Consider the following 57671-nt stretch of genomic DNA (forward strand, 5'->3'; position numbering starts at 1 on the left):
TTTGCCTGGCGGCCGTAGCGCGGTGGTCCCACCTGACCCCATGCCGAACTCAGAAGTGAAACGCCGTAGCGCCGATGGTAGTGTGGGGTCTCCCCATGCGAGAGTAGGGAACTGCCAGGCATCAAATAAAACAAAAGGCGCGGTCGAAAGACCGGGCCTTTTGTTTTATCTGTTGTCAGCCGGTGAGCGACTCTCTGAGAGGAGGACAAATCCGCCGGGAGCGGATTTGAACGTTGCGCAGCAACGGCCCGGAGGGTGGCGGGCAGGACGCCCGCCATAAACTGCCAGGCATCAAATAAAGCGAAGGGCCCGGTCGAAAGACCGGGCCTTTTTGCGTTATGTGAATGGTCATTCAAACCGCGCAAAACGAATCTTCTCCGCCTTACTGTTTCTGTAGCCAACGCAGAATGAATGCTGAAATCTGCGGTATATCATTAAGATCCAGGACAGGAACTGCGACAGGAAGCGGTATATCACTGGCAACCGCAATGACATGCTCATCAATGGTTAATTCCTTCACGCTGTGCCCACATCCCTGACGAAAAAGTAAAATCTTCGCAACGGCTTCATGCTTAAACCCCTCAACGAACACCATATCGAGCGTAGACGCATCCATCCTGCTGAGCAGATAGGCTAAATCCAGCTCGGGTTCCTCCGGCGTTTCAGTCATCAGCGCCCAACGTTGCTGACTGGCGACCAGCGTTTGTGCAGCCCCAGCTTTTCGTAATTCATAGCTGTCCTTACCCGGTTTATCCACATCCATATTATGATGTGTGTGCTTGATGAGTCCCGGGCGGATCCCCGCCGCGCAAAGGGCGGGGATCAGTTTCTTGAGCAATGTCGTTTTCCCTGTTCCGCTCCACGCCGCGATAGCCAGTAACGGAATCATCATTTCTTCTGCCATTTAGCAAGCTCCTCAGGCGTATTCACATTCACGAACGCGTCCTTGCAGTCGCTAAAATCAACGGCATGTCCACCGGCCTGACGCATAAAAACCATTACCCGACGCTCACCGGACTGTAGATAGTCCAGTAAAAAGGATTGAACCGAGCGATTAACTAACGCAATGGTGGGATGATCCCGCTCACCATCGTGTACCCAGACTACCGGAGCCTGATTACGCCGGGCAGTTAACCTTTCAGCAAGGATATGTGGAATAAAAGGCGTATCGCAGGGACAAAACAGGAACCAGTCGCCACTTTCCTGTTGGAACACAGAGAGCATACCTGCCAGCGGGCCGGGAAAATCTGCCATCACATCTGAAACGACCTTCAGGCCGCCTGACTGATAAATTTCCTGGTGACGGTTGGCGTTCACAATCACCTTATCCAGTTGCGATGAAAGCGCATCAGCGACATGTTTCCACAATGGTTTTCCTTTTAGCTCAAGCAAACCTTTATCAATACCGCCCATTCGCCTGGCCTTTCCGCCAGCCAGTACAACCCCAGTAACTGCACTACCCTGATTCACTGATATCGCCTCTTTTAATGTGGGATTGACCCTGCTAACGTGTCTGTATCAAGAGTAAGGAGCACGACCATGAAATGTAAACGCCTGAATGAAGTTATTGAACTCCTGCAGCCAGCCTGGCAAAAAGAGCCGGATCTTAATTTGATGCAATTTTTGCAGAAACTGGCAAAAGAGTCAGGTTTTGACGGCGACCTGGCCGATTTAACCGACGATATTCTGATCTATCACCTGAAAATGCGCGACTCGGCAAAAGATGCGGTTATTCCGGGGATCCAGAAAGACTACGAAGAAGATTTCAAAACGGCACTGCTGCGCGCTCGTGGCGTCATTAAAGAGTAAAAGCTTGTAAGCGGAGCCACCGAAATCGCTATGAAATGATATCCTGAATCATTCGACGTATTTTTCCGGATGACGGGATGAACGACAACGCTTTTACTTTCCAGACATTACACCCGGATACCATCATGGATGCGCTGTTTGAGCAGGGGATCCGGGTGGATTCGGGTCTTACCCCGCTTAACAGCTACGAAAACCGCGTCTACCAGTTTCAGGACGAAGATCGGCAACGCTTTGTCGTCAAATTTTATCGTCCCGAGCGTTGGTCTGTGGATCAGATCCTGGAAGAGCATCAATTTGCTATTGAACTGCTTGAAGACGACGTCCCGGTTGCCGCTCCGCTGGCGTTTAATGGCCAGACGCTATTGTCCCATCAGGGTTTCCATTACGCGATTTTTCCAAGCGTAGGAGGACGTCAGTTCGAAGCGGACAATATTGATCAAATGGAAGCGGTTGGTCGTTATCTCGGGCGTCTGCATCAGATAGGTCGTAAGCATTCCTTTGTTTATCGACCTGCTATGGGGCTGGATGAATATCTTGTTGAGCCGCGTAAACTCTTCGAGACAGCCGAGCTTATCCCATCAGGGCAAAAGGCGGCTTTCCTGAAGGCGACGGATGCCCTGATTGCGGCAGTCACCGAGCGGTGGCATTCGAACTTTGACCTGCTACGTCTGCATGGTGACTGTCATGCTGGCAATATTCTCTGGCGTGACGGACCATTATTTGTGGATTTAGATGATTCACGTAATGGCCCGGCCATTCAGGATCTGTGGATGCTTCTTAATGGTGACAAGGCTGAGCAACGCATGCAGCTGGAAACGATTATTGAAGCTTATGAAGAAGTTAGTAAGTTCAATATAATAGAAATCGGATTGATTGAACCTTTACGAGCTATGCGTTTGGTTTATTATCTTGCCTGGCTGATGCGTCGTTGGAACGATCCTGCGTTTCCAAAGAACTTCCCCTGGTTGACCGGAGAAGATTACTGGCAACGACAGACCGCAACATTTATCGAACAGGCGAAAGTTCTGCAAGAACCCCCATTACAATTAACACCTATGTATTAATCGGAGACGTAATCATGAAAAAGATTTGGCTGGCGCTGGCTGGTATGGTTTTAGCTTTTAGCGCATCGGCAGCGCAATTCGAGAATGGCAAACAGTACACCACGCTGGAGAAGCCTGTTGCCGGTGAACCACAGGTGTTGGAGTTCTTCTCTTTCTATTGTCCGCACTGCTATCAGTTTGAAGAAGTGCTTCATGTTTCTGATAACGTGAAGAAAAAACTTCCGGAAGGCGTCAAAATGACCAAATACCACGTTGAATTCCTGGGTCCGTTAGGCAAGGAACTGACGCAGGCGTGGGCCGTGGCGATGGCGTTGGGCGTAGAAGATAAAGTGACCGTGCCAATGTTTGAAGCGGTGCAGAAAACGCAGACAGTACAGAGCGTTGCAGATATCCGTAAAGTCTTCGTTGATGCCGGTATCAAAGGCGAAGATTACGATGCGGCGTGGAATAGCTTTGTGGTGAAATCGCTGGTTGCACAGCAGGAAAAAGCAGCTTCTGACCTGCAATTGCAGGGCGTTCCGGCAATGTTTGTTAACGGCAAATATCAGGTGAACCCGCAGGGCATGGATACCAGTAGCATGGATATCTTTGTTCAGCAGTATGCCGATACGGTGAAATACCTGGTTGGTAAGAAATAAAAGAAACGCCGGTCACTGACCGGCGTTTTTGTTTGTCGCTTTAATCTCTTCTATTTGAAGATCTTTTTCGCTCCAGAGTGTATTCAACCAAAGCTGGAAGCGACGCTTAAATCCTTTGTCGTTAACGTAGTCGCCATGTAGATCTTCGGTAACAGGCTGCATATCCACGCGAACGACAATCCGCGTCAGCTTCCCGCTAAGCATATCGAAAAATGGCGTTCTGTCATTTTCCGGATAACACAGCGTAACGTTAAGCAGTTTGTCGAACTGCGAACCCAGGACGTTCAATGCCATCGCGATGCCTGCGGCTTTCGGTGGTAAAAGATACTTAAACGGTGAGCGAGTCTGCTGGTGTTTTTCTTCAGTAAAGCGAGAGCCTTCGACAAAATTCACGATCGTGGTGGGATGGATACGAAACTTTTCGCAGGAGCGGCGGGTGGTCTCAACGTCTTTACCCCGACGTTCCGGATGGCGCAGGAGATAAGCGCGCGAGTAACGCTTCATAAACGGCATATCCAGCGCCCAGCAGGCGAGACCGATAAAAGGTACCCAGGCTAGCTGCTGCTTCAGGAAGTACTTATTCATGGGAATGTGTTTACGAAAGAGCACGCATAGCACCACGATATCGGCCCAACTGTGATGATTACATACCAGCAAGTACCAGTTTTTCTTGCTCAACCCTTCCATACCTTCCACATCCCATTTCAGCCAGGGGTTGAGGTGTAAAAGAAGCGCGAGCCCTTCGCACCAGCAATACATCATGAAATTGCAAAACAGGGAAACCCTGCGCCAGATGTAAGGAATCGGCAGCAGGAGTTTTACCAGTCCAGCAAGAATGATCGGTACAGAGCAAAGAATTGTGACCAAAATAGTCAATACGATGCTCAGCAACAGGGTGATCGCAGCGAGCAATCTCGTCAGGATTAAATTATTCAAAGGATTAGCCATAAACAGTACGCTAAAGCCGCGCAAGGGGGCTGATTTTATCAGAAAATGGCCCAAATAACGGTTCTTCCTGTCAGCGAAAAATTCGCTATATCTATCCACACTGCGTAATTCAATGAAAACATAAAAGGTTTACGTTATAAAAATCATAACATATTGAAAATAAATGATAAAAATGATGAAAAGAAAAGCATTTATTTGAAATTAAATCGATGTAAATTAATTATACACAAAGTTATCCACAGCTCGCTTTGCGAGCGATCCAGAAGATCTGCAAAAGATTTACGACAAATGCGGTGAAAAACTCATGTTTTCATCCTGTCTGTGGCATCCTTTACCCATAATCTGATAAACAGGCACGGACATTATGGTTCAGATCCCAGAAAACCCACTTATCCTTGTAGATGGTTCCTCGTATCTCTATCGCGCATACCACGCGTTCCCGCCGCTAACCAACAGCGCAGGCGAACCGACAGGTGCGATGTACGGTGTCCTTAACATGCTGCGCAGCCTGATCCTGCAGTATCAACCAACGCATGCCGCCGTGGTCTTTGATGCCAAGGGTAAAACCTTCCGTGACGAACTGTTCGAGCATTACAAATCACATCGCCCGCCGATGCCGGATGATTTGCGTGCGCAGATCGAGCCGCTGCATGCGATGGTAAAAGCGATGGGGTTGCCGCTTCTGGCTGTATCCGGCGTGGAAGCCGACGACGTGATCGGTACACTGGCCCGTGAAGCGGAAAAAGCAGGGCGTCCGGTGCTGATCAGTACGGGTGATAAAGATATGGCCCAGTTGGTGACGCCAAATATTACGCTCATCAACACCATGACCAATACTATTCTTGGCCCGGATGAAGTGGTGACAAAATACGGTGTGCCGCCGGAGCTGATCATCGATTTCCTGGCGCTGATGGGCGATTCCTCCGATAACATTCCGGGTGTACCGGGCGTCGGGGAAAAGACCGCTCAGGCGTTGCTACAGGGGCTGGGGGGACTGGATACCCTTTACGCTGAGTCCGATAAAATTGCCGGGTTGACGTTTCGTGGCGCGAAAACCATGGCAGCAAAACTTGAGCAAAATAAAGACGTTGCTTATCTCTCTTACCAACTGGCGACGATCAAAACGGACGTTGAGCTGGAGTTGACCTGTGAGCAGCTTGAAGTACAGCAGCCGATCGCCGACGAACTGGTCAGTTTATTCAAAAAGTATGAGTTCAAGCGCTGGACTGCGGATGTTGAAAGCGGTAAATGGCTCCAGGCTAAAGGGACAAAACCGGCCGCTAAGCCGCAAGAGACGATGGTTGTCGAAAAAACAGCAGAAGCCCCCGCTGCCGTGCTTTCTTACGAGAATTACGTGACCATTCTTGATGAAGCAATGCTGGAAGCGTGGATTGCGAAGCTGAAAAAAGCGCCGGTGTTTGCTTTCGATACCGAGACTGACAGCCTGGACAACGTTTCGGCCAATCTGGTTGGACTTTCCTTTGCCACCGAGCCGGGCGTCGCGGCATATATTCCGGTAGCGCATGACTATCTGGACGCGCCGGATCAGATCTCGCGCGATCGCGCGCTGGAAATGCTCAAGCCCCTGCTGGAGGATGAAAAGGCACGGAAGGTTGGGCAAAACCTGAAGTACGATCGCGGTATTCTGGCGAACTATGGCATCGAATTGCGCGGCATCGCTTTTGATACCATGCTCGAATCATACATCCTGAACAGTGTTGTCGGGCGTCATGATATGGACAGCCTGTCCGAACGTTGGTTGAAGCATAAAACAATCACGTTCGAAGAGATTGCGGGTAAAGGTAAGAATCAACTGACCTTTAATCAGATCGCGCTGGAGGAGGCCGGGCGATATGCGGCGGAAGATGCAGATGTCACGTTGCAACTGCACCTGAAAATGTGGCCAGAACTGCAGCAACACAAAGGGCCACTGAATGTCTTTGAAAACATCGAGATGCCGTTGGTGCCGGTGTTATCGCGCGTGGAACGTAACGGTGTGAAAATCGACCCAGCGGTGTTGCACAAACATTCTGAAGAGATAACCCTGCGTCTGGCGGAACTGGAACAGAAAGCCCATGACATTGCCGGAGAGGTGTTTAATCTCTCTTCAACCAAACAGTTGCAGACTATCCTGTTCGAAAAACAGGGCATTAAACCGCTGAAGAAAACCCCAGGCGGGGCGCCCTCAACGTCAGAAGAGGTGCTCGAAGAACTGGCGCTGGACTATCCACTACCGAAAGTGATTCTTGAGTATCGTGGCCTGGCGAAGTTGAAATCAACCTACACCGACAAGCTGCCGTTGATGATAAACCCGAAAACCGGGAGAGTGCACACCTCGTATCATCAGGCCGTGACTGCAACAGGTCGCCTGTCATCAACCGACCCAAACCTGCAAAACATTCCGGTGCGTAACGAGGAAGGACGTCGTATCCGTCAGGCATTTATCCCGCCTAAGGATTACGTGATTGTTTCTGCGGACTATTCTCAGATTGAGTTGCGCATTATGGCGCACTTGTCACATGACAAAGGGCTGTTGAAGGCGTTTGCAGAAGGCAAAGACATTCACCGCGCAACCGCTGCGGAAGTGTTTGGCTTGCCGCTGGAGACGGTGACAAACGAACAGCGTCGCAGTGCGAAAGCGATTAACTTTGGTCTTATCTATGGTATGAGCGCATTCGGTCTGGCACGTCAACTGAACATTCCACGTAAGGAAGCGCAGAAATACATGGACCTCTATTTCGAACGCTATCCGGGGGTTCTGGAATATATGGAACGTACCCGCGCTCAGGCGAAAGAGCAGGGCTATGTTGAAACGCTGGAAGGTCGCCGTCTCTATTTGCCGGATATCAAATCCAGCAATGGCGCGCGACGTGCCGGCGCCGAGCGCGCGGCGATCAACGCCCCAATGCAGGGAACCGCTGCTGATATCATCAAACGTGCGATGATTGCTGTCGATGCCTGGTTAGAAACGGAAAAACCGCGTGTCCGAATGATTATGCAGGTACACGATGAACTGGTGTTTGAAGTGCACAAAGAGGACCTGGATGCCGTAGCGAAAAAGATCCACCAGTTGATGGAGAACTGTACTCAAATTGATGTGCCGTTGCTGGTGGAAGTGGGAAGCGGTGAAAACTGGGATCAGGCGCACTAACTGTTCACGGAATAACGCGTTTTTTTCGTAATTGAGCAACATTTGAAAGCGCGTTTTGTGATGGGCATTGGAATTTCTTATGTAAAGAGTGAAAAAAAATTACAAAAAGTGCTTTCTGAGCTGCTCAAAAAAGAGTAAAGTTATTCGCGTAGGGTACAGAGGTAAGATGTTCTATCTTTCAGACCTTTTACTTCACGTAATCGGATTTGGCTGAATATTTTAGCCGCCCCAGTCAGTTTCTGACTGGGGCGTTTTTTATTGTACTCTGCGTACTTCACGCTGCAGGTGCGTCGGCTTCCTCGCACACCTCAGGCACTTACTGATGTAAGTGCCTGAAGATTCACTGCGTCGCAAAAGTTACTTCCCGTTCTGCACCTCTTCTACAGGTGCCAGCTCGCTAAACCAGCTGTCCAGTTTCTGGCGTAATTTGTCCACGCCCTGTTTTTTCAGTGATGAAAACGCCTCAACCTGCACGTCACCGTTAAAGGCCAGTACCGCTTCACGCACCATATTCAACTGCGCTTTGCGCGCGCCGCTCGCCAGTTTGTCTGCTTTGGTCAGCAGTACCAGCACCTGAATGTTGCTTTCCACAGCCCATTGAATCATCTGTTGGTCGAGATCTTTCAGCGGGTGGCGAATGTCCATTAATACAACCAGTCCTTGCAGACTCTGCCGTTTTTCCAGATATTCGCCCAGCGCGCGTTGCCATTTGCGCTTCATCTCTTCCGGCACTTCTGCATAGCCATAGCCCGGCAGGTCAACAAGACGTTTACCGTCAACCACTTCAAACAGGTTAATAAGCTGAGTACGGCCAGGGGTTTTTGAGGTACGGGCGAGGCTCTTCTGGTTAGTCAGGGTATTCAGCGCACTGGATTTGCCTGCGTTGGAACGGCCAGCGAAAGCCACTTCAATTCCGGTATCGGAAGGTAAATGGCGAATATCAGGCGCGCTCATCACAAAGTGCGTCTGTTGATAATTCAGGTTAATCAAAGCGGTCGTCTCCGTCAGTCAAAGCTTTGCCGCGATTATACCTGAACAGCAGCAAAAGACGGATTTTTCGACATGGCCTTCTGTAAGCATTAACCCTGCATTTTGTGAGACATTGCCGATCGTCCTTATGCGAAATTTCAGAGTGATTGCAGGCTAATTAATTAAATAAGCTAAATAAATCAGCATATTAATATTTTGTAATATTCTGAAAATGAGGGATCTGTGCGCCTGGCCGCTTGTTACTTTGCTCTAAAAGAGTACAGTACTCCCCATAGCGAGGAGTGCTGAGAGGAAGACGACTCAGGAAGAGGGTCAGGAGCGCCAGGAGGCGAAGACACAGGATTGTCAGGATGACAAGCGTCCGGAGACGTTAGTATACGGAAATGGAAAAGACACGGAGCGTTCCAGGCTGAAGGAAAAACAGGGTGTGTTGAGAGCCGACAAGGAATGTAGGACCCGTTCAGGGTCGTGAGTAAGGTGAAAAGGCGACAGAGCAATCTGTCGCCTTTTTTCTTTATTTCTGCTAGATTCCGGCGCAATTATATACTGAATAAAACAGCCAAAGACGAATCACTATGAAACCCACTTCTACACCACGCGGCAAAGGTCCTGCAAAGGCGCGCCGTAAAACCCGCGAAGAGCTGAATCAGGAAGCTCGTGACCGTAAGCGTCAGAAAAAACACCGTGGACACGCGGCGGGTAGCCGTGCGACCGGTGGTGACGCGGCGTCTGGCAGCAAAAACCAGAACAAACAGAAAGATCCGCGTATTGGCAGTAAAACCCCCATTCCATTGGGCGTGACCGAAAAGGTCACCAAACAGCACAAACCGAAGAGTGAGAAACCTATGCTTTCACCGCAGGCTGAGTTGGATTTACTGGAAACGGATGAGCGCCTGGATGCGCTGTTAGAACGTCTGGAAGCAGGCGAAACCCTGAGCGCGGAAGACCAGTCCTGGGTTGATGCCAAACTGGATCGCATCGATGAACTGATGCAGAAGCTGGGTCTCTCCTACGACGATGATGAAGACGATGAAGAAGACGAGAAGCAGGAAGATATGATGCGCCTGCTGCGGGGTGGAAACTAACGGTTTACACCGTGGGCCTGCCCGTACTCCTTATAACCCTTCCGGTTATATGTTATCTGGTGTGGTTATTCGTTAAACTACAGCGGTTGTCGCGGCGACAGAAGTGGCTGCGCAGCCGGCTTATCACTCGCAACGGAGTGGGTCCGGCCCGACGTACCCGCCAGAGACGCCATCGGAAGGAGTGAGCATGTCTGACCAACAAATAGACTGGGATCTGGCCCTGATCCAGAAATATAACTATTCCGGGCCGCGCTATACCTCGTACCCGACCGCGCTGGAGTTTTCCGATGCGTTTGGCGAACCCGCGTTTCTGCAGGCGGTTGCACGTTATCCTGAGCGCCCGCTCTCGCTTTACGTCCACATCCCGTTTTGCCATAAACTCTGCTATTTCTGCGGCTGCAATAAGATTGTGACCCGCCAACAGCACAAGGCCGATCAGTATCTGGATGCGCTGGAACAAGAAATTTTTCACCGTGCGCCGCTGTTTGCCGGACGCCATGTCAGTCAGTTGCACTGGGGCGGCGGTACGCCAACTTACCTGAATAAGGCACAAATCAGCCGCCTGATGACGCTGCTGCGTAGTCACTTCCACTTCAATGCGGATGCGGAAATTTCGATCGAAGTCGATCCCCGCGAAATTGAACTGGACGTACTCGATCACTTACGGGCGGAAGGGTTTAACCGCCTGAGCATGGGCGTACAGGACTTCAACAAAGAGGTCCAGCGACTGGTTAACCGAGAGCAGGACGAAGCGTTTATCTTTGCACTGCTGAATCATGCTCGCGACATCGGTTTTACCTCGACCAATATCGATCTGATCTACGGCTTGCCAAAGCAGACGCCAGAAAGTTTCGCGTTTACCCTGAAGCGGGTAGCAGAACTTAGTCCCGATCGTCTGAGCGTCTTTAACTACGCGCATTTGCCGACGCTGTTCGCTGCCCAGCGCAAAATTAAGGATGCCGATCTGCCCAGCGCGCAACAGAAGCTGGATATTTTGCAGGAAACCATCTCAACGTTGACGCAGACCGGCTATCAGTTTATCGGCATGGATCACTTTGCGCGCCCGGATGATGAACTGGCGGTTGCCCAGCGTGAAGGCGTTCTCCACCGTAATTTCCAGGGATACACCACTCAGGGCGATACCGATCTTCTGGGGATGGGGGTTTCCGCCATCAGCATGATTGGCGACTGCTACGCGCAGAACCAGAAAGAGCTGAAACACTACTACCAGCAGGTGGATGAGCAGGGTAATGCCTTATGGCGCGGTATCGCGCTGACCCGTGATGATTGTATCCGTCGCGACGTGATCAAGTCGCTGATCTGCAACTTCCGCCTCGACTATGCCGCGGTTGAACAGCAGTGGGATTTGATGTTCGAAGAGTATTTTGCAGAAGATCTGAAATTGTTAGCACCGCTGGCGAAGGACGGGCTGGTGGATGTGACAGCGAAGGGCATTCAGGTCACGCCGAAAGGCCGTTTGCTGATTCGAAACATCTGCATGTGCTTTGACGCTTATCTGCGCCAGAAAGCACGGATGCAGCAGTTTTCGCGCGTCATATAGCCAGATTGCCCGGTGGCGCTTCGCTTACCGGGCCTACAAAACTCAAAACGTAGGTCGGGTAAGCGAAGCGCCACCCGACAAAACGGCTAGCTGAACAGTCCAACCAGCGCTGCGCACAGCACCGCGGCGACCGCTGTCTGTGGCGTGTGGCTATCAACTGCACCGCTTGATAATAGATTAATGATAGATTCCAGCATGATAACTCCCCCGTTTGCCGGGCACGATCATACTGAACTCATCGGAACAGTAAAGTACAGAATAACGGCAATTTGCGCCCAATAAGTAATCTTTACACAAGCGTGTGAGATTACTCCATTCCCAGCTCTTTTAACTTACGCGTCAGGGTATTACGTCCCCAGCCGAGTAAGCGTGCTGCTTCCTGTTTATGGCCCTGCGTATGGCGCAGGGCCGTCGTAAGCAATGTGCGCTCCATTTCAGGCTGCGCTTCCGACAGCAGATTCTGATGACCGGAACGCAGTGCGCGATCCGCCCACTGCGCCAGCAGCGTCGCCCAGCTATCCGGTTGCATATGCGACGGGCTGTCTGGCACGGTGGCTTCAAACAATTCACCAGGCAGATCCTGAATCAAGACCTCTTGCCCGGCGGCCATCACGGTGAGCCAGCGACAGGTATTTTCCAGTTGGCGAACGTTGCCCGGCCAGGCCAGACGCGTCAAAGCCGCTTCGGTTTCCGGATGCAGCAACTTGGCCTCAACGCCCAGTTCGCGTGCGGCAACTTGCAGGAAGTGGCGTGCCAGGCGTGGAATATCCTCGCGCCGCTCGCGCAACGGCGGCAAGTGTACGCGTATAACATTCAGACGATGGAACAGATCTTCACGAAACTTGCCTTCCTGCACACGCAGTTCCAGGTTCTGGTGAGTCGCAGCGATGATTCGTACGTCCACTTTCACCGGCGCATAGCCGCCCACGCGATAAAACTGGCCGTCGGCTAATACGCGCAGTAAACGGGTCTGCACATCCAGCGGCATATCGCCAATCTCATCGAGAAACAGCGTACCGCCATCCGCCTGTTCGAAACGTCCCTGACGAATGGTGTTCGCGCCGGTGAACGCCCCTTTTTCATGCCCAAACAGCTCGGATTCGATCAAATCCTTAGGGATCGCGGCCATGTTCAGGGCGATAAACGGCGCTTTGGCGCGCGGGCTGTGGCGATGCAGGGCATGGGCAACCAGCTCTTTACCGGTTCCGGATTCCCCGTTAATCAGCACGCTGATAGAGGAACGCGACAAGCGCCCGATAATACGAAACACATCCTGCATGGCTGGCGCTTCGCCAATGATGTCCGTTGTCGGGCCATTGATCTGAATATTGCGCGGTTGCTGCTGTTCCTGATAGTGGCTGATAGCACGTTCAACCAGCGCCACCGCCTCATCGATATCAAAAGGTTTTGGCAGATAATCAAACGCCCCTTGCTGATAAGCGCTGACGGCGGCATCCAGATCGGAATGGGCGGTCATAATGATGACTGGTAGCATCGGATGACGCTGCTTGATCTGTTTTAGCAATGCCAGCCCGTCCATTCCCGGCATACGAATATCAGACAGCAGAACGTCCGGCGTTTTGCTCGCCAGCGCGTTCAGCACCTCATTACCGTTTTCAAAGGTCGTACAATTCAGACCCGCTCCGGCGAGAGCACGTTCAAGCACCCAACGGATGGAACTATCGTCATCGACTACCCAGACTATCCCTCGTTGCATAAGCACCTCTATTTCCGAATCGGCAGGTAAACCGAGAACTCGGTATGACCTGGCCAACTGGTAAATTCAATTTTGCCGGAATGCTGATCGATCAAATTGCGGGCGATGGATAAGCCCAGCCCGGTACCGCCTTCGCGGCCGCTGACCATGGGGTAAAACAGCGTATCCTGTAAGTGTGGGGGAATACCCGGCCCGTTGTCTTCGACGTCAATGCGTGCCGTCAGGCGATAGCGCTCGCCGTGCAAGGTGAGTTGAAATGCAGTGCGGGTACGTAGCACGATTTCTCCCCCCTCTGGCCCCAGCGCCTGCAACGCATTGCGGACAATGTTTAACAGTACCTGTTCTATCTGTTCCGGGTCGTGCGGCAATTCCGGCAGGCTGGGATCGTAATCGCGCACCAGCGTGACGTTTTCCGGAAGCTCCATTGAAACCAGCGCCACCACGCGTTCGGCGACCTTGTGAATGCTTTCGGTGACATGCGTTCCCGGCATTTGTGGACCTAACAGCCTGTCGACCAGATTACGTAATCTGTCCGCCTGCTCGATAATCACCCTGGTATATTCCAGTAGCGCCGGGTCGGGCAGGGCTTTACTCAATAGCTGTGCTGCGCCGCGTAATCCACCCAGCGGGTTTTTTATCTCATGCGCAAGTCCACGTACCAGATCGCGCGCGGCGACCTGCTGAGCGTGCTGGAGCTGCTCCTGGCTCAGGCGGCGCTGATTATCCATCGGCGCCATTTCGAGCAGAATCTGTCCGTCCGGTAAACGTTGCGCGGTAAGCGACAAGATGTGAGAGCGCCCGTCAATGACCAACGTAACCTCATTGTCGGTAAAGCCTTGTCCCGCCTCTAAGCTCTCACGCATCAGCGCAATATTTAAGGAAAAATAGCTCAGGAGTTCAGGAAGCGGAGTACCAAACAGCTTGCGGGAGCTCTGGGCGAGGAGCTGCTGCGCGGCGGGATTCGCGTAATGTATCGCCAGCTCGTCATCGACCAGTAAGATGCTGTTGATCAACGAATTGAGGATCTGCCCAGCATCGGGCAGCGTGCCTGTTGCCATACAGCAGTCTCCTGAATAATTTGCACCAATTTAGTGCATTATAGCTTTTTATGTAGAAAAAGCGCGAAGGATCAGTTTGTTGGCGGAGAAAAAAGCCCATCGTGTGATGGGCTACAGATGAATGACAAACATTGTGCCGGATACCTGCTTCGCCTTATCTAGCCTACAAGGTTTACAACCCGGCAGGAGCGATAAGCTTGCGGCATCGGGCATTTAGGTGTTTGCCATCAATCTCAAGCCTGCCAGAGACAGGCTAAAAGTTTCCACGGCTAAACCTTAAACGCTGTAGTACAGCTCAAACTCTACCGGGTGCGGCGTCATGCGCACGCGGTCGTTTTCTTCAATGCGCAGTGCGATGTAAGCATCGATGGCTTCATCAGTGAACACGCCGCCTGCTTTCAGGAACTCACGGTCCAGATCCAGCTCGTTCAGTGCTTCTTCCAGAGAACCGGCAACCTGTGGGATCTCTTTCGCTTCTTCCGGCGGCAGGTCATACAGGTTTTTGTCCATCGCTTCGCCCGGGTGGATCTTGTTCTTAATACCGTCAAGACCAGCCATCAGCAGGGCTGCAAAGCACAGGTACGGGTTTGCTGCCGGATCCGGGAAGCGGACTTCGATACGACGTGCTTTCGGAGAGGCCACCACAGGAATACGGATAGAGGCAGAACGGTTACGCGCAGAGTAAGCCAGCATCACCGGTGCTTCGTAACCCGGGACCAGACGCTTGTATGAGTTGGTGGTTGGGTTCGCCAGGGCGTTGATGGCTTTCGCGTGTTTGATCACGCCGCCGATGTAGTACAGCGCTTGCTCAGACAGGCCAGCATATTTGTCGCCAGAGAACAGGTTCACACCGTTTTTGGACAGGGACATGTGGCAGTGCATACCGGAACCATTATCGCCGAACATCGGTTTTGGCATGAAGGTCGCAGTTTTACCGAAGCGGTGAGCGACGTTGTGCACCACATATTTGTAGATCTGAATTTCGTCGGCTTTTTTGGTCATGGTGTTGAAGCGGGTTGCCACTTCGTTTTGACCCGCAGTGGCCACTTCATGGTGGTGAGCTTCAACCACCAGACCCATCTGTTCCATCACCAGGCACATTTCAGAACGGATGTCCTGAGCGGAGTCAACTGGCGGAACCGGGAAGTAACCGCCTTTCACTGCCGGGCGGTGACCTTTGTTACCACCTTCGTACTGGGTGGAAGAGTTCCATGCGCCTTCGATATCATCGATAGCCACGTGAGAACCGGAGATTGACGCGCCGAAACGGATGTCGTCAAACAGGAAGAATTCAGGTTCTGGCCCGAACAGAACGGTATCCGCGATACCGGTGGAACGCAGGTATTCTTCAGCGCGCTTAGCGATAGAACGCGGGTCGCGGTCATAGCCCTGCAGGGTGCCCGGTTCCAGGATATCGCAACGGATGATCAGCGTAGAATCCGCGAAGAACGGGTCAATAACTGCGGTAGACGCGTCTGGCATCAGAACCATGTCGGATTCGTTGATGCCTTTCCAGCCACCAATTGAAGAGCCGTCAAACATTTTGCCTTCTTCAAAGAATTCGGCATTCACCTGATGAGCAGGAATCGTGACGTGCTGTTCTTTACCTTTGGTATCAGTGAAGCGCAGATCAACAAACTTCACTTCGTGCTCATTCAGCATCGTCAAAACGTGTTCAGCGGACATACTTAACTCTCCAGATTGGTCATGGTCGTCGTGGTAACGAGGTGTTCAATTCTTTCATTATTGGCCGTGTCGCCGTAAAAAAGATAAAGCGAAATCTGTGCCAACTTTTAAATTGCCCCTAAAAGGCGTTATCATGCGCACCATCGTGCAAAAGGGCTGCACCATGATGTGTGTGTTGCACCAATATAGTGCTTTAATGTGAACATTAAGCACCATGCTGGTGCAATGAGCCGTGTATAACCCTTTTAACGCTCCGTGAAAGCGATCACAAAGAAACTCTGCACTACTTGTTTGCGGAGGATGTTTGTGATCCTGTTTTGTAGTGCGATTAATCCGTGTACAATAACGCGCTATTTCTAATGCCTGAGGCAAAGTTGTGATCGAAAATTTGCGTAACATCGCCATCATCGCGCACGTTGACCATGGTAAAACTACCCTGGTTGATAAGCTGCTGCAGCAATCCGGTACGTTCGACTCTCGTGCCGAAACTCAAGAGCGTGTGATGGACTCCAACGATTTGGAGAAAGAGCGTGGGATTACCATCCTCGCGAAAAACACCGCTATCAAATGGAATGATTACCGTATCAACATCGTTGATACCCCAGGGCACGCAGACTTCGGTGGTGAAGTAGAGCGTGTCATGTCCATGGTTGACTCTGTGCTGCTGGTGGTTGACGCATTTGACGGCCCAATGCCGCAGACGCGCTTCGTGACCAAAAAAGCGTTTGCTCACGGCCTGAAGCCGATCGTGGTCATCAACAAAGTTGACCGTCCTGGCGCGCGTCCGGACTGGGTTGTCGATCAGGTATTTGACCTGTTCGTAAACCTCGACGCGACTGACGAACAGCTGGACTTCCCGATCATCTACGCTTCCGCGCTGAACGGTATTGCCGGTCTGGATCACGAAGATATGGCGGAAGACATGACCCCGCTGTATCAGGCCATTGTTGACCACGTACCTGCGCCGGACGTTGACCTTGATGGTCCGTTCCAGATGCAGATCTCCCAGCTGGACTACAACAACTACGTTGGCGTTATCGGTATCGGTCGCATCAAACGCGGTAAAGTGAAGCCGAACCAGCAGATCACTATCATCGATAGCGAAGGCAAAACCCGTAACGGTAAAGTGGGCAAAGTGCTGACTCACCTGGGGCTGGAGCGTATCGACAGCGATCTGGCGGAAGCGGGCGATATCATCGCGATCACCGGTCTGGGCGAGCTGAACATCTCTGACACCATCTGCGATCCGCAGAATGTGGAAGCGCTGCCGGCCCTGTCTGTTGATGAACCGACTGTTACCATGTTCTTCAACGTCAACACCTCTCCGTTCTGCGGCAAAGAAGGTAAATACGTTACTTCTCGTCAGATCCTTGATCGTCTGAACAAAGAGCTGGTGCACAACGTAGCGCTGCGTGTTGAAGAAACGGAAGATGCGGACGCGTTCCGTGTTTCCGGTCGTGGTGAACTGCACCTGTCGGTGCTGATCGAAAACATGCGTCGTGAAGGTTTCGAAATGGCGGTTTCCCGTCCGAAAGTTATCTTCCGCGAAATCGACGGCCGTAAACAAGAGCCGTTCGAAAACGTGACGCTGGACGTTGAAGAGCAACACCAGGGGTCTGTCATGCAGGCGCTGGGTGAGCGTAAGGGCGACCTGAAAAACATGAATCCGGACGGCAAAGGCCGCGTGCGTCTCGACTACGTGATCCCAAGCCGCGGTCTGATCGGTTTCCGTTCAGAATTCATGACTATGACCTCCGGTACTGGCCTGTTGTACTCCACCTTCAGCCACTACGACGATGTACGTCCGGGTGAAGTGGGTCAGCGTCAGAACGGCGTACTGATCTCCAACGGTCAGGGTAAAGCGGTTGCGTTTGCACTGTTCGGTTTGCAGGATCGCGGTAAGCTGTTCCTGGGTCACGGTGCAGAAGTGTACGAAGGCCAGATCATCGGTATTCACAGCCGTTCTAACGACCTGACGGTTAACTGTCTGACTGGTAAGAAACTGACCAACATGCGTGCGTCTGGTACTGACGAAGCAACGGTTCTGGTTCCGCCGGTTAAGATGACGCTGGAGCAAGCGCTTGAGTTCATCGATGACGACGAACTGGTTGAAGTGACGCCGCAGTCTATCCGTATCCGTAAACGTCACCTGACGGAAAACGATCGTCGCCGCGCGAACCGTGGACCGAAAGAAGAGTAATTCACGCTCTTATGACGAGAAAAGCCGCTGATATCAGCGGCTTAAATTTTCTGGCAAACGATGAAATGCCCGATGGCGCAAGCTTATCGGGCCTACAAAGATTGTATAACGCATTGATATTTCGGTCTTACGTAGGCCGGATAAGGTGTCAGCCGCCATCCGGCAAGACCAATACCGGATTTGTCAACAATCTGAAGCCGCTGATTCCAGCGGCTTTTCTTTTTTCGGGCTGTCAGAAGAAATATTTTACCCCAACGCGAATCTGGTTCTGTTCACGATGATAGGGTTCTACATACCGGTCCAGCCAGCGTAGTTCCAGATAAGGCAGCCAGTTCTGGTTTATCCGATAGCGGAAGGTGTTGGTTATTTCCCAGTGGTGATCCTTGCCATTGCTGCTATTAAAGTCATTTACCCGCATAAAATAGTGTGGTTCGAAGGTATATGAAAACTTATCGGTAATCGTGAAATTCCAGTAGTTACCGATTTCATAGGTGTCGTTATTATCCAGCTTTCCATTTAAATCAATGGAGCTGTAATTATTATGGTTATAGCGGTTACGTACGGTCAGGTTAAACCACGGGGTAAATTTGTAGTTCACATCCAGATAGACCGCGCCGCTGGAACCAATACTTTTGTCGGTGATTAATCCGCCGGGTTGGATCGTCAGTTTGTCTGTCGGTTTGAATAACGGATACCAGCCTTCAATCTCGTTGTAGCCATGTTTTAACTCATCTTTACGCTGTAACGTGTAGGTGTTTGTGAGCATAATGCCCGCGCCCATATCGAAGTTATAGCCAACACGCAGCATAATTTCTTGTTGGTCTGAGGCCAGATTATACGCTTCCCGGTTTTCAACATATGCACCGGCAAAAGCAGAGGTGGAAATCACGGAAGATAATAAAATACTAGAGGTTAATGTTTTCATCATAAATCCATTATTTTTAGACGTAGGGAAGCCGCCATCCATCAGGATGGAAAGAGCGGCAAGACATATTTATAGATTTACAGTAGCGACGGTTTTATTGTTATTTTTCACATCAGAGAGCGTGTTTTTCTTTTTCCGTTGGTTAATTTCCTCGATAATTAAAGCGAAACGCGCTTCATTAAGTTTATAAAAGAACCCCATGGTTAAAGCGGCTATCATCGCCAGACCACAAGGCCAGAGAAAAATGAGCTGGCGCAGTCCCAGTAATGTGGCATCGCTTTGCGCGATGTTTGGAATATAACCAATCTGGGTCAGCATTATGCCGGGTAAAAAACCCGCCAGCGCTGCCGAAATTTTCCGTGAAAAGGTATACCCCGTGTAGACGGACCCTTCTGCGCGAATACCTGTTTTCCATTCCCCGTAATCCACGGTATCCGGCACCAGCGCCCAGTTCAGGCTGTTCACGAAAGCGGTGCCAAAGAAGGCCATACAGGAGAAGGTCACAAACAAAAAAGACGTTCCGCCCCAGAAAAAATTCAGGACATCGCCAACAACCCACAGAATCAGCCCTCCGAGATACACCTGCTTTTTCCCAAAACGTTGGACAGTTGCAGGCACCAGCAGCACGCCTAGCAGAATGCATCCCATACTGAAGAACCCCATCCACGACAGCAGATGGATGTCGTTGAGCACATACTGGGTGTAATAGACCTGAATCGCCAGCTTGATGTTAAAGGCAGCCAGCGTACACAGATTCGCAATGCACAGCACCAGCAGAGGCGGATTGCGGAAAATCGCGCAAAACGATTTGAGGATGCTGGGTTTATGGTTATCTGGCGCAATGTCAATATAGCGCTCTTTCACGCCGCGGAAGCAGCACCACATACTGCACAGACCGCCCACGGAAAAAATCAGTGCAGCGATCAAATAACCCAGCGACGGCGAACGGGTAAACAACGCCTGAATGGGCATGAAACCGACGGTACACAGCAGCAGACCAATGGTTGCGCCCCCCTGACGCCAGGCGGCAAGCTGGGCGCGTTCATGCGGGTTTTTCGTTATGGCGGGCACCATCGCACCGTATGAGCAATTCATCAGGCTGTAAAACAGTCCGAACAGCATAAACAGCACGGTCGCCAGGGCCGTTTTTACCGTCAGGGTAAAGTCCGTGGCGATAAACTGCGCGCTGGCAACCAGCGCGACAGGGAAAGAGGCATACAGAATAAAGGGGCGGAATTTACCCCTAACGCCAATATTGCGGCGTGAATCCAGTAAGACGCCGGTCAGCATATCGGTAAAGGCGGTAAAGAATTTCGCCACCAGGAAGATAATCCCGCCGTAATACGCAGGCATCCCCAGTTCGTCGGTATAAAACTTGAGCAGATACAGTGTGCCGATACACAGCATCAGATTCGAGCCAAAATCCCCAATACCATAGGAGAACTTCTCACGTAGGCTCAGTTTCAGCGTTAGCGGATCATGGTCAGACATAATCGCCTCTCAAAACGCCCCGCAGGGCGTGAATTTTATGGCTATTAAGCCGGTTTTTTCCGGGCTTCAATTTCTTCCACAATGCGGACGTACATTTTTTCGTTGAGATTGTAGAAGCAACCCATCGCAATAATGGTGATGACCGCCAGTGCACACGGATAAATAAAGATGAGCTGTCTCAGTCCCTCTACCGTTCCTGCCGACTGCACGACGTTAGGCACATAACCTATCTGCGTCAGCATCCATCCCGGGAAGAAACCCGCCAGTGCTTGTGAAACTTTACGAAAGAAGGTGAAGCCGGTGTAGACCGTCCCTTCAGAACGCACGCCGGTGCGCCATTCGCCGTATTCCACCGTGTCGGACACCAGCGCCCAGTTCAGGCTGTTTACAAACGCAGAGCCGAAGAAGGCCAGACAGGAGAACGCGACAAAGCTGACCGAGCCGCCACCAAAGAAGTAGTTAAGCAGATCGCCTGCAACCCAAATCAGTAGCCCGCCGATGTAGACTTTTTTCTTACCAAAACGACGCACCATTCCCGGCATTAAAAAGACGCCGATAAAGATACAGCCCATGCTGAAAAAGCCCATCCACGATAACAAAATAGGGTCGTGTAAGACGTACTGGGTGTAATAGACCTGGATTGCCAGCTTGACGTTAAATGCGCCGAGCGTGCAGAGGTTGGCAATACATAAAATAAATAGCGGGCGGTTACCGGCGATGGCGCGAAATGACTGCAATAACCCCGGTTTCTGCGCGGCGTCAACGGGTTTGACCTCAACATAGCGCTCTTTCACCCCGGCATAGCACCACCACATGAAAAACAGTCCGAACAGCGAGAACAGCGTTGCGGCGAAGATATAGCCCAGTTGTGAGTTGCCTTCGATCAGGTTCATGACGGGCACAAAACCAACGGTACACAGCAACAGGCCAAGCGTGGCGCCACCCTGACGCCAGGCGGCGAGCGAGGCGCGTTCATCCGGGTTTTTGGTGATAGCGGGCACCATTGCGCCATATGAGCAATTCATCATGCTGAAGAACAATCCGTAGAGCATAAACAGCACGGTCGCCATGACGGTTTTCCCGGTGACTTCAAACGGGGTGCCGACAAAGTTAGCGATCGCCAGCAGCGTCACTGGAAACGCCGCGTACAGTACGAAAGGCCGGAATTTACCTTTTGGGCCGATTTTTCGCCGTGAATCGAGCATAATACCGGTTCCCATATCGGTGAACGCGGTAAAAAACTTGGCGATAAGAAAAATTATGCCGCCATATGTTCCCGGTAAACCGAGCACATCGGTGTAAAACTTCAGTAAATAGAGCGTACCGATATCCAGAAGAATATTGGAACCTAAATCACCCATTCCGTAGGCGAGTTTTTCCTTAAATGGCAAGCGTAGGGTTGCCGGATTGGTTATGTTTTGACTCATGATTATCCCTCATTTGCCCGTGAGTTTCCCCACGGGCGAGCCTTATCAGATGTGGCGTAAAGACATAAACAGCGACGCCCATTCACTTTTTGCGCGATAAAAGACCGGAGGCTTGCCTAACGGCGCGTCCACGGTCACTTCGCCACCGTTATGCGTTTCTCCTGTCCAGATATTCACCCAGCTATCCTCCGGCAGGTACAGCGTCCAGTGATGGCGACCCTGTTCATAAACCGGCGCGACCAGCAGATCCCTTCCCAGCAGATACTGGTATTTCAGGGTGTAGGTGTGCGCGTCGTCTTCGTAGTGCAGAAAGAGTGGGCGCATGACCGGCAGGCCGGTGGCAGCGTTTTGTGCGACCGCTTGCTTGAGGTACGGTTTCAGGGTGGTGAACACGGTCGTCATTCTGGCGAAATGGGCGATAGTTTCGTTATCGCTGTCGAACTGCCAGTTATCACCAGGACGGTTACCTTCGTGGGTACGCATCATCGGCGTGAAGGCGTTGAAATCACACCAGCGCAACAGCAGTTCTTTGCTGCGTTTCATCTCAAACAACGTGGTGTAACCGCCAATGTCGCTGTGATGCAGACCGTGACCGCTCATGCCTAACGACAGCGCGGCAGGCACGACGGAAGCAAGACCATCGTCCAGACTCCAGTCCACGTTTTGATCGCCTGCCCACATCATGGTGGAGTACTTCTGGCTACCGGTATAACCGGCACGCATAAAGAACAGGATTTCGCCCAGCTTGCCGGTTTCCTGTAGCGCTTCGTAGTTGCATTTAGCCCATAGCGCGGGCCAGGCGTTATGCATGATCTCCGCACTGACGCCATTGTGCAGAACCGTATCGGTCGGCAGATACTCGCCAAAGTCTGCCATCCAGCCGCCGCAGCCGAGTTCAATCATGTTTTTCTTGATAACATCTTTGAACCAGTCGTAGGCCGCCGGGTTGGTCAGATCGACAACACCGCCATAGAACTCACCGAATTCAACAAGGTAATCATTACCTATGATGTCTTTTGCCAGATAGCCCTGCTTTGCCGCTTCAGCGCACAGGTCTTTATCGCTGGCGACATACGGATTTATGTAGGAAAGGAACTGCACGCCTTCGGCTTTCCATTGCTTAATGCGGCTATCGAGTTGTGGATAGTTGTCGCGATTCCACTTCCAGTTCCACATCACGCGTTTACCGAATGAGGTCATGCGGATCCCGGACCAGTCCTGCGCCCAGATACCATTCACTTTCACCCCCGCACGGCGCATCGTATCCAGTTTCTTCTGGCAAATCTCAGTACCGCCCTGAATGCCGAGCGTGACGCCGTCATAAACCCAGTCAGGCAGTTCTGGCTGACGGCCTAACAGCGCGGTCAGTTTTTCCAGCAGCGCGATATAACTGTCGGCGCATTCAAAGCGCAGGGTGGTTTTTTCCTCCCACAGCGCCAGTTCGTGGTAATCCGGCGCGCTGAAGTCAAAATTCATGTAGCAACTGTTATCCACGTGGCAGTAATACTTCTGGGTACTGACAAATGTTGGCTGTGGGAAGAACGTCCAGTAATAGTCGCCGCCCGCATTTTCTTTGCAGTCGGCCTGCCAGGTAACGTAGCTGTGCTTATTACGGCCCACCCCTTGTTCGCTGGTCCACAGCGGGAAAGGTTTCCCGCGCAGATCGAAGTAAGAAAATTGCTCGCCGCAGCCGTAGATGTGGTCTTCAGCGTTAGCCGCCAGCCGTAACCAGATGCGGTTGTGGTTACAGTCGTCATTGTGCAGATCGAACTGCAAACGGCCCGCTTCATCGGCAGAGATGTGCAGCGTTGCGTGAATGGCATCGCCACGACTAAACCGAATCTGCCAGCCATCGGGGACGTCGCTGATCGTGGCCTCAGTCAGGGCAATTTTCTCGTTCAGCTTATCCTTGATGCTAAAGTTGCCGCGAAACATATCGATATCGGCGACACCCGCGCCCACCCACAGACACGGCTTTTCTGCCGTATGCTGCAGGAGCACGCGTTGCTGATAACGGAGCGTAAAACCCGTAGTCATTTTTTCTAACTGAACAGAGGGTAACAATCGGTTTTGCGTACTCATTTAAACGTCTCCATAACATTGAGGCGCGCGAGCATTGTGGTGGAACAGAGACGGTTATTATTGATTGGCGTTTAACCGTTATTGTCGACCTTGTATGCAGCGCAGAAAATAGAACCGGATTATTTATTGGCTGGCATCCGCCTTACGTAGCTCCGCTATTTTTTTACCCACCAGTAACTGCAATACAGCTAAAAGAGCAAAAATGTGATAGCGGAAATACCCATTGCACCTTTTATTAGCATCGCACCGGAGGCAATGAATAAAAAAACTAAAGCGCGGAATGCTTTTACTGAAATTGCATAACTTGCCGTACATTACGACCGGTGACCCATTGGTGGAGAACGCCGCGCCCAGCACACCAGCAACAGATCCCAGAAGGGCACTGATTACCACGCCATCAGATGTAAATAATGTGAAGAAATCCATTATCTTTCCTTTATTATCATATGCTTTTAAAAAGGGTGACTCTGGATATTTTCAGGTCCAGAGTGATGAATTTTTCAGGCAGAATAATTTGCTGCCGGCAATTTATTCCCTCGAATGTTAAACGTTAACGTGTGCTGTTGTTCTGGTTCGAGGATGATGACATCTGTCCCGGAATTAAATGCATTGGGTGGGCAACTCATCGGTTCAATAGCGAGGCCACGACGATTTAACTTTTCGCCACTGTAAACCTGTACCCACGGCTGATCTGAAAACAAACTCACCGATAATTTCTGTTGCTGATGAATAAGCTGTATTTCCCATGGGAGAGCGTGAGTCCGGAAAGTATGATCAATGCTCCTGTCACCGATATGTCGCAAAGTGGTGTAGTCCAGGTCCATTTCCTCGACGGTATGCAATTCTGTCGGGTTCGCGTTGGCATCGACCGCGAAGACCTGTTTTGCCGGAAGCTGCAACAGATAGTCATCCACAGGCGCTAAATTGCAGGTTAAATAGGGATGAGCGCCCGCTCCGTAAGGGGCAGGTTGAAGACCGCTATTTTGACAGATGATGTCAACCGTCAGCCCCGTGTCTGCATCCAGCGAATAGATAACCTGCGACATCAACGAAAAGGGATAGCCATAGCTGGGGGGTAAAAACAGCGTAAGAGAAACCCTTGAAGCCGTTTGCTCCTGAATCTGCCAGTCGCGCCAGGCGAGTAAACCGTGAATGGCGGCCTGAGAACGGTGCTCATTGATTGGTAACTGGTAGTCCTGTCCCTCATACTGATAGCAGCCGTTGGCAATACGATTCGGCCAGGGGATCAAGACTTTCCCCAGATGAGCCAACGGCATCTCTTCCGGATTGTGCGGTATCACCAGATGGTTACCCTGCCATGTGAGTTCGGCAAGACCGGCACCGACTGAAACAATCTGTGCCCGGTAATCACCTGCCGCGAGTAAAATAGTCTTTCCACCACTATGCATACACGTCACCTGCCTGAAAGAGACTCTGACTGAACCACGGCACAGGCAACTTCATGAGTAGCCCGGCCGTGTTTTGTTGACGGTCCTATTTCGCGTTAATATCCAGCAAGCCCGCTGCCACGGCCGGTGCCAGACCCGGTGCTAAGGGAATACGTGGAATCACCAGGCAGTGCAGTAAATGATAAATATCCTGCTTGCCATCCCAGACTTTGGTGGTGACTTTGTTGTCTGCATCCAGCTCCTGCCACCATGAACCATTTTCATAATCCATCAGATACTTAATGCAGTATTCCCACCAGGTCTGATACCAGGTTTCGTATTGACGGTCGCCTGTGACGGTATACAGCGCATACGCCGTCCCCATCGCTTCTACGATCGGCCAGCGTACGCGTTCGCGAACAATAGGTTTACCGTCCCAGTCGACGGTGTACACGATGCCGTCTGCGCCATCGGGCGCCCAGGCATCGCGAATAGTGGCATGGAAAAGACCTTTGGCATCTTCCAGCAACCAGGCCGGAGGCTGCTCGCAGCGGGCTTCTAAAGCGGCGTGGATGTGTAACATCAAGCGGCCCCACTCGATCCAGTGGCCAGGCGTACCGCCATAGGCGCGGAAGCGGTGAGCGGGATTGTCTTTGTTGTAATCGCGAAGAGGATTCCACTGAGCATCGAAATGTTCATTCACGCGATAGTCCCCTTTGCGGGCGACATCATGAATGATGACTGAAGCGATGCGGATTGCGCGATCCAGCCATTTTTTGTCGTGGGTGACGTCATAGACAATCAGGAAGGCTTCAACGGCATGCATATTGGCATTACCGCCGCGATAATCCTCGGTTTTGCTGAATGCCTCATCCCAGGATTCCAGGCACATCTGCTCGTCTTCACTCCAGAAGTATTTTTCAATCACCTCGATGGCGTAATCCAGCAGTTTTCTGGCTTCGGGATGTCCGGTGGTGACCGCGCTGGCGGCACCTAACAGTGCAAAGAAATGTTGATAACCCTGCTTGGAGGCATCCACGACGCCTTTGTCATTCACACAGGCATACCAGCCGCCGTATTTTTTATCACGCAGGGCGCCGTTCATGGCTTTAATACCATGATCGACCAGAGTGTAAGCGCCCGGTCTGCCCATCGCCGCAGCGACGGAATAGACGTGCAGCATGCGCGCAGTGATCCAGAGATGTGTTCCCATCTCCTCTTTTATCTGCCCTTTATTACCCAGCCAGCCGAATCCGGTAGCAACCGCTGCGTTTTTGCCAAAGTTAAAGATGCGGTCGGTTTCCTGCTCCAGCCAGCGGTTGTGGCTCAATGTGTTAAACCATTTCATTCTCTCATCCTCGTATTAGCGGCGGCGGGCCATCATTTCATCGACAATTTCACCCAGACGTTGCAACTTAGGCGCAGAAACATCACGCAGCATCAGCTCGCTGTCCGGGAGACCAACCACCGACGACCAGACCGCACGACCGGCGAGGAAGCCAGAAGCACCCGCGCGCATTGCTACGCTGACCGCACGAGGGAACAGTTTTTCATCCACACCGGAAGAAAGAATGACCCACGGCATATTGATGTGTTCGTTCAGATGCTGAGAGGCGCTGAGCAGAGCCTCCTGAGTGCCTTTGCCATACAGCGGCATTTCAACTTTATAGAGATCGGCTCCGCTGTCGCCCAGCTCTTTGGCCGCTTCAATAATGGCCTGTTCACGATCGAATTTGTCCCCGCGGCGAGGTGGACGTACAACCGGCTCGATAATGCTCAACAGGCCGTTGTCATGACACAGCGTATTGAACGTTTTCACCATCTCCAGACGTTGCTGCGGGTCTTCATCGCTACGCCAGAGCACCAGCAGTTTCAGGGCTTTCGCACCATCCTTTTTTACCGTCTGCGGATTGATATTTTTATCAATCACGACACTATCGACCGGAATGCCGTTGCCGGGAATAAAAGCATCGGCGGCGACAATCATGGCGCAGTTTTTCGCGACCGCGTTCTGCTCCACCACCTGGCGGTAGCAGAACTGCTGATCCAGCAGAATCGCCGAGGCATACGGAGAGAGGATTTTAGCGGCGTTGACCTTAAAATCCGTCAGATGCTGGTCAGTGACTGGCGTTGGGGCGCCTGCGGCAGCAAACATCAGGCGCATCGCTTCACGCTGATCCACCGCCAGCATGGCAAAACCGCCGGAAGGTCGGGTGATATCTTTCAGGGTGTACGTAGTCATACTTCAGTCCTTTTATGTATCAAAGAGGGGTGTTCAGTCCGGCAGCGTGGCGAACCTGTTCAAGGATGGCGGTCCAGTCCTGCTTGCCCCGGCCTGCGGCCCGCGCCTGGTTATAGACTTCACGGGATGCGGCACCGAGCGGCATGGGAACATGCAGTTGGTTGGCAACGTCCAGCGCGATACCCAGATCTTTGTGGGCCAGATCGATCATAAAGGCCGGGGAAAGATCGCCTTTCAGCACTTTATTCGGCCACGACGTGGTGAAGTGGCCTTTCCCGGCGGGCGTTCCGCTCATCACTTTTACAGCCACGTCAAAGGAGAGCCCCAATGCTTCACACAACACTGCGGCTTCAGAGGACAGCGCATTGAGCGCGATGCTCATGTAGTTGTTGATTAACTTCACGCGGATCCCCATCCCAGGGCCGCCTGCGTTGATCAATTCATTGCCCATTGCCATCAGCACCGGCGTGGCGCGCTCGACCTGGTCCGGCGTTCCCCCTGCCAGCAGCAACAATGTGCCTGCGACGGCGTGATCGGACGTGCGACCGACCGGACAATCCATCATGGCGAAGCCTTTGAGACGCATGTCAGCAATCAGTTTGTCGGTTTGCAACGGGTGAATGGTCGACATATCAATCACCAGTGCCTGCGGGGAGAGGCTTTCACAGACGCCTTCTTCACCGAATAACACATGGCGTACCAGATCGCCGTTGGGCAGCATCGTGATAACAAACTCAGCGCCTTTTGCGGCCAGCGACGGGGAGCTGGCGGGTTGCGCCCCTTTCTCTGCCAGGCGTTGTACGGCATCGGCGTTAATATCAAAAACGCTGAGTTGGTGACCCTGCTTAAGTAAATTGCTCGCCATCGGGGCACCCATTTGCCCTAATCCGATAAATGCGATAACTGCCATATCGTTCTCCTGAAGCGTTGATGTCAATTTTTGTCATTTTCATACGGCTGTTTTTGTCTGTTTTTGATCGTATTTGTAATTTATGGTCAAAAAATTGACAGCCGTCACTTTTTAAACATTTTGTGAAATTAAAATGATCTCATCCCGAAATGCTTAAGGAATGACCATGATTCGTATTGCTTGTGTAGGTATAACCGTGATGGATCGCCTTTATTACGTTGAAGCGTTACCCACGGAAGGCGGAAAATATGTGGCAAATCACTATGCGGAAGTGGGGGGCGGGCCTGCTGCGACTGCCGCAGTAGCGGCGGCGAGGCTGGGTGCGCAAGTGGACTTTATAGGTCGGGTGGGCGATGACGACACCGGGAATAGCCTTCTGGCGGAACTGGAATCACTGGGGGTAAATACCCGTTACACACGACGCTATGCGGGGGCAAAGTCGTCGCAATCGTCAATTATGGTGGATGCAAAAGGGGAGCGGATTATCGTTAATTTTCCCAGTCCTGACCTGCCGCTGACTGCGGAATGGCTTGGTGATATCGACTTTGCTCAGTGGGATATTGTGCTGGCGGATGTTCGCTGGCATGAAGGGGCAAAACAGGCGTTCACGCTGGCGCGTCAGGCGGGCGTGAAAACGCTGCTGGATGGCGATGTGACGCCGCAGGACATTAGTGAGCTGGTGGCCTTAAGCGATCATGCCGCATTTTCGGCACCTGGACTGGCGCGTCTGACAGGGATCAAGGAGACGGTGGCTGCGTTAAAACAATCACAAACGCTCACAAATGGTCATGTCTATGTTACGCAAGGTCGTGAAGGATGTGACTGGATAGAAAATGGCGCGCTTCGACACCAGCCCGGATTTACGGTAGATGTTGTGGATACCACCGGGGCAGGCGATGTTTTTCACGGTGCGCTGGCGTTTAGCCTTGCGTCAGGCGACTCTCTGCAACAGTCTGTCAGATTCGCCAGCGGAGTGGCGGCACTGAAATGTACACGCCCCGGCGGGCGGGCTGGGATCCCTGACTGTGATCAAACCCGCTCTTTCCTGTCACTTTTTGTATAAAATGCAGGGTAATGGTTTTTCGAGGAATTTTCATGAGTCTTACGGAACTTACCGGTAACCCACGGCATGATCAGTTGCTGTCGCTCATTGGCGAGCGCGGTTATATGAATATTGACGAACTGGCGGACCTGCTGGACGTTTCCACGCAAACCGTGCGTCGGGATATTCGTAAACTGAGTGAACAGGGACTGATCACCCGCCATCATGGTGGTGCAGGTCGGGCATCCAGCGTCGTTAATACGGCATTTGAACAACGTGAAGTGTCGTGGACAGAAGAAAAGAAAGCCATCGCGGAAGCGGTGGCGGACTATATCCCTGATGGATCGACGATCTTTATTACCATTGGCACTACCGTGGAGCAGGTGGCGCGTGCGCTGTTAAATCACAATCATCTGCGCATTATCACCAACAGCCTGCGGGTGGCGCATATTCTCTATAACAACCCGCGATTCGAAGTGATGGTGCCGGGTGGCACGTTGCGCCCGCATAACAGCGGTATTATTGGTCCTTCCGCTACTGCGTTTGTCGCCAATTTTCGTGCAGACTATCTGGTTACCAGCGTAGGGGCGATTGAAAGCGATGGCGCGTTGCTGGAGTTTGATGTCAATGAAGCCAGCGTGGTGAAAACGATGATGGCCCACTCCAGACATATTCTTCTTGCCGCCGATCACACCAAATACCACGCTTCCGCGGCGGTAGAGATTGGCAATGTCTCAGCGGTTACCGCGTTGTTTACCGATGAACTCCCCGGGCCGGCCCTCCATACCCTTCTTCAGTCTCATCAGATTGAGATAGTGCAGGTGAATCCGGATCAGGATGACGCAGTTTCTGCTACCGCGTAATCTCTCTTTCAAATAAACCGTCGTACACTTCCGTTCAGGCGGTTTTTTATCACAAAATATAAAAATAGTTAAACGTCCTGGTGTTTTATCTAAAATTCTTAATTTCGCCAGTTTTCTAAATAACCGCGTTGTGTGCCTATTGATTTATAAACCTTTTTAATCGCTATTTAATTCCGTAAAAGAATACCCAGGAATTTTATAAATAAATGAATGGAAGTTTGAGTAATCTATTCTCACCTCATTCTATGACCCGTTGACAGAATATCTAAATAATTGTATTAATCGCGAAAAGGAAAAGGCTCATAAATTTCAAGGTAAGTAAATCTTTAATCTATTAAAGAATAATGAACCCGCTTTGCTTTTAATAAATTTATTTTAACTTCGTTGTTTACGCTCTTATCCGAAGAAAGAGTAGTACGGAAAAGGTATTCCTATGTCAAAACAAAAAATGAAATGCAAACCACCCTCGCCGGGGAAATTAGCACTCTGTATCGCCAGTGCGCTGGCTCTCGGAGGCGTTAGCGGGCAGGTTGCTGCGGCTTGTAGCTATAGCACCACAGCACAACTCTTTTGCGACAACACTACAATCTATCACTACGGCAATCCACTTGGCGGAGCGGGAAGAGACTACAGTGGATTTGATGAAGTACGTATTGACACGACTTCAGACGGTTCCACCAACGGGTTAACCGGATGGGGCGTTTATATTGATAATACTGGCTATAAATTTAAAAACCTTGTTATCAACACAACAGGCTCTGCGGCAGACGGTATCCATTCAAAAAACGCAGGTGGTAAGCTGGTTGCCGATAATATTTATATCACCGCAAAAGGTGGGAGCGCTGATGGGATAAATATCGGTCGCGAACTCCAGGCGGATTATTCTATTGTTGAAGTTAATGGTGATGTGACCGTAGATGCTGAAAATGGAATGGGGTTACGTGCTAACGCATCTGCGAATAAAGATAACGCCCAGTCATCCATTATCATACATGGTGATACCGATATTGTTACACGTGGGCCTGGGGGCATGAATACAGGTTACGGTATTTATGCTGGCAGAGATCCGGCACAACTGACAGGAACCGCAAGAGGAAATGCAGATATTACGCTCAATGGCACTGCTACCGTCTCGACGTCAGGTCGAAGCGCACATGCAGTGTATGCGGGCCGTAAAGGAACCATCAACCTGAATAACGTTGATTTAGCAACCTCCGGAACCACTGCTCATGGCGTTTACGCCTATTCTTCCACTGAATCAGCAACCGTGAACCTTGGTGGTAATACGAAAATTCAGGTGGCCGATAGTAGCGCTTATGCTATTTACGCGTATGGTTCCCAGGCTGTTGTGCGTTCATGGGATTACGCTTCCGATAGCGCTGACTCCGGGGTGTACGACATTAAGGGCGATTTACGTGCTTATTATGGCGGCACCATGGATTTGCGTATGGAAGAGGGTAGCCACTTCGTAGGAAAAGCCGACTCTTCACAACAGAATGCTAACGCGTCCTATCATGGTTCTTTGGATCTGAACATGAAAGGCGCAAGCAGCCAATGGACGATGACAGGGAACTCTATCGTCTCCAACCTGACGCTGGATCAATCGACCCTGAGCTACAGTTCTGACGGTGTGTCACGCGACGATGGGGGAACCTTCAAAACGCTGACGGTGATAGGTAACTACATCGGTACCAATGCGCTGTTAGTGCTGAACACCGTACTGGAAGGGGACACCTCTTTCACCGATAAACTCATCGTGCAGGGCGATACCTCAGGCAACACCAATGTCGGTATTAACAACATTGGCGGGGTTGGTGAGCAAACCGTTGACGGGATTAAGATCGTTGAAGTTGCAGGCAACTCTGACGGTACGTTCACGAAAGCAGGCCGTATCGTAGCAGGTGCGTATGATTATAACGTGGTGAAGAAAGACAGCGACTGGTATCTGACCAGCCAACTGTCACCGGTTGATCCACCACCGGTTGAGCCGCCGCCCGTTGAGCCGCCGCCGGTCGATCCGGAGCCAGAACCCGATCCGGATCCGGTCGACCCGACGCCGCCTACGCCGCCGGTACCCACCCCAGACCCTATTGAACACCAGTATCGTCCTGAGTTTGGTAGCTATCTGGCGAACAACTATGCGGCGAACACGATGTTCATCACTCGTCTTCATGACCGTCTGGGCGAAACCCAGTATACCGATATGCTGACCGGTGAAGAAAAAGTCACCACCATGTGGATGCGTAATGTCGGTGGCCATAACCGCTTCACCGACGGCAGCGGACAGTTGAAAACCACCGCTAACCGTTATGTTCTGCAGTTAGGCGGCGACCTGGCGCAGTGGAGCAGCGACGGCCTCGATCGCTGGCATCTGGGCGCAATGGCCGGTTATGCCAACCAGAAAAGTAAAACCCGCAGTAACGCCACGGGCTACGCTTCTCGTGGTCAGGTCGATGGTTACAGCGTAGGTTTATACGCGACCTGGTACGCCAACGAAGCGGATAAGACCGGTACCTATCTGGATAGCTGGGTGCTGTACAACTGGTTTGATAACACCGTTCGCGGCGATCATCTGGCCAGCGAAAGCTACAAATCGGATGGTATAACGGCGTCTGTTGAAGGGGGTTACAGCTTCCTGGTCGGCGAAAGTGAGAACAAAACTTACTGGATCCAACCGAAAGCACAGGTCATCTGGATGGATGTGCAGGCCGATACACACCGTGAACACAACGGGACGGTCGTGAAAGACAAAACGGACGGCAACCTGATGACTCGTCTTGGCGTGCGTGCTTACCTGAAAGGCCACGCGGCGAAAGATGTGGATAAAGGCCGTGAGTTCCAGCCGTTTATTGAAGCGAACTGGATCCACAATACCAATAACCAAACCGTACAGATGGGCTCCATCAAGGACGAAATTAGCGGTACGCGCAATATCAGCGAGCTGAAAGTGGGTATCGAAGGGCAAATCAACCCACGTCTGCAGGTATGGGGTAACGTTGCACAGCAGATGGGCGACAACAGTTACAGCGATACCTCTGCTATGCTCGGGGTGAAATACAGCTTCTGATAACCCAATAGTGGTTATCTCAGGACAAGGCGATGCTTAACGGCATCGCCTTTTTTCATTCATCTTTTCCCCAATGGGTCCATAGTCAAATTGCGCCTTTCCCGCTACAGTTATTCATCCACGGCAAGTAAGGAGAGGGACATGCTCTATATCTTTGATTTAGGTAATGTGATTGTCGATATCGACTTTAACCGCGTGTTAGGGACCTGGAGCGATCTAAGCCGTGTACCGCTGGCGTCGCTAAAGCAAAATTTCAGGATGGGAGAGGCTTTCCAGCAGCATGAACGTGGCGAAATCACCGACGAAGCGTTTGCCGAAGCCCTGTGTCATGAGATGGATTTGTCGCTGAGCTATGAACAGTTCTCTCACGGCTGGCAGGCTGTTTTTGTCGCGCTGTGCCCGGAAGTTATTGACATCATGCGTAAATTGCGTGAGCAGGGGCACCGTGTGGTGGTGTTGTCGAACACCAACCGGCTGCATACGACGTTCTGGCCGGAGGAATATCCGGAAATTCGTGGCGCCGCGGATCACATCTATTTGTCGCAGGAGCTGGGTATGCGCAAACCAGAAGCGCGTATTTATCAGCACGTTTTACACCAGGAAGGTTTTTCGCCGGATGAGACCGTCTTTTTTGACGATAATGCCGATAATATAGAAGGGGCCAACCAGTTGGGGATTACCAGCATTCTGGTGACCGACAAAACCACCATCCCGGACTATTTCGCGACGTTGTTATGCTAAAAACGGTGCATCAAAAAGCCAGGCACCATACCCGACCAATTTGGGCCTGGCTAAAACTACTCTGGAAGCGTATTGATGAAGATAACATGACGACGCTGGCAGGGAATCTTGCCTATGTCTCATTGTTATCATTAGTGCCGCTGGTCGCCGTCATCTTCGCTCTTTTCGCGGCGTTTCCCATGTTTTCTGATGTCAGCATCCAGCTAAGGCACTTCATTTTTGCCAACTTCATACCAGCAACAGGCGATGTGATTCAACGCTACATCGAACAGTTTGTCGCCAACTCCAATAAAATGACGGCGGTAGGGGCGTGTGGGCTGATAGTCACCGCGCTGTTGTTAATGTATGCCATTGATAGCGCACTGAATACCATCTGGCGCAGCACGCGTACGCGACCGAAAGTGTATTCCTTTGCCGTGTACTGGATGATTCTGACGCTTGGGCCGCTGCTGGCCGGGGCGAGCCTTGCCATCAGCTCTTATCTTCTCTCGTTACGCTGGGCCAGCGAACTCAATACGGTGATCGATAATGTTCTGCGGCTCTTTCCACTGATTCTCTCCTGGCTGTCATTCTGGCTGCTCTACAGCGTAGTTCCCACCACGCGGGTGCCAAACCGCGATGCGATTGTCGGTGCCTTTGTTGCCGCCCTGCTTTTCGAAGCAGGAAAGAAGGGATTCGCGCTTTATATCACCATGTTCCCGTCTTATCAGCTCATTTACGGCGTTCTGGCCGTGGTCCCAATTTTGTTTGTCTGGGTGTACTGGACCTGGTGTATCGTCTTGCTTGGCGCGGAAATAACTGTCACTCTCGGGGAATACCGCAAACTCAAACTAGCCGCAGAAGAAGCAGACCAACCATGATTGCATTAATTCAGCGCGTAACCCGTGCCAGCGTCACCGTGGAGGACGAAGTGACGGGTGAAATTGGCTCAGGACTTTTAGTGTTGTTAGGTGTCGAAAAGGATGATGACGAGCAGAAAGCGAATCGCCTGTGCGAACGCGTACTCGGCTACCGAATTTTTAGCGATGCCGAAGGCAAAATGAACCTCAACGTGCAACAAGCTAGCGGGAGCGTGCTGGTGGTTTCGCAATTTACGCTGGCGGCGGATACCGAACGCGGCATGCGCCCGAGTTTTTCTAAAGGAGCAACGCCGGAGCGCGCTGAAGCCCTGTACGACTATTTTGTCGAACGCTGCCGCCAGCAGGAGATGAATACGCAAACAGGGCGTTTCGCTGCGGATATGCAGGTTTCGCTCGTGAATGATGGCCCCGTAACGTTCTGGTTACAGGTATGAATCAGCTTCCGGCGTGGCCGCGAGTAACAAGAGAGAGTACCGCTATGTATCACCTTCGAGTACCGCAAACAGAAGAAGAATTAGAGCGTTACTATCAGTTTCGCTGGGAGATGTTGCGCAAGCCGCTACATCAACCCAAAGGTTCCGAGCGCGATGCCTGGGACGCGATGGCGCATCACCAGATGGTGGTGGATGAAGAGGGCAACCTGGTGGCTGTCGGTCGTTTATACATCAATGCCGATAACGAGGCCTCAATCCGTTTTATGGCCGTTGACCCAACGGTACAGGAGAAGGGGCTCGGAACGCTGATGGCGATGACGCTGGAATCAGTCGCCCGTCAGGAAGGCGTTAAACGCGTGACCTGTAGCGCTCGCGAAGACGCAGTCGAATTTTTCGCCAAACTGGGGTTCGTCAATCAGGGTGAAATCACCACGCCACAAACCACACCGGTTCGCCATTTTTTAATGATCAAACCCGTTGCCTCGCTCGACGACATTTTGCATCGCGGCGACTGGTGCGGGCAGCTTCAGCAGGCCTGGTATGAACACATTCCGCTCAGCGAAAAAATGGGTGTACGCATCCAGCAATATACCGGACAAAAGTTCATTACCACGATGCCGGAGACCGGCAATCAAAACCCGCATCACACGCTGTTTGCCGGAAGTTTGTTTTCGCTGGCGACGTTAACCGGCTGGGGGCTTATCTGGCTGATGCTGCGCGAGCGCCATCTGGGTGGGACCATTATTCTTGCCGACGCGCATATTCGCTACAGCAAGCCTATTAGTGGCAGGCCGTCTGCCGTTGCCGATCTGGGGTCGTTGAGCGGCGATCTCGACCGCCTGGCGCGCGGGAAAAAGGCCCGCGTCCAGTTACAGGTCGAACTGCTGGGCGATGAGACAACCGGCGCCATCTTTGAAGGAATCTATATCGTTCTGCCCGCCAAACCGTTTGGCCCCTATGAAGAAGGCGGAAACGAGGAGGAGTAGGCGTACGCTTTATCGGCCACCGTTTTTTCGCGAAGCATTCCCGCCCGCCAGGCGAGGTCCTGCATCGCGTTGCGTGCCGCATGGCTGATGCCGCCGAGCTGGAAAAATCCGTGAATCACGCCGAGATAGCGCTGACAGGTGCAATCAACGCCCTGCATCGTCAGCCGCTGGTAGAGTGTTTCGCCTTCGTCGCACAGCGGATCATATTCAGCAGTGATGATATGGGTCGGCGGTAAACCGTTGAAGTCATCCCGCCAGAGCGGACTGGCTTCGGGGTGCTGGCGATCGGTGTGGGGGAGATACCATTCATATCCGGTTAACAGCGTATCGCGGGTAATAATGTAATCCAGACCATTACGGTTATAGCTTTCACAACTGGCGGTCGCGTCAAGCATCGGATAGATCAACATAAGTTGTGCGGGCAACCACTGTTTTGCTGCTTTCAGGCGCAATGCGGTGACCAGCGCCAGGTGTCCGCCCGCGCTGTCTCCGGCCAGCGTGATGCGCTGACGATCGATGCCCAGTTTCTCGGCGTATTGCCAGATTAGGTGAGCGCCTTTTTCGGCATCGTCATGCGCCGCAGGAAACGTGTGTTCTGGCGCGAGGCGGTATTGTATGGCAATTACCCGGCAACCGCTGGCATACGCCAGTTGCCGTAACTGATTATCATGGGTCGCGAAGCCACCGCTTACAAAACAGCCGCCGTGATAGTAGATAACGCAGGGCAAAGCGCCCGAAGCGTGGCGCGGCGATACGACGCGCAGCGTCATTCCCTCCAGCTCAACATCCCTGACCTCTACGCGCGTTTCCGTCTCTCCCGCGAGGACGGTACTGGCGACATAGCCCGCCCTCCGATCATCAATACGTTGCCGACGCGCAGAAGGGCGACCCGCCGCGATAAATTCCTCGACCTGTTGTGCGATACCGTTTTCAAGCGCCATTTTCTTAATCCCTTAAATCTGTATGAATATACAGTGTTATAACCTGGTTTTTCGTGAAAGAGAATGGTGGTTTTTGGTCAGGGTGAAATTCTGGAAAGCGCCTCGCAAAAGAGAGAGTCATGGCGGAGATCGCTTTTTCCCCGCTTGCCGACGGTGTATGTTGTTTGAAAATTATTCGCCATTGATATACTGGAGGTATATGTGAGCATGATGGCTGGAATGGACATGGGCAGAATATTACTCGACTTATCCGATGAGATGATCAAACGCCTTGATGATCTCAAGCAGCAGCGCAACCTTCCACGCGCCGAATTGCTGCGCGAAGCGGTTGAACAGTACCTTGAAAGGCAAGGCCAGGCTGAAATCACAATTTCCAATGCGCTGGGGCTCTGGCAGGGCTGTGAGGAAGACGGCGTAGAGTATCAGAGGACGCTGCGCGAGGAATGGTAATGCACAAGGAACCTGCGCTGTTCGATACCAATATCCTGATTGATTTATTCAGCGGGCACCAGGAAGCGCAGCGGGTACTGGAAGCGTATCCGCCGCAAAATGCCATCAGCCTGATCACCTGGATGGAAGTGATGGTGGGGGCAAAAAAATACCATCAGGAATATCGTACGCGCGTGGCGTTGAGTGCGTTCAACATCATCGGTGTATCACCGGAAATTGCTGAGCGAAGCGTGAATCTCAGGCAGGAATACAGGATGAAACTTCCGGACGCGATCATTCTGGCTACTGCGCAGATTCATCGGTTTGCGCTTGTGACGCGCAACATCCGGGATTTTGCGGGGATCCCGGGCGTCATTACGCCTTATCAGTTGCAGACCGGACGGTAAGCACCGCCCGGTATCATACGTTGAAGGCGTTTACTCCCCTTCACCCGGGAACAGGAACGGGTTGATGGAGCTACGGGCGAAGCCTTCTTGTTCCATGCGCGCGTCCAGCACCAGTGATGCGAGGTCGTCGGCCACGGCTTCCACTTTCGGGTCTTTTTCCTGATAGAGGATCTTCAGATACGTCCCGCAGTCCCCGCAGCTTTCGGCTTTGATCGCCGCCTGCTCATTATCCAGCGACCAGTAATGCAGATCGCGGCTTTGTTCGCAGTTGCTGCATTTTACGCGAACCACATGCCACTCCGTTTCACACAGGTTGCAGTGCAGATAGCGCAGTCCCTGGGTGGTGCCAATTTGCACCATGCTGGAAACCGGCATCGAACCACACACCGGGCAGTATTGACGCTGTTCGCCATATTCTGCGCGGGCTTTTCCTGGGATCAGGCTGGCCATTTGCGCCCAGTACAGCGACAGCGCGGCCCAGATGAACGGCGCTTTATCGCTGCTGACAGATGCAAAATCAGAGGCAAACAGCGCGCTGGCCATCTGCTCAAGCTCCTGTTCGGACGCTTTTTCCAGATTTTCGATCACTGCCAGCGCTGGGCCGCTCATCTCGGGTTTCAGTTCGGCAATCAGTGAGTGCAGCAGCTTATGCCAGTGTTTATCGCGCGGCAGAACGTGGATATCCAGCGGCGGTTTACCCTGTTCGTTAGCTTCTTTAATGCGGGCGGTCAGGTCCATCTGTAACGGATGGTCATACAGCACGACTTCCTGCGCATGCGCGATCAGCGCGGCAAAGCGCAGATAGTCGCCCAGCGGGTTGTTTTCCGCCAGTTCGCGCAGACGCTCGGCGCGACGGTTATATAGGTTTTTGAGCCGGGGGAATAATAACGGTGGAATCATATCCGTCGCGCGTTTCTCGCTCTTTTCCAGCTCATCTTGCGGGATGATACGAATGCTCATTCAGTCACTTCCTGGTTTGGCGGATTTAACGCTGTGTAATCCGCTCTGTGATTTGACGGGCTTCTCGCGCCCGCGCGGGTGAATGTCTTAATGATAACCGCAATTGGCCTGCGGGATATACCGGTGACATCGCAATGTGCGCGTTACGATACCTGATATCGATACCCCAGACCATGCACCGTTCGGATTAGCTGGGGGTGGTTGGCGTCCCGTTCGATGACTTTACGTAGCCGCGAAATATGTTGATCCAGGGTGCGGCTGTTGGGCAGGTAGTCGTATCCCCACGCGGCATCAAACAGCATATCGCGTGTAACCACCTGATTTTGATGGCGCTCCAGACAGCTTAAAATACGGACCTCCCGTAGCGTCAGCTCCAGTTTTTGCTCACCGCGCCAGGCGCACAGCTCGTTCGGATACACTGTGAGATCGCCAAATGCAAAACTGAGATTAGGCTGCGTGGCAGTGTGGTTTAAGCAACGTCGGGCAATGGTTTTTATTCGTGCCCGCAGTTCATGTATACCAAATGGCTTGCTGATATAGTCATCTGCACCCAGTTCCAGCCCAACAACCCGGTCGATCTCTTCATCTTTGGCGGAGAGAAACACAATGGGAATGTGTTCATTATGACGGCGAATTTCCCGGCACACCGTGTAGCCATCCATCTCTGGCATCATGATGTCTAACAGCACGAAGTCCGGTTTATCACGGTGATAGCTGTCCAGCGCGGCACGGCCGTCCGCGGCGGCGATTAACGTATAACCTTCACGCGACAGGGCATCTACCAGGCCCTGGCGGATATGAGCGTCATCTTCGGCAATCAGTATTTTCATGTTTTCATCCTTGCGGCAGGATTAACGTAAAACGGACGCCGGGATGGGCTGCCGTCACGTGAGTGCTACCTTGCAAACGCTGTGCAAGCTGGCAGGCGATGGTCAGACCGATACCGGTGCCTGACACACCTTCCGTCAGGGTTGACTTGACCCGATAGAACGGGCGGAAAATCATCTTCATCTCTTTCTCCGCGATACCAGGACCATAATCGCGAACGGCTATCTCTGTCTTTCCCGCCGTGTTTTCAACCGTCAGGTCAACGCGTTTGCCCTGGGCGGCATATTTTTCAGCATTACTCAGAAAATTGCTGACAATTTGCGTGATGACGTCGCGATCGCTATGCAATGTCAGATTTTCAGGGCAGCTTATCTGAATTGTCATTCCCTTTGCCTCCAGCGCGGGCGTAAAGACCTGCGCAATTTCCGTCATCAGGAAGGGAATATCGACCGGCTGAAGATGCAGCTTCGGTGCTCGCGTAAACGTCAGGATGTTCTGGATAAGCCGTGATAGCCGCTGCCCCTCCTGAGTAATGACATCGACATAGCGCATTTCGCGCGTTTGTTCGTCATCCAGTCCTTCGCGCAGTAGTTCGGCATACAGCGTAATATTGGTCAGAGGCGTTTTAAGCTCATGCGATACCTGACTGACAAAATCGACCTGCTGACGCGCCTGTCGTGCCGCGCGGGTATATTCCCGCCATAGTGAAAAAAGCAGCAGGGCAACGGCGGCCAACAGCAAAATAATCAGCGCGCTACCCCATAACCAGACATTCCAGGGCGGTGTGCTTACGCCATAGACGCTGATTTGCCACGTAGTGAGCGGGTACTCCAGCGTGCGGGAATCGAGTAACGTGAGTTGACGCAGATCCGCCTGCGCGTTTTGATAAAGCTGACGACCGTTTTCTGTCAGACGAACGATATCTCGTGGCCCAGCCTGACTCACCTGAACGCCATTCGCGATGTCCATCATCAGTTGTACATAAGAGAGACGAAAACCGATGATGGCATCGTCTTTTTGTCGCCAGTAAATCAGCAACGGCTCCTGAGTTTCAAAGCTGATAAACCAACCGGATTGCGGTTTTTCTTCCTCGCTGTGCATCATGTGGCTGGCTAACTGACTGGGATCGTTCACCAGCGGGGTCAGTTGGCGTACCCACTCTTTTTCATCGTTGCTTAACGCCTGGCGTTCATCAGGGTAGAGCAACTGGTTTTTGCGCAGGATAAAGAGATCGGCCATATCGCTGTCGTTCCCTTTGAGTGCACTGAGGGATGAATCATCTGCGGGATTGATAAAATCGGCGATCGCATGCAGACGCGAGGCTTTTCGTTGCAGGATGGCGTTGATGTCAGCGATGACGCTGGCGGTTTGCGCTTTTGCCAGTGTCTGTGTCTGGTACTGGCGCAGTAAGATCTCATGCTCCAGCGTGCGAACACCCAGATACGCAAGCAGAATAAAAAACATCAGTGTAATGACGAGATAAATCAGCTTGCGTCTGAGCATCCAGCACTCCTTGTGGATCAGTTCGATTTCGAACTCTGGTTTTTCGTTTTATAGCTCTGTTCTTTCAGTGACTTGCGCGAGGCCTCTTTGCTGTCGCTTTGCATCTTTTCAAGCAACTGAAGGTTTTCCGCAGCGCTTTCCTGTGCTTTCATCCTGGCGGCGGGCGCACTGACGGGCAGGGAATTTAACGCATCGGCGCTGTCCCGCAGTACCGCTTTTGCTTCCTCCATTTTCCCCTGGTCAATAAGCTGTAACGCCTGTTCATTCTGAAGCGCCGATTTTTGAATTGCGGAATCGACCACGACGTCTTCAACTTGCGCCTTCTGCACGTCGCTGGCGGAGGCGGTGTAACTGACGGTCATTTTGTCATCCCAGCGGTCTTTCTGACCGGTGGCAAGGTTGTTATAGCTGACGTTAACCTCGGCGAGCGTCTGGCTTTGTGTGGCGTGGCCTTTCGCTGGCAGGACTTCAAGCAGGACATATTTCTCCTGGTTGGCATAAAGCTGATTCAGTTTCACCGTGACCGTATTGTCGCGGATATCGCCTTCACGTCCCAGCAGGCGCAGCGGCTTAACGTTGTCGGCAACGTTAATTTGCACCACCACATCCTGCGCGACGACGGACATTACATCGCCAAACTCATGAGCGAAGGCTTTTTCCAGCGCGTCGGTGTTCTGCACAAACACATGATTGCCATCGCTATACTGGGCAATAGCCGCCATCAGATCTTCATTGTAGCCTTCGCCAATACCCATCGTCGTAATGGCAATCCCCTTGCGGGCGGCGATTTTGCCCAGCTCTGCCAGCTCGCTGGTGGAAGAGGGGCCGACGTTCGCCTGTCCATCAGACAGCAGAATGATGCGGTTAACATGGGCTTTATCGAGGAATTTACTGGTTTCTTTGATACCGCGGCTGACCCCGGCAAACAGCGCGGTACCGCCGCGCGCGGTCAGTTGTTCCCGGATGTGGCTAATTAATATCTCTTTGTTGCCAACTTTAGCCGCAGGCACGATGACATCCACCACGTCATCGTAAATCACTACGGAGAGCGTGTCCTGTGCGCTTAAGGTATTTACCGCCATTACGGCGGCTTCGGTTGCCTGTGCGATGCGCTCGCCACCCATGGAGCCAGAGCGGTCAATGACCAGCGCAAGATTGATCGGGCTGCGTTTTGTCGCATGCAACGGAAAACCCGTCAGCGACACTTTGAGGTAGTTTTTGTCCTGGCTGTTTTCCAGAATGAGCGGGGACGCCAGTTCGGATTTAATGGCGACTTTTGGCGCAGGCTGCTGCTGTGCCCATGTTGCGGTAGCAAGCAGTCCTAACGTCAGCACGGCGAAGAAGTGTTTAAGATTCACGGTACGTCTCCTTGTCTTAAGAATCGACTCCATTCTTATGCGACCGCAACGCCGGTTGGTCTGTTATCTGTATAAAGTTGTCAAAAAGTTGTCAAAACTAAAAAAACATCCTTAAAAAAACGCCGGAAACATAGTCTCCGGCGCTTTATTATCGCTTCACGATCGTCCTCTGCTTATGGCAGGGTCTTATCCTGTTTTTCGCGAACTTCACGGTACCAGCGCGGGTGATGTTTCTTCGCCCAGGAGCGTGTCACCCAGCCTTCCACCATGGCGGTAATAGTACCTTTCACCCACAGAGCGGCGTAAATATGCACCATGATAACCACAATCAGCGCGACGGCGGCAAATGAATGCAGCATTAACGCGAAGCGGATCACCGGAATGGAGAATGCTGGCGCAAAGTACGGACGCCAGATAATCACACCGCTTACCAGTAGCAGAACCAGGAAGATAATCGCCGCCCAGAATACGCATTTCTGACCGAAGTTATACCGCCCGGTGTCACCCACCTCTTCGTTGACGACTATCTTACGAATGTTCTTCGCCCAGAAAATGTCATCCCGGTTAATCAGGTTGTGGTGCCAGTAACGGAAGAACATGATGATGAACGAAGCAAACATGATGACGCCCACGAACGGGTGCAGAATTCGCGCCAGTTGCGGGGTTCCCATGATTTGCATCAGCCAGTTGAAGGACGGGAAGAAAAAGCCCAGCCCGCTCACCGCCGCCAGCACGAAGCAGAAAGCGGTGACCCAGTGGTTGATGCGTTCCGGCGCGGTGTAGCGCACGATGGTGTCACGTTTTTTCATTTGCGCACCTCGTCGTCTTTCTCTTCATGCAGATTGTCCTCTTCGTCCTCCGCACGGTTCGGACCGACACCGACGTAGTGGAAGATGCTGGCAGCAAAGGTCGCGGCAAAGCCGACTGCGGCGAGAGGCTTCCAGATACCTTTCCAGAATTTCACGGTGGCGCTGATCTCCGGGTTTTCCGGCAAACCGTGGTACAGATTCGGCTTGTCAGCGTGATGCAGCACATACATCACGTGTGTGCCACCCACGCCTGCCGGATCGTACAGACCTGCGTTGTCGTAACCCCGGGTCTTAAGCTCGGCCACGCGCTCGCCCGCCAGCGTTTTCATATCCTCTTTGGTACCAAAGTGGATGGCCCCCGTTGGACAGGTTTTCACGCAGGCCGGTTCTTGTCCGACGCTCACGCGGTCAACGCACAGCGTACATTTGTAGACGCGGTTGTCTTCCGGGTTCAGTCGCGGCACGTTGAACGGGCAACCGGCGATGCAGTAGCCGCAGCCGATGCACTGCTCAGACTGGAAGTCGACAATGCCGTTGGCGTACTGAATGATAGCCCCTTCTGCCGGACACGCCTTCAGGCAGCCCGGATCGGCGCAGTGCATACAGCCATCCTTGCGGATCAGCCACTCCAGTTTGTCGTTCTGTTCCACTTCCGAGAAGCGCATCACCGTCCAGGATTTGGCGGTTAAATCCGCCGGATTGTCATACACCCCGACGTTGCTGCCAATTTCATCACGGATATCGTTCCACTCTGAACACGCCACCTGACAGGCTTTACAGCCAATACAGGTGGTGACATCAATGAGCTTCGCCACCTCTTCCTGGAAGTCCCGCGCCTGGGGCGCGGGGGTGAGACCGTTAGTCGCGGAACGACGGATAATGTCTTGTGTTTGATAAGCCATAAGTCGTCTCCGTTACACCTTTTCCACGTTCACCAGGAAGGACTTAAATTCCGGCGTTTGTGAGTTAGCATCACCCACGGACGGCGTCAGGGTGTTAGCAATAAACCCTTTCTTCGCCACGCCTTCGTAGCCCCAGTGAATAGGAATACCGATGGTATCGATATCCTTGCCGTCTGCTTTCAGCGTGCGGATACGCTTGGTCACCACTGCTTTGGCTTTGATATAGCCACGGTTAGAGGAGACTTTCACGGTATCGCCATGGGCGATGCCGAGCTTATTCGCCAGCTTCTCACCAATCTCCACAAACTGTTCCGGCTGTGCGATAGCGTTAAGCAGCGCATGCTTGGTCCAGTAGTGGAAGTGCTCGGTCAGACGGTAAGTGGTCCCGACATACGGGAACTTATCGGCTTTACCCAGCGCTTCTGCGTCGTCCTTAAAGATACGGGCGGCGGGGTTAGAGATAACGTTCGGGTGCAGCGGGTTAGTTCCCAGCGGCGTCTCAAACGGCTCGTAGTGTTCCGGGAACGGTCCTTCCGCCATCTTGTCGAGGGCAAACAAGCGTCCCATTCCTTCCGGCTGCATGATGAACGGCCCGACGTCGGTGCCCGGCGCGGCGGCGCTGTAGTCAGGAATATCCATCCCGCTCCACTTCGCACCGTCCCATTTCAGGATCTGGCGTTTCGGATCCCACGGGTTGCCCTGCGGGTCAGCGGACGCACGGTTGTAGAGGATGCGGCGGTTCAACGGCCATGCCCATGCCCAGCCCAGCGTATTGCCAAGTCCCGACGGGTCGGCGTTATCGCGACGAGCCATCTGGTTGCCTTCCGGTGTCCAGCTACCGGCAAAAATCCAGCAACCGCTGGAGGTGGTGCCGTCGTCGCGTAGTTGAGCAAACGAGCTGAGCTGTTGGCCTTTCTTCACGATCACCGCACCGGTTGCCGGATCGATAAGATCGGCCAGCGCTTTCCCGTTGCTCTCCATCGCCACTTCTTCCGATGCCGGTTCGTGTGGGGTGGAGTAGTTCCAGGTCATGTTCAGCACTTGTTCCGGGTTGGCGCCGCTCTGTTCGGCATACATCTTGCGCAGACGCAGGAAGATACCGGCGAGGATTTCACCGTCAGTAATCGCTATCCCCGGGGCATCCGCGCCTTTCCAGTGCCACTGCAACCAGCGACCCGAGTTGACGATTGAACCGTTCTCTTCGGCGAAGCAGGTGGAGGGCAGGCGGAACACTTCAGTCTGGATTTTCGACGGATCCACATCGTTCGACTCACCGTGGTTTTGCCAGAAGGTGGAGGTTTCCGTGTTGAGCGGGTCGATGGTCACCAGGTACTTCAGTTTAGACAGAGAAGCAATCGTCTTGTTTTTGTTCGGGAATGAGGCGACCGGGTTGAAGCCCTGGCAGATGTAGCCATTGACCTTACCCTCTTTCATCATCTCGAAGTATTGCAGGACGTCGTACCCTTTATCCCACTTCGGCAACCAGTCAAAGCCCCAGTTGTTCTCGGCTGTAGCTTTGTCGCCATAGAAAGCCTTCATCAATGAGACGAAGAATTTCGGGTAGTTGCCCCAGTAGTTGACCTGGTCTTTCAACAGCGGTTTCGGTGTGTTGGCGGTCAGATACGTTTGCAGGTCCGGCTGTTTTTCATTCGGCAGCGTCAGGTAACCCGGCAGGCTTTGCGACAGCAGCCCCAGGTCAGTCAGCCCCTGAATGTTGGAGTGACCGCGCAGGGCGTTGACGCCGCCGCCAGCCATCCCCATGTTGCCCAGCAGCAACTGGATCATCGCCATGGTACGGATGTTCTGCGAACCGATGGAGTGCTGCGTCCAGCCGAGGGCATACAGGAACGACGCGGTTTTGTCTTTCGCGCTGGTTTCTGCGATGTACTCACAGACCTTCAGGAAGTCCGCTTTTGGTGTACCACAGATGTTTTCCACCACCTCCGGCGTATAGCGGGAGACGTGCTGTTTCAGCAGGTTCCAGACGCAGCGCGGGTGTTGCAGCGTGGTATCGCGTTTGGCGAAGCCATTTTCGTCCAGCTCGTAGTTCCAGGAGCTCTTATCGTACTTGCGTTTATCCGCGTCATAGCCGGTGAACAGGCCATCTTCGAAGCCAAAATCTTCACGCACGATCAGGCTGGCGTTGGTGTAGGCCTCGGTGTATTCGCGGTTGTATTTTTCGTTAGTCAGCAGGTACAGCATCACGCCTGACAGGAAGGCAATGTCAGTACCAGAACGGATTGGAGCATAGAAATCAGCCACCGACGCCGTACGCGTGAAACGTGGATCGATCACAATCAGCTTCGCGCCGTTGTGAATTTTCGCTTCCATCGCCCAACGGAACCCGACCGGGTGTGCTTCAGCGGCGTTACCGCCCATCACCACGATGAGGTTGGCGTTCTTGATGTCGACCCAGTGGTTGGTCATCGCACCGCGACCAAATGTTGGAGCAAGACTTGCTACCGTTGGTCCGTGTCAGACACGCGCCTGGTTGTCGACCGCGAGCATACCGAGCGCGCGGGCAAATTTTTGTGTTAAAAAGCCGGTTTCGTTACTTGACGCAGACGCACACAGCATCCCGGTCGACAGCCAACGGTTAACGGTGACGCCTTCTGCGTTTTGCGCAATATAGTTGGCATCACGGTCTTCTTTCATCAGCTTCGCGATGCGGTCAAATGCCTCATCCCAACTGATCTGCTGCCATTTGTCAGAGCCTGGCGCACGGTATTCCGGGAATTTAAGGCGGCTTTCGGAGTGGATAAAGTCCACCAGACCGGCCCCTTTCGGGCAGAGCGCGCCACGGTTGACCGGATGGTCCGGGTCACCTTCGATATGGAAGATAGATGCTTTGGCGTTCTTCGCACCGTCGCCGAGGCTGTACATCAACAGCCCACAACCAACGGAACAGTAAGTGCAGGTGTTACGGGTTTCGCGGGTGCGCAGCAGTTTGTATTGCCGTGTTTCCGCTAGCGCTACGCCGGGCGCAAAGCCCAGTGCCGCCGCCGTGGTGCCTGCCATACCGCCAGCGCAGATCTTAAAGAACTGCCTTCTGCTGACCTGCATGGTTTGCTCCTTTTCGACATTGTCACATCCCTTTCACATTCATAGTCGCGAGCGTTCGGGGAGTGGTTGTTATTTTTCTTTGCGGACGGGACCGCAAAGGTCCAGAATTGGGTCAATTCCCTCCTTCCAGGAGGGGCTTGTGACAGAATACCACAATGTTGGTATGCGTGTTCTTATACGGTTAAAAGAAAGTGAATAAGATACATCCAAAAGAAATTGAAAATGTGATAAATGTCACAAGCTTCCGCCGGATTAACCTCTGGAAACGTGAGGATTTACAGCACCCTCAGCCTGATGAGGTAGCCGAAGAGGTGCCCGTTGCGCTGGTCTACAACGGTATTTCTCACGTTGTCATGATGGCCTCGCCAAAGGATCTTGAGCATTTCGCGATCGGATTTTCGCTGTCGGAAGGCATTATTGAGAGCCCGCGCGAGATCTTCGGGATGGAGGTGGTCCCTTCCTGCAACGGTATTGAAGTCCAGATTGAGCTCTCCAGTCGCCGTTTTATGGGGCTGAAAGCACGCCGTCGTGCGCTCGCCGGACGAACCGGCTGCGGCGTGTGCGGTGTTGAACAGCTCAACGACATTGGCAAACCGGTGCCACCGCTGGCGTTTACCCAGACGTTTCATCTTGCGAACCTCGATCGCGCTTTACAGCATCTGCATGATTTCCAGCCCGTAGGCCAACTCACCGGGTGTACGCATGCGGCGGCATGGATGATGCCTTCGGGCGAACTGGCGGGCGGGCATGAAGATGTGGGTCGTCATGTGGCGCTGGATAAACTGCTCGGCCGTCGTGCCGTCGAAGGTGAACGCTGGGTTCCGGGCGCGGCGCTGGTTTCCAGTCGTGCGAGCTATGAAATGGTGCAGAAGTCGGCGATGTGCGGTGTTGAGATCCTCTTTGCTGTCTCCGCTGCCACGACCCTGGCCATCGAGGTCGCAGAACGCTGCAATTTGACGCTGGTGGGGTTTTGTAAGCCCGGAAGGGCGACTATCTATACCCATCCACAGCGTTTGATTGCCGAATAAAATTTATTCAATTAATTTGAGTAAGATTGGCAAATCCTTCCGCTTTTAGTTGTCTGAGTAACAGCCTATTATTTATCACATCAAGGCACAGTGCCTTACTCAAACAACTAAACTAAAGGGTTTATACCATGAAAAACATCAAAACTTTTGTCGCAGTTATCGCTCTCGCTACCTCTTTCGGTTCTTTCGCTGCCCAGTCAGTTACCGCAACCGGTTCTACTCTGGAAAGCGCAGAAGCCAAAATCGCTGCGCAGGCTGAACAGGCCGGTGCAAGCTCATACAAAATCACTCAGGCTTATACCGGTAACCGTGTCCACATGACTGCCGAACTGCTGAAATAAGTTCATCTCTATCGTCGAAAGAGCGCCCCTGAGGCGCTTTTTTTGTTTTTGCTATTTTTTCTCGCCGCCTTTTTCCCGCCCTTTACTCTTCACCAAAAATAAAAATGGGGGCTTAATCACATTTTTATATTTTCATAAAACAGCCTGCCGGACGTAATAACAATTTAAAAAGGAAGGGTTTCCCCTGTGACATTAACTCAATGAAAACTAAATAAATTAAAAAATAAGTGTTAATGCTGTCGCTATTTTAAAACGAGATATTGATCACAAATAATGCGGTGATATAAGTACTGTCAATACCAGCGATGGGCAAAATTATCGGCATATTGTGATCTTCGTTGCAAATGACAGTCTTGAACTCAGGGAAAAATGTTTCCACGGATGCTTCGGAGGAAACACGATGAAAATGGGTATTGTCATTAGTGGTGGAGACGTTTCTGGAATTAATAATTTTATATTCCAGATCGCCAAACTCGCGGATGCAGAAATTACGTTATTTAATGGAGGAATTCCAGGTCTGCTGGAGAAAAACCACCATGAGATAACCTGGCGTGATTTGGTTGATTTTTCTATCGCGGCAATCCCGATCATTACCTCGGGAAGAACGACTCGTAAATTACAACACAGCGAATATGAAGCGATTGCGAAAAAAATTAAGTCGCTACGCATCGATGTGCTGATTATGGCGGGGGGCGATGGCAGCTTACAATTTCTCAATACCCTCAGTGAATTTGATATTAATTGCTTTGGCGTGGGAATGACTATCGATAATGATGTTTACGGTAGTTATTATACGATCGGATTTTCTACAGCCTGCGAACAGATTATTAAGGAGGTTTCACGGTTACGAAATACAGGCAGGGCACTGCCCGGACGCGTATTTATGGTGGAATTGTTGGGCGGATATTGCGGTGAGTTGACGTTACAGTCAGCCATTAAGTGCAATGCAGATATCGCGCTGATACCGGAATCCCAGATGCCGCTTGAAACGTTAGCACAGCGGGTGAAACAGAAACTGGCGATCCAGAACAGCGTGATTATCCTGTGCTCAGAAGGCTACACCAGGGAATACTCTCCCGGCTTTCAGGGGGCGATTGATACGATGATCAAGCAACTCGAACCGCGTATTGGCGAGCGAATCCGTAAAACGATTGTTGGTTACGGGTTACGTAATGGCGAGCCCACCTGTGAAGAAATTTATCAGGGAACCATTATGGCGAATGAAGTGGTTCGGTGTATTCAGTCAGGGATGAAAAATAAGGCCATTATAATAAACCAAAGTAACAAACCTATTCCGATTGATTTAGTAAGTATGAAAAAACGTCTGGTCGACACAGAAGGACATCATTACAAACTTGCCAAACAACTCAATATTATTTGAGGAGACCTTACATGCTGAAAATCCTTTGCGTATGTGGCTGCGGCCTCGGTTCAAGTTTTGCTATTGAAATGACGGCAAAAGCTGTTTTAAAGAAACTGGAAATTCCTGCTCATATTGAACATACCACGGTATCCGAGGCGGGAGCATTTAAATCCGACATGATCCTGACGCAAAAAACCTTTGCAGACATCTTAACCGCAGATGCCAGTGAAGAGGAAATTAAAAGGGTCGTGGTCCTGAATAAGCTCACTGACAAAGACGAAGTTGAAGCGAAAATTATCGCCTTTTTAAAAGAGCGTAATCTGAAGGTAGCGCATTATGAATAGCGTCGTTGAGTTCATCGTAAAAGATTTGCTCGGCCAGGCGTCGATATTAATTGCTTTTATCGCGATGCTCGGGCTTATTTTGCAAAAAAAATCTCTGGGAAAAACCGCAGAAGGCACATTTAAAACGTTGCTTGGTTTTCTAATCATGATGGCCGGGATCAACATCATTGTCGCCACACTGACCTTCCTGAACGATATTTTCACACAGGGATTTGGTATGAAAGGCTACATCACCGATGTGGCCGCTATCGCCGGGTTAGCCAATCGTGAGCTGGGTTCGGAAGTGGCGTTAACGCTGATGGTGATTTTTGCTGTCAATATCATCATTGCGCGCCTGACACCGCTGAAATATATCTTCCTGACGGGACAAGCCTTATTGTGGATGGCGACTATTGGCGCGGTCATTGGCTATAAATCGGGGCTCACCGGACTGCCGTTGATTCTGACCGGCGGCATTTTTGGTGGCGTGATGGCGGTGCTGATGCCTGCGCTGGCGCAGCCGGTGGTCAGACGTATTACCGGCTCGGATGATGTGGCATTGGGGCATTTTTGCACCATCGGTTACCTGGTGCAGGCGGCTGTCGCCAAAATTGTCGGTAAAGGCTCGCGCTCTACGGAAGATCTCGAATTACCCGATAACTTTAAGTTCTTACAGGATACCTACCTCGCCATGGCGGTAGTGATGGTGCCGATGTACCTCATTCCGGCACTGGCAGCGGGTCCGGAATATATCGCCCAGTTCTCCGGCGGCGTTAATTACCTGATGTTTGCCTTCATGCAGTCCATTCAGTTTGTGGCCGGTGTCTTCGTGCTCTACAGCGGCGTGCGTTTATTGCTCAACGAACTGGTTCCGGCGTTTCGCGGTATCGCCATGCGTATCGTTCCGGATGCTAAGCCTGCGCTGGATTGCCCGGTGCTGTTCCCTTATGCGCCCAACGCCGTGATTGTGGGATTCCTGGCGACCACTGTCGGTTCCATCATTGGCATGCTGGTGTTCCCGATGTTTGGTCTGGCAATGATCCTGCCTGGGTTGCTAACCAACTTTTTCGCCGGAGGGACGGCGGGTGTCTTTGGTAACGCGCTGGGCGGCCGTCGCGGGGCGATGATCGGGGGTGTGGTTCACGGTCTGTTTATCACCTTCCTGCCTGCGATTCTGGTGCCGATGCTGGAAACCTACGGTTTCACCGGCGTCACGTTCAGCGATTCAGACGTCATCAGCTCTGGCCTTGTATTGGGTCACGCCTTCCAGAATAACTGGCTGTTTGTTGCGTTATTCATTGTTTTTGTTGCCGCACTGGCATGGTTCGTAAACGGTAAATCAACTAAGCCAAAAGGGGAAAATGTTCATGAGTCTGTATAACTTCAACGAGATCCTGAAAATCGGCCAGGAAAGAAATTTCAAAGCGATTGGATCTTTTAACCTGCACTGTATCGAAATGCTGCCCGCTTTTTTCAAGGCAGCGCAAAAAACGAATAGTCCGTTAATGATTCAAATTTCAACCGGTACGGCAGAATATCTTGGCTATCGCCTATTGGTGGATGCGGTACGCTCGCTGGCGGAAAGCGAGAATATCCCGACCTGTCTGCATTTGGATCACTGTTCTGATATTAGCGCTATTGAGACGGCGATGAACGCCGGATTCTCTTCGGTGATGTACGACGGCTCGCATTTGGCAATAGACGAGAATATCAGTAATACCCGCATCGTGGTGGAGATGGCGCGCCCGCGAAATATTACAGTCGAGGGCGAACTCGGTGCTATCGGTGGGTCAGAGGACGGGAAAGCGGTTGCGGCAAAAGATATTTGCTTTACGACGGTAGAGGATGCCAAACGCTTTGTGGATGAAACGCAGGTCGACATGTTGGCGGTATCGGTTGGGACGGTACACGGTCTGTATACCGGAAAAGCGCAAATTCAGCATCAGCGGCTTAAGGAGATCAGTGCTGCGACGGGCGTTCCGCTGGTATTACATGGTGGAACAGGGGTGAGTGACGATGATATGCGACTGGCGGTTACCGAGGGTATTAATAAAGTCAATGTCGGCACAGAAATGAATGTGCAGTGGGTCGATAAGTGTAAAAATACGTTTGAGAAAGGCAAGGTGAATGACAGCGTCCGCAAATTTTTAATTCCTGCGAATAATGCCGTAACAAATGTATTAATGGAAAAAATCGCTTTATTTAAATAACTCCGTCAATTAATAAATTGTTTTTTATTGCCCTGTCATCCATCAGGGTGGGAGATCACTATGTTTGAATCTTTGAAATCACTATGGAAAAAAGAAAAACACCCGCCAGAAGATTATGATGAACAATCTCTCGCCCTGGAAAAAGAAATGGCCAGGCTGGAGGATGAACTTCAGGGCAATCCTGGCAATGGCGAAATACAAAAAGAATTAATGTTGATATATAACCGGGCGTTGTCTGTTTACGCAAAAAGTAAAACGCACCGGCAAGAAATTGATCCGCTTTTTGTCCGTATAGATGAATTACGCAATGTTATTCGCCGCAATATTTAGAGCCTGATCTATCTTGCTCTTAGGGAGTTGTCATGACGATAAAAGAATTACTGATTGAGGCCGATGCGATTCAGGTTGGCATAGCAGAAACTGACTGGCGGAAGGTGATTCAACTCGCGGCCAGCCCACTGATAGAAAGAGGGTATATTTCAGCAGAATATGGTCAGGCGGTTATCGATAATACCCTCAGTCACGGCGCATATTATGTGTTTGATGAAGGCGTTGCGATTCCTCATGCCCGGCCAGAATGTGGTGTGAAGCGCAACTGCTTTAGCCTGGTGTTGCTCAATAAGCCGATTCAGTTTGCTGACAGTGAGGCCGCTGACATTGTCATTATGTTTGGCGCGCAGGACAGTAATGCGCATATTGAAGAGGGCATTCGCGCCATTATCGCCCTGCTGGACAATGATGAACGTATGGCGAAATTGCGGGCGGCGAGTTCCAGAGAAGAGGTGGTTGATCTGCTATGAAACGACACCTGGAGGCGGACTGCAAAACGGTCATCTTAATTAACGGCATCCCGGCGTCCGGTAAAAGCACAATTACCCGTCAGCTATCAGAAATATTCAGCCTGCCGCAACTGACGATTGACGGTATCAAAGAACCCTTTATGGCGAGATTTACCGATATCGACCGGCCCTTCAATCGCCAGTTAGGCTGTGCGGCCTATGAGGTTATCTGGTCGATTGTCGGTCACGCCCCGGCAAGCATTGTCTGGCTGGTTGATGCCTGGTTTGGCTTTCAGCCGCGGGAGACGTTACAGCAACTCTTGCAGCAGGCGGGCGTTGAGAAGGTGGTTGAGGTGTGGAACCACATCACGCCTGAGCTTGCGGTGACGCGCTACGCCACCCGCTTACAGGCGCGTAAACCGGGCCATCCTGGGGAAGAGTATTTGCCTGAACTGGCGCGCCTGGCAGAACGCGCCGGGCCGATGCGGCTGGGGCCGGTATTTACCGTCGACCAACAGCGATTGCCGGAACCCGAAAAGCTAACGCAGTGGATTGAGGCGCAGTTCGATTAACACACATTGCCGGATCGCGTATCCGGCCTGTAATTACGCCATCCCCGCCAGCCGTAACAGTGCCGTGACTACCGCCGCTGCAATAATCACCACGATCAGCGGCATTTTACGCCAGGCGAGGAACACGGCGAACGCCACGCCGAGGACGCGTGCCATACCAGCAAAATGTTCGCCTTCATAGAAGGTGGTTGCCAGCGCGACAGAAAACAGCAGTATTGTAGCGGCGTCGGATAGCAGCGCCTGCGAGCGTTCAGAAAGCGCCAGACGATTACCCAGCTTTGCGCCACCGAGGCGCATCAAATAGGTTCCTGCCGATAAAATGGCAATCCCGACAATGAACAGCGTCATGTTGCCCATTATTTTTTCCTCGTCAGTAAACCCAGCAGGGAGAGCAGAACCGGCAGACCCACCGGTGCAAAGGGAACGGCGGCGAGCGACACGGCGGCACCGCTCAGACTGCGGATCAGCGTGGTGCGGTTTTTAAATGCCGGGACGACGAGCGCCAGTAAGATTGCCGGAAACACAGCATCCAGGCCGATGGTTTCCGGCGCAGGCAACCGTTGCCCCACCACGGTTCCCAGCAACGTGCCCAGCGGCCACAGAATGGCAACGCCCAGGCCGCACAGCCAGTACGCGGCTTTGCGCTGTTCTGGCGTTTTTTGTGATAAACCAAACACCACGCTTTCGTCGTTCATAATGTGACAGCCGAGAAGGCTGGCTGCACGGGTTCCCACCAGATCACGTACCGTTACGCCGAAAGGAATATGGCGGGCATTCACCAGCAAACCGGCTGCTGCGGCGGCTAAGGGATTTCCACCGCTGGCGATAATGCCAATGAACATAAATTCGGACGCGCCCGCCAGCACAAAAATGGAGAGGACAAACGGCACCCAGACCGGGAAGCCATACGCCATCGCCAGTGAACCATAAGACATTCCCACCACGCCCACCGCCAGGCAGACGAGAAAAATCGCTTTTATCGTGTCAGCTTTCAGACAGGAGAAGACGTGTTTCATACTTTAGCCATATCGAACGAATTTCCATTATAATGAACGGGACCAGTTAACTTTACAAGTCGAACAATTCGTTCGATATAAAAAACACGGAGTCGTTAATGACCCAGCCCATCAGTATGATCGCGAAAAGTCTGGTGCGTGAACGTCAGCGTACAGGTTTGTCGCTGGCTGAAATTGCCCGACGGGCAGGGATCGCCAAGTCCACGCTCTCCCAACTGGAAGCGGGAAACGGTAATCCTAGCCTGGAAACGCTCTGGTCGCTGTGCGTGGCGTTGGATATTCCCTTTGCGCGCCTGCTGGAACCGCAGGAGCAAAAAACGCAGGTGATTCGCCGTGGCGAAGGGACAAAAGTCGTGGCCGAGCTGGCCCATTATCAGGCTATTTTACTGGCGGCCTGCCCGCCCGGCGCCCGGCGTGATATCTATCTGCTGATGACGCAGCCAGGTGCAGATCGTATTTCACAGCCGCATCCGCCGGGATCGGTTGAACACATTATTGTGACGCAGGGCAAGGCGATGGTGGGATTGACGGAAGCGCCGGAAGAATTAGGGGAGGGTGACTACATTTGTTACCCCGCCGATCGGGCGCATATCTTTAAAGCGCTGGAGCCTGACACCCAGGCGATTTTGGTTTCTGAGCAAAATTGACATTGCCGGGTGGCGCTATCGCGTATCCGGCCTACAAAAAAACCGTAGGCCCGGTAAGCTTGCGCCACCGGGCACACGACTTACTGCAGATAAAACACTTCTTTTAGCTCTGCGCTTACCGGGCTGTTATCCGGATTGGCAGGCATGACGTCACGCATATATTTCCACCAGCGCTGGCAAACCTCGGTGTTGGCAACGGCATTCCAGCGCTCCTCGGATTCAATCTCGACAGTGGCGAAGAGCAGGTTACGCGCCTTATCGAGATAAATCGCGTAATGGTGTGCGCCGTGCGCTTTCAGCACCGCTTCCAGCTCCGGCCAGATGGGGGTGTGACGACGCTGATACTCGTCGTGCGCGTCGGCATTCACCTGCATTACAAACGCTTTGCGGATCATAACGCCTCCAGGTATAACGCGCGCACGTCGTCACGGCTGGCAGTACGTGGGTTGCATGGCGCGCACGGATCGGCCAGCGCTTTATCCAGCCAGCCTTCGATGTCGTCTTTGGTGACGCCGAGCTTACTGAAACCCACCGGGATCCCGACACGTTGACTCAGCGCGCGGATGGCCTTAATCGCTTCCTGGCTTGCGGCGTCATCGCTCATACCGCGGGTATCAACGCCCATCGCCTGCGCGATTCGGGCAAAGCGGGCCACCGCGTTTGGACGGTTAAAGTTTTCAATAATCGGCAGCAGGATCGCGTTGCAGACGCCATGCGGCAGGTTGTGCGTGGCCCCCGGCTGGTGCGCAAGGGCGTGAACCAGACCCAGCCCCGCGCTGTTAAACGCCATCCCTGCCAGATATTGCCCGAATGCCATCTGCTCGCGCGCTTCCAGGTTGTGGCCCTCATCGACCGCCTTCGGTAACCATTGCGTGATCAATCGAATCGCCTCTAATGCGTTGGCGTCGGTCAGCGGATGCGCGCCCACGGAAACATAGGCTTCAATCGCGTGCGTCAGGGCATCCATACCGGTGGCCGCCGTCACGGAGGCCGGGATGTCCAGCATCACGCTGGCATCGTCCACAGCAATGTCCGGGATGATATTCGGATCGATAATGACCTCTTTGACCTGCCGTTCAGCGTCAATGATGACGGCATTACTGGTCATTTCAGCGGCTGTACCGGCGGTGGTGTTAATGGCGACCAACGGGACGCCCGGATTTTTCACTTTGCCTACGCCGGAATAGGCGGTGGAGGGGGCCGGGTTCGCGGTGAGGATTTTGACGGCTTTTGCGGTGTCGATCGGGCTGCCGCCGCCGAAGGCGATGAGGTAATCACAGTTCGCGTCCTGATACGCCGTATAGCCTTTTTGCACCAGCGCTTCGGTCGGGTTCGGGAACACCTCATCAAACAGATGGTACGACAAGTTATGCGCGTCCAGCGCGGTAAACAGGCTGTCGAGCAGGCCCAACTTGACCAGTTGACCGTCGGTGACGATCAGCGCTTTTCCCCACTGCTTATTCGCAACGAGATTGACCATATCGCCAATCGCGCCCGCGCCGTGCAGGCTGATTTTGGGAAGTGCCAGCATAAAGCTCATGTTTCTCTCCTTAAAATGAGGATATTTCCGGCGGCAAAACGCCGGCATTGCATCAATACAGCGCTAATGCACTGGCGAGCGGGGTGACGCCAAAGCGTTTACCCAGCGCGATCAGCTCTTCGCGGCTGATGGTTTGCTTCATACCGCCCATCGACAGCACTTTGACTAACACCTCGGCGGACTTTTCGGCGGTATCGATCAGTCCAAACGTTTCATCCAGCGTCGGGCCGCTGCCGAATACGCCGTGGAATGGCCACAGCACCAGCGAATGTTTCTGCATTTCCTGC

At 52.3% G+C, this 57671-nt stretch carries 56 protein-coding genes, 1 rRNA gene and 1 pseudogene (1 of these 58 running past the window's edge); 28 read left to right on the plus strand and 30 right to left on the minus strand.

Annotated elements, in window-relative coordinates; genetic code table 11:
- Positions 1-4: 4 nt before the first annotated feature.
- Positions 5-120: ribosomal RNA gene (rrf, locus tag WB371_RS16435) — 5S ribosomal RNA — on the plus strand.
- Positions 121-382: 262 nt separating this feature from the next.
- Here rrf and mobB read toward each other — a convergent pair.
- Together mobB and mobA are read right to left on the minus strand one after the other, a co-directional pair.
- Positions 383-889, minus strand: a complete 507-nt coding sequence (gene mobB, locus WB371_RS16440) for a molybdopterin-guanine dinucleotide biosynthesis protein MobB (protein ID WP_336221234.1) — start codon at positions 887-889, stop codon at positions 383-385.
- Positions 889-1470 (minus strand): molybdenum cofactor guanylyltransferase MobA, encoded by a 582-nt coding sequence (gene mobA / locus WB371_RS16445; protein ID WP_336221111.1) that lies wholly within the window; start codon positions 1468-1470, stop codon positions 889-891. Before mobA ends, mobB begins: the two co-directional genes overlap by 1 nt.
- A 69-nt stretch (positions 1471-1539) precedes the next feature.
- On the opposite strand from mobA, the gene WB371_RS16450 reads away from it, so the two are divergent.
- The 3 genes from WB371_RS16450 (at position 1540) to dsbA (ending at position 3511) form a co-directional block, all read left to right on the plus strand.
- Positions 1540-1809: a YihD family protein gene (locus WB371_RS16450; RefSeq protein ID WP_336221112.1), complete on the plus strand. Its 270-nt coding sequence runs from the start codon at positions 1540-1542 to the stop codon at positions 1807-1809.
- A gap of 77 nt (positions 1810-1886) precedes the next feature.
- A complete protein-coding gene (locus tag WB371_RS16455) occupies positions 1887-2873 on the plus strand; it encodes a serine/threonine protein kinase (protein WP_336221113.1) in 987 nt (328 codons plus the stop codon).
- Between the two features lie 14 nt (positions 2874-2887).
- Positions 2888-3511, plus strand: coding sequence for a thiol:disulfide interchange protein DsbA (dsbA, locus tag WB371_RS16460; protein ID WP_336221114.1), 624 nt, complete (start codon positions 2888-2890; stop codon positions 3509-3511).
- Positions 3512-3523: 12 nt separating this feature from the next.
- On the opposite strand, the gene WB371_RS16465 is transcribed toward dsbA, so the two are convergent.
- Positions 3524-4459, minus strand: a complete 936-nt coding sequence (locus tag WB371_RS16465) for an acyltransferase (RefSeq protein WP_336221115.1) — start codon at positions 4457-4459, stop codon at positions 3524-3526.
- 364 nt (positions 4460-4823) lie between these two features.
- On the opposite strand from WB371_RS16465, the gene polA reads away from it, so the two are divergent.
- Positions 4824-7610 carry a DNA polymerase I gene (polA, locus tag WB371_RS16470; protein ID WP_336221116.1) on the plus strand — a complete coding sequence of 929 codons (2787 nt, stop codon included), beginning with the start codon at positions 4824-4826 and terminating at the stop codon, positions 7608-7610.
- 357 nt (positions 7611-7967) lie between these two features.
- On the opposite strand, the gene yihA is transcribed toward polA, so the two are convergent.
- Complete coding sequence (gene yihA / locus WB371_RS16475; protein ID WP_336221117.1) at positions 7968-8600, minus strand: ribosome biogenesis GTP-binding protein YihA/YsxC; 633 nt, start codon at positions 8598-8600, stop codon at positions 7968-7970.
- 271 nt (positions 8601-8871) lie between these two features.
- Here yihA and WB371_RS23870 point away from each other — a divergent pair, with 271 nt between their 5' ends.
- The 3 genes from WB371_RS23870 (at position 8872) to hemN (ending at position 11246) form a co-directional block, all read left to right on the plus strand.
- On the plus strand, positions 8872-9072 hold the full coding sequence (locus WB371_RS23870; RefSeq protein WP_420704059.1) for a hypothetical protein: 201 nt from the start codon (positions 8872-8874) through the stop codon (positions 9070-9072).
- A gap of 103 nt (positions 9073-9175) precedes the next feature.
- Positions 9176-9685, plus strand: a complete 510-nt coding sequence (gene yihI, locus WB371_RS16480; protein WP_336221118.1) for a Der GTPase-activating protein YihI — start codon at positions 9176-9178, stop codon at positions 9683-9685.
- A 187-nt stretch (positions 9686-9872) separates the two neighbouring features.
- The gene (gene hemN, locus WB371_RS16485) at positions 9873-11246 is read left to right on the plus strand and encodes an oxygen-independent coproporphyrinogen III oxidase (protein ID WP_336221119.1); all 1374 of its coding nucleotides are present in this window, start codon (positions 9873-9875) and stop codon (positions 11244-11246) included.
- Between the two features lie 86 nt (positions 11247-11332).
- Here hemN and WB371_RS16490 read toward each other — a convergent pair whose 3' ends face one another.
- From WB371_RS16490 to glnA, 4 genes are all read right to left on the minus strand, one after another.
- A complete protein-coding gene (locus WB371_RS16490) occupies positions 11333-11443 on the minus strand; it encodes a YshB family small membrane protein (RefSeq protein ID WP_090050632.1) in 111 nt (36 codons plus the stop codon).
- A 110-nt stretch (positions 11444-11553) separates the two neighbouring features.
- On the minus strand, positions 11554-12963 hold the full coding sequence (gene glnG, locus WB371_RS16495) for a nitrogen regulation protein NR(I) (protein ID WP_336221120.1): 1410 nt from the start codon (positions 12961-12963) through the stop codon (positions 11554-11556).
- Positions 12964-12971: 8 nt separating this feature from the next.
- Complete coding sequence (gene glnL, locus WB371_RS16500; RefSeq protein ID WP_336221121.1) at positions 12972-14021, minus strand: nitrogen regulation protein NR(II); 1050 nt, start codon at positions 14019-14021, stop codon at positions 12972-12974.
- A gap of 276 nt (positions 14022-14297) precedes the next feature.
- The gene (gene glnA / locus WB371_RS16505) at positions 14298-15707 is read right to left on the minus strand and encodes a glutamate--ammonia ligase (protein ID WP_336221122.1); all 1410 of its coding nucleotides are present in this window, start codon (positions 15705-15707) and stop codon (positions 14298-14300) included.
- A gap of 376 nt (positions 15708-16083) precedes the next feature.
- On the opposite strand from glnA, the gene typA reads away from it, so the two are divergent.
- Entirely contained in the window at positions 16084-17907 is a 1824-nt protein-coding gene (gene typA / locus WB371_RS16510; protein WP_336221123.1) for a ribosome-dependent GTPase TypA, read from the plus strand.
- A gap of 232 nt (positions 17908-18139) precedes the next feature.
- Here typA and ompL read toward each other — a convergent pair whose 3' ends face one another.
- The 9 genes and pseudogenes from ompL to yihU all read right to left on the minus strand — a co-directional run bounded on the left by ompL (position 18140) and on the right by yihU (position 28372).
- Complete coding sequence (gene ompL, locus WB371_RS16515) at positions 18140-18832, minus strand: porin OmpL (protein ID WP_336221235.1); 693 nt, start codon at positions 18830-18832, stop codon at positions 18140-18142.
- Between the two features lie 69 nt (positions 18833-18901).
- On the minus strand, positions 18902-20323 hold the full coding sequence (locus WB371_RS16520; protein WP_336221124.1) for an MFS transporter: 1422 nt from the start codon (positions 20321-20323) through the stop codon (positions 18902-18904).
- A 44-nt stretch (positions 20324-20367) separates the two neighbouring features.
- On the minus strand, positions 20368-21750 hold the full coding sequence (locus WB371_RS16525) for an MFS transporter (RefSeq protein ID WP_336221125.1): 1383 nt from the start codon (positions 21748-21750) through the stop codon (positions 20368-20370).
- A gap of 45 nt (positions 21751-21795) precedes the next feature.
- A complete protein-coding gene (locus tag WB371_RS16530) occupies positions 21796-23832 on the minus strand; it encodes an alpha-glucosidase (RefSeq protein ID WP_336221126.1) in 2037 nt (678 codons plus the stop codon).
- A 123-nt stretch (positions 23833-23955) separates the two neighbouring features.
- Positions 23956-24219, minus strand: a pseudogene (locus tag WB371_RS16535) (sulfite exporter TauE/SafE family protein); the annotation flags it as partial.
- Positions 24220-24332: 113 nt separating this feature from the next.
- The gene (locus WB371_RS16540) at positions 24333-25241 is read right to left on the minus strand and encodes an aldose-1-epimerase (protein WP_336221127.1); all 909 of its coding nucleotides are present in this window, start codon (positions 25239-25241) and stop codon (positions 24333-24335) included.
- A gap of 85 nt (positions 25242-25326) precedes the next feature.
- Positions 25327-26568 (minus strand): sulfoquinovose isomerase, encoded by a 1242-nt coding sequence (yihS, locus tag WB371_RS16545; protein WP_336221128.1) that lies wholly within the window; start codon positions 26566-26568, stop codon positions 25327-25329.
- Positions 26569-26583: 15 nt separating this feature from the next.
- Complete coding sequence (gene yihT, locus WB371_RS16550) at positions 26584-27462, minus strand: sulfofructosephosphate aldolase (protein ID WP_336221129.1); 879 nt, start codon at positions 27460-27462, stop codon at positions 26584-26586.
- A 19-nt stretch (positions 27463-27481) separates the two neighbouring features.
- Positions 27482-28372: a sulfolactaldehyde 3-reductase gene (gene yihU / locus WB371_RS16555; protein WP_336221130.1), complete on the minus strand. Its 891-nt coding sequence runs from the start codon at positions 28370-28372 to the stop codon at positions 27482-27484.
- A gap of 166 nt (positions 28373-28538) precedes the next feature.
- Here yihU and WB371_RS16560 point away from each other — a divergent pair, with 166 nt between their 5' ends.
- From WB371_RS16560 to fabY, 7 genes are all read left to right on the plus strand, one after another.
- Positions 28539-29435, plus strand: a complete 897-nt coding sequence (locus tag WB371_RS16560) for a sugar kinase (RefSeq protein ID WP_336221131.1) — start codon at positions 28539-28541, stop codon at positions 29433-29435.
- Positions 29436-29467: 32 nt separating this feature from the next.
- Positions 29468-30277, plus strand: coding sequence for a DeoR/GlpR family DNA-binding transcription regulator (locus WB371_RS16565; RefSeq protein ID WP_336221132.1), 810 nt, complete (start codon positions 29468-29470; stop codon positions 30275-30277).
- Positions 30278-30710: 433 nt separating this feature from the next.
- A complete protein-coding gene (locus tag WB371_RS16570) occupies positions 30711-33344 on the plus strand; it encodes an autotransporter outer membrane beta-barrel domain-containing protein (protein ID WP_336221133.1) in 2634 nt (877 codons plus the stop codon).
- A gap of 141 nt (positions 33345-33485) precedes the next feature.
- The gene (yihX, locus tag WB371_RS16575; protein WP_336221134.1) at positions 33486-34085 is read left to right on the plus strand and encodes a glucose-1-phosphatase; all 600 of its coding nucleotides are present in this window, start codon (positions 33486-33488) and stop codon (positions 34083-34085) included.
- Entirely contained in the window at positions 34079-34945 is an 867-nt protein-coding gene (locus WB371_RS16580) for a virulence factor BrkB family protein (RefSeq protein WP_336221135.1), read from the plus strand. Before yihX ends, WB371_RS16580 begins: the two co-directional genes overlap by 7 nt.
- The gene (gene dtd, locus WB371_RS16585) at positions 34942-35379 is read left to right on the plus strand and encodes a D-aminoacyl-tRNA deacylase (RefSeq protein WP_336221136.1); all 438 of its coding nucleotides are present in this window, start codon (positions 34942-34944) and stop codon (positions 35377-35379) included. Before WB371_RS16580 ends, dtd begins: the two co-directional genes overlap by 4 nt.
- A gap of 44 nt (positions 35380-35423) precedes the next feature.
- A complete protein-coding gene (fabY, locus tag WB371_RS16590; protein WP_336221236.1) occupies positions 35424-36365 on the plus strand; it encodes a fatty acid biosynthesis protein FabY in 942 nt (313 codons plus the stop codon).
- On the opposite strand, the gene WB371_RS16595 is transcribed toward fabY, so the two are convergent.
- Positions 36335-37306: an alpha/beta hydrolase gene (locus WB371_RS16595; protein ID WP_336221137.1), complete on the minus strand. Its 972-nt coding sequence runs from the start codon at positions 37304-37306 to the stop codon at positions 36335-36337. The two genes, fabY and WB371_RS16595, sit on opposite strands and share 31 nt — an antisense overlap.
- Before the next feature lie 207 nt (positions 37307-37513).
- On the opposite strand from WB371_RS16595, the gene WB371_RS16600 reads away from it, so the two are divergent.
- Both WB371_RS16600 and WB371_RS16605 read left to right on the plus strand, forming a co-directional pair.
- Positions 37514-37756, plus strand: coding sequence for a CopG family transcriptional regulator (locus tag WB371_RS16600; RefSeq protein ID WP_336221237.1), 243 nt, complete (start codon positions 37514-37516; stop codon positions 37754-37756).
- Entirely contained in the window at positions 37756-38142 is a 387-nt protein-coding gene (locus tag WB371_RS16605) for a type II toxin-antitoxin system VapC family toxin (protein WP_336221138.1), read from the plus strand. Before WB371_RS16600 ends, WB371_RS16605 begins: the two co-directional genes overlap by 1 nt.
- A 30-nt stretch (positions 38143-38172) precedes the next feature.
- On the opposite strand, the gene fdhE is transcribed toward WB371_RS16605, so the two are convergent.
- From fdhE to fdnG, 7 genes are all read right to left on the minus strand, one after another.
- Positions 38173-39102 (minus strand): formate dehydrogenase accessory protein FdhE, encoded by a 930-nt coding sequence (gene fdhE, locus WB371_RS16610; protein WP_336221139.1) that lies wholly within the window; start codon positions 39100-39102, stop codon positions 38173-38175.
- A 143-nt stretch (positions 39103-39245) separates the two neighbouring features.
- Positions 39246-39932: a response regulator transcription factor gene (locus WB371_RS16615; RefSeq protein ID WP_336221140.1), complete on the minus strand. Its 687-nt coding sequence runs from the start codon at positions 39930-39932 to the stop codon at positions 39246-39248.
- Between the two features lie 4 nt (positions 39933-39936).
- The gene (locus WB371_RS16620) at positions 39937-41433 is read right to left on the minus strand and encodes a HAMP domain-containing sensor histidine kinase (RefSeq protein WP_336221141.1); all 1497 of its coding nucleotides are present in this window, start codon (positions 41431-41433) and stop codon (positions 39937-39939) included.
- Positions 41434-41450: 17 nt separating this feature from the next.
- Entirely contained in the window at positions 41451-42824 is a 1374-nt protein-coding gene (locus WB371_RS16625) for a vWA domain-containing protein (RefSeq protein ID WP_420704058.1), read from the minus strand.
- A 140-nt stretch (positions 42825-42964) separates the two neighbouring features.
- Positions 42965-43600 (minus strand): formate dehydrogenase cytochrome b556 subunit, encoded by a 636-nt coding sequence (gene fdoI, locus WB371_RS16630; protein ID WP_336221143.1) that lies wholly within the window; start codon positions 43598-43600, stop codon positions 42965-42967.
- Positions 43597-44502, minus strand: coding sequence for a formate dehydrogenase subunit beta (fdxH, locus tag WB371_RS16635; protein ID WP_336221144.1), 906 nt, complete (start codon positions 44500-44502; stop codon positions 43597-43599). Before fdxH ends, fdoI begins: the two co-directional genes overlap by 4 nt.
- Before the next feature lie 12 nt (positions 44503-44514).
- Entirely contained in the window at positions 44515-47565 is a 3051-nt protein-coding gene (fdnG, locus tag WB371_RS16640; protein WP_336221145.1) for a formate dehydrogenase-N subunit alpha, read from the minus strand.
- Between the two features lie 191 nt (positions 47566-47756).
- On the opposite strand from fdnG, the gene fdhD reads away from it, so the two are divergent.
- From fdhD to WB371_RS16685, 9 genes are all read left to right on the plus strand, one after another.
- The gene (gene fdhD / locus WB371_RS16645) at positions 47757-48593 is read left to right on the plus strand and encodes a formate dehydrogenase accessory sulfurtransferase FdhD (protein WP_336221146.1); all 837 of its coding nucleotides are present in this window, start codon (positions 47757-47759) and stop codon (positions 48591-48593) included.
- 128 nt (positions 48594-48721) lie between these two features.
- Positions 48722-48934, plus strand: coding sequence for a DUF1471 domain-containing protein (locus WB371_RS16650; protein ID WP_044328139.1), 213 nt, complete (start codon positions 48722-48724; stop codon positions 48932-48934).
- A gap of 400 nt (positions 48935-49334) precedes the next feature.
- Positions 49335-50315, plus strand: coding sequence for a 6-phosphofructokinase (locus WB371_RS16655; RefSeq protein ID WP_336221147.1), 981 nt, complete (start codon positions 49335-49337; stop codon positions 50313-50315).
- A gap of 11 nt (positions 50316-50326) precedes the next feature.
- On the plus strand, positions 50327-50641 hold the full coding sequence (locus tag WB371_RS16660; protein ID WP_336221148.1) for a PTS sugar transporter subunit IIB: 315 nt from the start codon (positions 50327-50329) through the stop codon (positions 50639-50641).
- Positions 50634-52001, plus strand: coding sequence for a PTS sugar transporter subunit IIC (locus WB371_RS16665; protein WP_336221149.1), 1368 nt, complete (start codon positions 50634-50636; stop codon positions 51999-52001). The genes WB371_RS16660 and WB371_RS16665 overlap by 8 nt, the downstream gene beginning before the upstream one ends.
- Complete coding sequence (locus tag WB371_RS16670; protein WP_336221150.1) at positions 51988-52830, plus strand: class II fructose-bisphosphate aldolase; 843 nt, start codon at positions 51988-51990, stop codon at positions 52828-52830. The genes WB371_RS16665 and WB371_RS16670 overlap by 14 nt, the downstream gene beginning before the upstream one ends.
- Before the next feature lie 60 nt (positions 52831-52890).
- Positions 52891-53160: a hypothetical protein gene (locus WB371_RS16675; protein WP_336221151.1), complete on the plus strand. Its 270-nt coding sequence runs from the start codon at positions 52891-52893 to the stop codon at positions 53158-53160.
- Positions 53161-53192: 32 nt separating this feature from the next.
- A complete protein-coding gene (locus WB371_RS16680) occupies positions 53193-53630 on the plus strand; it encodes a PTS sugar transporter subunit IIA (RefSeq protein WP_336221152.1) in 438 nt (145 codons plus the stop codon).
- On the plus strand, positions 53627-54181 hold the full coding sequence (locus WB371_RS16685) for an AAA family ATPase (RefSeq protein WP_336221153.1): 555 nt from the start codon (positions 53627-53629) through the stop codon (positions 54179-54181). Before WB371_RS16680 ends, WB371_RS16685 begins: the two co-directional genes overlap by 4 nt.
- 33 nt (positions 54182-54214) lie before the next feature.
- On the opposite strand, the gene WB371_RS16690 is transcribed toward WB371_RS16685, so the two are convergent.
- Together WB371_RS16690 and WB371_RS16695 are read right to left on the minus strand one after the other, a co-directional pair.
- Complete coding sequence (locus WB371_RS16690) at positions 54215-54538, minus strand: AzlD domain-containing protein (protein WP_336221154.1); 324 nt, start codon at positions 54536-54538, stop codon at positions 54215-54217.
- Positions 54538-55197 carry an AzlC family ABC transporter permease gene (locus WB371_RS16695; protein ID WP_336221156.1) on the minus strand — a complete coding sequence of 220 codons (660 nt, stop codon included), beginning with the start codon at positions 55195-55197 and terminating at the stop codon, positions 54538-54540. The genes WB371_RS16690 and WB371_RS16695 overlap by 1 nt, the downstream gene beginning before the upstream one ends.
- 98 nt (positions 55198-55295) lie before the next feature.
- Here WB371_RS16695 and WB371_RS16700 point away from each other — a divergent pair, with 98 nt between their 5' ends.
- Positions 55296-55844: an XRE family transcriptional regulator gene (locus WB371_RS16700; protein ID WP_336221157.1), complete on the plus strand. Its 549-nt coding sequence runs from the start codon at positions 55296-55298 to the stop codon at positions 55842-55844.
- An 80-nt stretch (positions 55845-55924) separates the two neighbouring features.
- On the opposite strand, the gene rhaM is transcribed toward WB371_RS16700, so the two are convergent.
- The 3 genes in view from rhaM to rhaD are tightly spaced (at most 52 nt apart) and all read right to left on the minus strand, a layout consistent with a single transcriptional unit that may run on beyond the window.
- Entirely contained in the window at positions 55925-56239 is a 315-nt protein-coding gene (gene rhaM / locus WB371_RS16705; protein ID WP_336221158.1) for an L-rhamnose mutarotase, read from the minus strand.
- Positions 56236-57384 carry a lactaldehyde reductase gene (gene fucO, locus WB371_RS16710; RefSeq protein WP_336221159.1) on the minus strand — a complete coding sequence of 383 codons (1149 nt, stop codon included), beginning with the start codon at positions 57382-57384 and terminating at the stop codon, positions 56236-56238. The genes rhaM and fucO overlap by 4 nt, the downstream gene beginning before the upstream one ends.
- A gap of 52 nt (positions 57385-57436) precedes the next feature.
- Positions 57437-57671, minus strand: partial view of a rhamnulose-1-phosphate aldolase gene (gene rhaD / locus WB371_RS16715; RefSeq protein WP_336221160.1) — the 3' portion only. Its footprint extends 593 nt past the window's final position; the window shows 235 of its 828 coding nt (coding positions 594-828); the start codon falls outside the window, past its right edge; the stop codon is at positions 57437-57439.

This window comes from Citrobacter amalonaticus (assembly GCF_037053465.1).
In the GTDB taxonomy this organism is placed as follows: domain Bacteria; phylum Pseudomonadota; class Gammaproteobacteria; order Enterobacterales; family Enterobacteriaceae; genus Citrobacter_A; species Citrobacter_A amalonaticus_H.

Coding starts and splice junctions, on each gene's coding strand:
- mobB (WP_336221234.1), bottom strand. CDS start 889: ATGATTCCGTTACTGGCTATCGCGGCGTGGAGCGGAACAGGGAAAACG.
- WB371_RS16450 (WP_336221112.1), top strand. CDS start 1,540: ATGAAATGTAAACGCCTGAATGAAGTTATTGAACTCCTGCAGCCAGCC.
- WB371_RS16455 (WP_336221113.1), top strand. CDS start 1,887: ATGAACGACAACGCTTTTACTTTCCAGACATTACACCCGGATACCATC.
- dsbA (WP_336221114.1), top strand. CDS start 2,888: ATGAAAAAGATTTGGCTGGCGCTGGCTGGTATGGTTTTAGCTTTTAGC.
- WB371_RS16465 (WP_336221115.1), bottom strand. CDS start 4,459: ATGGCTAATCCTTTGAATAATTTAATCCTGACGAGATTGCTCGCTGCG.
- polA (WP_336221116.1), top strand. CDS start 4,824: ATGGTTCAGATCCCAGAAAACCCACTTATCCTTGTAGATGGTTCCTCG.
- yihI (WP_336221118.1), top strand. CDS start 9,176: ATGAAACCCACTTCTACACCACGCGGCAAAGGTCCTGCAAAGGCGCGC.
- hemN (WP_336221119.1), top strand. CDS start 9,873: ATGTCTGACCAACAAATAGACTGGGATCTGGCCCTGATCCAGAAATAT.
- WB371_RS16490 (WP_090050632.1), bottom strand. CDS start 11,443: ATGCTGGAATCTATCATTAATCTATTATCAAGCGGTGCAGTTGATAGC.
- glnG (WP_336221120.1), bottom strand. CDS start 12,963: ATGCAACGAGGGATAGTCTGGGTAGTCGATGACGATAGTTCCATCCGT.
- glnL (WP_336221121.1), bottom strand. CDS start 14,021: ATGGCAACAGGCACGCTGCCCGATGCTGGGCAGATCCTCAATTCGTTG.
- glnA (WP_336221122.1), bottom strand. CDS start 15,707: ATGTCCGCTGAACACGTTTTGACGATGCTGAATGAGCACGAAGTGAAG.
- ompL (WP_336221235.1), bottom strand. CDS start 18,832: ATGAAAACATTAACCTCTAGTATTTTATTATCTTCCGTGATTTCCACC.
- WB371_RS16520 (WP_336221124.1), bottom strand. CDS start 20,323: ATGTCTGACCATGATCCGCTAACGCTGAAACTGAGCCTACGTGAGAAG.
- WB371_RS16525 (WP_336221125.1), bottom strand. CDS start 21,750: ATGAGTCAAAACATAACCAATCCGGCAACCCTACGCTTGCCATTTAAG.
- WB371_RS16530 (WP_336221126.1), bottom strand. CDS start 23,832: ATGAGTACGCAAAACCGATTGTTACCCTCTGTTCAGTTAGAAAAAATG.
- WB371_RS16540 (WP_336221127.1), bottom strand. CDS start 25,241: ATGCATAGTGGTGGAAAGACTATTTTACTCGCGGCAGGTGATTACCGG.
- yihS (WP_336221128.1), bottom strand. CDS start 26,568: ATGAAATGGTTTAACACATTGAGCCACAACCGCTGGCTGGAGCAGGAA.
- yihT (WP_336221129.1), bottom strand. CDS start 27,462: ATGACTACGTACACCCTGAAAGATATCACCCGACCTTCCGGCGGTTTT.
- yihU (WP_336221130.1), bottom strand. CDS start 28,372: ATGGCAGTTATCGCATTTATCGGATTAGGGCAAATGGGTGCCCCGATG.
- WB371_RS16560 (WP_336221131.1), top strand. CDS start 28,539: ATGATTCGTATTGCTTGTGTAGGTATAACCGTGATGGATCGCCTTTAT.
- WB371_RS16565 (WP_336221132.1), top strand. CDS start 29,468: ATGAGTCTTACGGAACTTACCGGTAACCCACGGCATGATCAGTTGCTG.
- WB371_RS16570 (WP_336221133.1), top strand. CDS start 30,711: ATGTCAAAACAAAAAATGAAATGCAAACCACCCTCGCCGGGGAAATTA.
- yihX (WP_336221134.1), top strand. CDS start 33,486: ATGCTCTATATCTTTGATTTAGGTAATGTGATTGTCGATATCGACTTT.
- WB371_RS16580 (WP_336221135.1), top strand. CDS start 34,079: ATGCTAAAAACGGTGCATCAAAAAGCCAGGCACCATACCCGACCAATT.
- dtd (WP_336221136.1), top strand. CDS start 34,942: ATGATTGCATTAATTCAGCGCGTAACCCGTGCCAGCGTCACCGTGGAG.
- fabY (WP_336221236.1), top strand. CDS start 35,424: ATGTATCACCTTCGAGTACCGCAAACAGAAGAAGAATTAGAGCGTTAC.
- WB371_RS16595 (WP_336221137.1), bottom strand. CDS start 37,306: ATGGCGCTTGAAAACGGTATCGCACAACAGGTCGAGGAATTTATCGCG.
- WB371_RS16600 (WP_336221237.1), top strand. CDS start 37,514: ATGATGGCTGGAATGGACATGGGCAGAATATTACTCGACTTATCCGAT.
- WB371_RS16605 (WP_336221138.1), top strand. CDS start 37,756: ATGCACAAGGAACCTGCGCTGTTCGATACCAATATCCTGATTGATTTA.
- fdhE (WP_336221139.1), bottom strand. CDS start 39,102: ATGAGCATTCGTATCATCCCGCAAGATGAGCTGGAAAAGAGCGAGAAA.
- WB371_RS16615 (WP_336221140.1), bottom strand. CDS start 39,932: ATGAAAATACTGATTGCCGAAGATGACGCTCATATCCGCCAGGGCCTG.
- WB371_RS16620 (WP_336221141.1), bottom strand. CDS start 41,433: ATGCTCAGACGCAAGCTGATTTATCTCGTCATTACACTGATGTTTTTT.
- WB371_RS16625 (WP_420704058.1), bottom strand. CDS start 42,824: ATGGAGTCGATTCTTAAGACAAGGAGACGTACCGTGAATCTTAAACAC.
- fdoI (WP_336221143.1), bottom strand. CDS start 43,600: ATGAAAAAACGTGACACCATCGTGCGCTACACCGCGCCGGAACGCATC.
- fdxH (WP_336221144.1), bottom strand. CDS start 44,502: ATGGCTTATCAAACACAAGACATTATCCGTCGTTCCGCGACTAACGGT.
- WB371_RS16650 (WP_044328139.1), top strand. CDS start 48,722: ATGAAAAACATCAAAACTTTTGTCGCAGTTATCGCTCTCGCTACCTCT.
- WB371_RS16655 (WP_336221147.1), top strand. CDS start 49,335: ATGAAAATGGGTATTGTCATTAGTGGTGGAGACGTTTCTGGAATTAAT.
- WB371_RS16660 (WP_336221148.1), top strand. CDS start 50,327: ATGCTGAAAATCCTTTGCGTATGTGGCTGCGGCCTCGGTTCAAGTTTT.
- WB371_RS16665 (WP_336221149.1), top strand. CDS start 50,634: ATGAATAGCGTCGTTGAGTTCATCGTAAAAGATTTGCTCGGCCAGGCG.
- WB371_RS16670 (WP_336221150.1), top strand. CDS start 51,988: ATGAGTCTGTATAACTTCAACGAGATCCTGAAAATCGGCCAGGAAAGA.
- WB371_RS16675 (WP_336221151.1), top strand. CDS start 52,891: ATGTTTGAATCTTTGAAATCACTATGGAAAAAAGAAAAACACCCGCCA.
- WB371_RS16680 (WP_336221152.1), top strand. CDS start 53,193: ATGACGATAAAAGAATTACTGATTGAGGCCGATGCGATTCAGGTTGGC.
- WB371_RS16685 (WP_336221153.1), top strand. CDS start 53,627: ATGAAACGACACCTGGAGGCGGACTGCAAAACGGTCATCTTAATTAAC.
- WB371_RS16690 (WP_336221154.1), bottom strand. CDS start 54,538: ATGGGCAACATGACGCTGTTCATTGTCGGGATTGCCATTTTATCGGCA.
- WB371_RS16695 (WP_336221156.1), bottom strand. CDS start 55,197: ATGAAACACGTCTTCTCCTGTCTGAAAGCTGACACGATAAAAGCGATT.
- WB371_RS16700 (WP_336221157.1), top strand. CDS start 55,296: ATGACCCAGCCCATCAGTATGATCGCGAAAAGTCTGGTGCGTGAACGT.
- rhaM (WP_336221158.1), bottom strand. CDS start 56,239: ATGATCCGCAAAGCGTTTGTAATGCAGGTGAATGCCGACGCGCACGAC.
- fucO (WP_336221159.1), bottom strand. CDS start 57,384: ATGAGCTTTATGCTGGCACTTCCCAAAATCAGCCTGCACGGCGCGGGC.